Origin of the sequence: Lichenibacterium ramalinae (genome assembly GCF_004137085.1) — a bacterium.
In the GTDB taxonomy this organism is placed as follows: domain Bacteria; phylum Pseudomonadota; class Alphaproteobacteria; order Rhizobiales; family Beijerinckiaceae; genus Lichenihabitans; species Lichenihabitans ramalinae.
In genome coordinates, this window is the sequence record NZ_QYBC01000002.1 from 166,813 (window position 1) to 221,697 (window position 54,885).

The 54,885-nt window shown below is 70.4% G+C and carries 57 protein-coding genes (2 of these 57 cut by a window edge); 20 read left to right on the plus strand and 37 right to left on the minus strand.

Annotated elements, in window-relative coordinates; genetic code table 11:
- From carB to hemF, 7 genes are all read right to left on the minus strand, one after another.
- Window positions 1-1,718, minus strand: partial view of a carbamoyl-phosphate synthase large subunit gene (carB, locus tag D3272_RS03050; protein WP_129217614.1) — the 5' portion only. 1,606 nt of this gene lie to the left of the window's left edge; only the first 1,718 of its 3,324 coding nucleotides appear in the window; it begins with the start codon at window positions 1,716-1,718; its stop codon lies beyond the left edge, outside the window.
- 172 nt (window positions 1,719-1,890) lie between these two features.
- Entirely contained in the window at window positions 1,891-2,505 is a 615-nt protein-coding gene (locus D3272_RS03055) for a hypothetical protein (RefSeq protein ID WP_129217615.1), read from the minus strand.
- 185 nt (window positions 2,506-2,690) lie between these two features.
- A complete protein-coding gene (locus D3272_RS03060; protein ID WP_129217616.1) occupies window positions 2,691-2,891 on the minus strand; it encodes a DUF2158 domain-containing protein in 201 nt (66 codons plus the stop codon).
- Window positions 2,892-3,100: 209 nt separating this feature from the next.
- Window positions 3,101-3,580, minus strand: a complete 480-nt coding sequence (locus tag D3272_RS03065) for a hypothetical protein (protein WP_129217617.1) — start codon at window positions 3,578-3,580, stop codon at window positions 3,101-3,103.
- Between the two features lie 269 nt (window positions 3,581-3,849).
- Entirely contained in the window at window positions 3,850-4,419 is a 570-nt protein-coding gene (locus D3272_RS03070) for a hypothetical protein (RefSeq protein WP_129217618.1), read from the minus strand.
- Between the two features lie 176 nt (window positions 4,420-4,595).
- A complete protein-coding gene (locus D3272_RS03075; RefSeq protein WP_129217619.1) occupies window positions 4,596-7,652 on the minus strand; it encodes a DUF1217 domain-containing protein in 3,057 nt (1,018 codons plus the stop codon).
- Between the two features lie 277 nt (window positions 7,653-7,929).
- Window positions 7,930-8,835 (minus strand): oxygen-dependent coproporphyrinogen oxidase, encoded by a 906-nt coding sequence (gene hemF, locus D3272_RS03080; protein ID WP_129217620.1) that lies wholly within the window; start codon window positions 8,833-8,835, stop codon window positions 7,930-7,932.
- A 167-nt stretch (window positions 8,836-9,002) separates the two neighbouring features.
- Between hemF and D3272_RS03085 the strand changes: the two genes are divergently transcribed.
- Window positions 9,003-10,271, plus strand: a complete 1,269-nt coding sequence (locus tag D3272_RS03085; protein WP_281010595.1) for a BaiN/RdsA family NAD(P)/FAD-dependent oxidoreductase — start codon at window positions 9,003-9,005, stop codon at window positions 10,269-10,271.
- 79 nt (window positions 10,272-10,350) lie between these two features.
- Here the strand turns inward: D3272_RS03085 and D3272_RS03090 are convergent, their stop codons facing one another.
- From D3272_RS03090 to petA, 3 genes are read right to left on the minus strand one after another with little or no spacing between them, the layout of a single operon-like run.
- A complete protein-coding gene (locus tag D3272_RS03090; protein WP_129217621.1) occupies window positions 10,351-11,289 on the minus strand; it encodes a cytochrome c1 in 939 nt (312 codons plus the stop codon).
- Window positions 11,290-11,318: 29 nt separating this feature from the next.
- A complete protein-coding gene (locus D3272_RS03095; RefSeq protein WP_129217622.1) occupies window positions 11,319-12,605 on the minus strand; it encodes a cytochrome b in 1,287 nt (428 codons plus the stop codon).
- Between the two features lie 49 nt (window positions 12,606-12,654).
- Entirely contained in the window at window positions 12,655-13,194 is a 540-nt protein-coding gene (gene petA, locus D3272_RS03100) for a ubiquinol-cytochrome c reductase iron-sulfur subunit (RefSeq protein WP_281010596.1), read from the minus strand.
- A gap of 280 nt (window positions 13,195-13,474) precedes the next feature.
- Here petA and D3272_RS03105 point away from each other — a divergent pair, with 280 nt between their 5' ends.
- Window positions 13,475-13,963: a tRNA (cytidine(34)-2'-O)-methyltransferase gene (locus D3272_RS03105; protein WP_129217623.1), complete on the plus strand. Its 489-nt coding sequence runs from the start codon at window positions 13,475-13,477 to the stop codon at window positions 13,961-13,963.
- Window positions 13,964-13,966: 3 nt separating this feature from the next.
- Here the strand turns inward: D3272_RS03105 and ychF are convergent, their stop codons facing one another.
- Window positions 13,967-15,064, minus strand: a complete 1,098-nt coding sequence (gene ychF, locus D3272_RS03110; protein WP_129217624.1) for a redox-regulated ATPase YchF — start codon at window positions 15,062-15,064, stop codon at window positions 13,967-13,969.
- Window positions 15,065-15,294: 230 nt separating this feature from the next.
- Between ychF and D3272_RS03115 the strand changes: the two genes are divergently transcribed.
- Window positions 15,295-15,615 carry a hypothetical protein gene (locus D3272_RS03115; RefSeq protein ID WP_129217625.1) on the plus strand — a complete coding sequence of 107 codons (321 nt, stop codon included), beginning with the start codon at window positions 15,295-15,297 and terminating at the stop codon, window positions 15,613-15,615.
- Window positions 15,616-15,620: 5 nt separating this feature from the next.
- Here D3272_RS03115 and D3272_RS03120 read toward each other — a convergent pair whose 3' ends face one another.
- Window positions 15,621-16,454, minus strand: coding sequence for a hypothetical protein (locus tag D3272_RS03120; protein ID WP_129217626.1), 834 nt, complete (start codon window positions 16,452-16,454; stop codon window positions 15,621-15,623).
- A 378-nt stretch (window positions 16,455-16,832) separates the two neighbouring features.
- On the opposite strand from D3272_RS03120, the gene D3272_RS03125 reads away from it, so the two are divergent.
- The 3 genes from D3272_RS03125 to D3272_RS03135 all read left to right on the plus strand — a co-directional run bounded on the left by D3272_RS03125 (window position 16,833) and on the right by D3272_RS03135 (window position 20,357).
- Window positions 16,833-18,419: a hypothetical protein gene (locus tag D3272_RS03125; protein ID WP_245496355.1), complete on the plus strand. Its 1,587-nt coding sequence runs from the start codon at window positions 16,833-16,835 to the stop codon at window positions 18,417-18,419.
- An 88-nt stretch (window positions 18,420-18,507) separates the two neighbouring features.
- A complete protein-coding gene (gene mscL / locus D3272_RS03130; protein WP_129217627.1) occupies window positions 18,508-18,960 on the plus strand; it encodes a large conductance mechanosensitive channel protein MscL in 453 nt (150 codons plus the stop codon).
- 77 nt (window positions 18,961-19,037) lie between these two features.
- On the plus strand, window positions 19,038-20,357 hold the full coding sequence (locus D3272_RS03135; protein ID WP_342634159.1) for a pyridoxal phosphate-dependent aminotransferase: 1,320 nt from the start codon (window positions 19,038-19,040) through the stop codon (window positions 20,355-20,357).
- Here D3272_RS03135 and hemA read toward each other — a convergent pair.
- The 4 genes from hemA to D3272_RS03155 all read right to left on the minus strand — a co-directional run bounded on the left by hemA (window position 20,278) and on the right by D3272_RS03155 (window position 25,996).
- A complete protein-coding gene (gene hemA / locus D3272_RS03140; protein ID WP_129217895.1) occupies window positions 20,278-21,513 on the minus strand; it encodes a 5-aminolevulinate synthase in 1,236 nt (411 codons plus the stop codon). The genes D3272_RS03135 and hemA overlap by 80 nt on opposite strands.
- 315 nt (window positions 21,514-21,828) lie before the next feature.
- A complete protein-coding gene (locus tag D3272_RS03145; RefSeq protein WP_129217628.1) occupies window positions 21,829-22,407 on the minus strand; it encodes a hypothetical protein in 579 nt (192 codons plus the stop codon).
- A gap of 435 nt (window positions 22,408-22,842) precedes the next feature.
- Window positions 22,843-23,937, minus strand: coding sequence for an ATP-dependent DNA helicase (locus D3272_RS03150; RefSeq protein WP_129217629.1), 1,095 nt, complete (start codon window positions 23,935-23,937; stop codon window positions 22,843-22,845).
- A gap of 10 nt (window positions 23,938-23,947) precedes the next feature.
- Entirely contained in the window at window positions 23,948-25,996 is a 2,049-nt protein-coding gene (locus tag D3272_RS03155; protein WP_129217630.1) for a M3 family metallopeptidase, read from the minus strand.
- A gap of 280 nt (window positions 25,997-26,276) precedes the next feature.
- Here D3272_RS03155 and D3272_RS03160 point away from each other — a divergent pair, with 280 nt between their 5' ends.
- From D3272_RS03160 to D3272_RS03170, 3 genes are all read left to right on the plus strand, one after another.
- Complete coding sequence (locus tag D3272_RS03160) at window positions 26,277-27,770, plus strand: CYTH and CHAD domain-containing protein (protein ID WP_165361193.1); 1,494 nt, start codon at window positions 26,277-26,279, stop codon at window positions 27,768-27,770.
- A gap of 274 nt (window positions 27,771-28,044) precedes the next feature.
- Window positions 28,045-29,184 (plus strand): efflux RND transporter periplasmic adaptor subunit, encoded by a 1,140-nt coding sequence (locus D3272_RS03165; protein WP_245496356.1) that lies wholly within the window; start codon window positions 28,045-28,047, stop codon window positions 29,182-29,184.
- 139 nt (window positions 29,185-29,323) lie between these two features.
- Window positions 29,324-32,494 (plus strand): efflux RND transporter permease subunit, encoded by a 3,171-nt coding sequence (locus D3272_RS03170; RefSeq protein ID WP_129217633.1) that lies wholly within the window; start codon window positions 29,324-29,326, stop codon window positions 32,492-32,494.
- 127 nt (window positions 32,495-32,621) lie between these two features.
- On the opposite strand, the gene D3272_RS03175 is transcribed toward D3272_RS03170, so the two are convergent.
- The 4 genes from D3272_RS03175 to D3272_RS03190 all read right to left on the minus strand — a co-directional run bounded on the left by D3272_RS03175 (window position 32,622) and on the right by D3272_RS03190 (window position 34,465).
- A complete protein-coding gene (locus tag D3272_RS03175) occupies window positions 32,622-33,569 on the minus strand; it encodes a ring-cleaving dioxygenase (RefSeq protein ID WP_129217634.1) in 948 nt (315 codons plus the stop codon).
- 92 nt (window positions 33,570-33,661) lie between these two features.
- Entirely contained in the window at window positions 33,662-33,925 is a 264-nt protein-coding gene (locus tag D3272_RS03180) for a GlsB/YeaQ/YmgE family stress response membrane protein (RefSeq protein WP_129217635.1), read from the minus strand.
- Window positions 33,926-34,010: 85 nt separating this feature from the next.
- Window positions 34,011-34,166, minus strand: coding sequence for a DUF2256 domain-containing protein (locus D3272_RS03185; protein ID WP_129217636.1), 156 nt, complete (start codon window positions 34,164-34,166; stop codon window positions 34,011-34,013).
- An 80-nt stretch (window positions 34,167-34,246) separates the two neighbouring features.
- Window positions 34,247-34,465 carry a YdcH family protein gene (locus tag D3272_RS03190; RefSeq protein ID WP_129217637.1) on the minus strand — a complete coding sequence of 73 codons (219 nt, stop codon included), beginning with the start codon at window positions 34,463-34,465 and terminating at the stop codon, window positions 34,247-34,249.
- 178 nt (window positions 34,466-34,643) lie between these two features.
- On the opposite strand from D3272_RS03190, the gene D3272_RS03195 reads away from it, so the two are divergent.
- Genes D3272_RS03195 through D3272_RS03205 form a run of 3 tightly spaced genes read left to right on the plus strand, consistent with a single transcriptional unit; the run spans window position 34,644 to window position 38,115 of the window.
- The gene (locus tag D3272_RS03195; RefSeq protein ID WP_129217638.1) at window positions 34,644-36,293 is read left to right on the plus strand and encodes a GMC oxidoreductase; all 1,650 of its coding nucleotides are present in this window, start codon (window positions 34,644-34,646) and stop codon (window positions 36,291-36,293) included.
- A gap of 14 nt (window positions 36,294-36,307) precedes the next feature.
- Complete coding sequence (locus D3272_RS03200) at window positions 36,308-37,213, plus strand: SMP-30/gluconolactonase/LRE family protein (protein WP_129217639.1); 906 nt, start codon at window positions 36,308-36,310, stop codon at window positions 37,211-37,213.
- Window positions 37,210-38,115, plus strand: a complete 906-nt coding sequence (locus tag D3272_RS03205) for a VOC family protein (RefSeq protein ID WP_129217640.1) — start codon at window positions 37,210-37,212, stop codon at window positions 38,113-38,115. The genes D3272_RS03200 and D3272_RS03205 overlap by 4 nt, the downstream gene beginning before the upstream one ends.
- Window positions 38,116-38,411: 296 nt before the next feature.
- Here the strand turns inward: D3272_RS03205 and D3272_RS03210 are convergent, their stop codons facing one another.
- The 7 genes from D3272_RS03210 to D3272_RS03240 form a co-directional block, all read right to left on the minus strand.
- Window positions 38,412-38,708, minus strand: coding sequence for a hypothetical protein (locus D3272_RS03210; RefSeq protein WP_129217641.1), 297 nt, complete (start codon window positions 38,706-38,708; stop codon window positions 38,412-38,414).
- Between the two features lie 203 nt (window positions 38,709-38,911).
- Window positions 38,912-39,616 carry a Crp/Fnr family transcriptional regulator gene (locus D3272_RS03215; RefSeq protein ID WP_245496357.1) on the minus strand — a complete coding sequence of 235 codons (705 nt, stop codon included), beginning with the start codon at window positions 39,614-39,616 and terminating at the stop codon, window positions 38,912-38,914.
- A 198-nt stretch (window positions 39,617-39,814) separates the two neighbouring features.
- The gene (locus D3272_RS03220) at window positions 39,815-40,066 is read right to left on the minus strand and encodes a hypothetical protein (protein WP_129217642.1); all 252 of its coding nucleotides are present in this window, start codon (window positions 40,064-40,066) and stop codon (window positions 39,815-39,817) included.
- A gap of 275 nt (window positions 40,067-40,341) precedes the next feature.
- Window positions 40,342-40,566 (minus strand): hypothetical protein, encoded by a 225-nt coding sequence (locus D3272_RS03225; RefSeq protein ID WP_129217643.1) that lies wholly within the window; start codon window positions 40,564-40,566, stop codon window positions 40,342-40,344.
- Between the two features lie 19 nt (window positions 40,567-40,585).
- The gene (locus tag D3272_RS03230) at window positions 40,586-40,825 is read right to left on the minus strand and encodes a hypothetical protein (RefSeq protein ID WP_129217644.1); all 240 of its coding nucleotides are present in this window, start codon (window positions 40,823-40,825) and stop codon (window positions 40,586-40,588) included.
- Window positions 40,826-41,130: 305 nt separating this feature from the next.
- A complete protein-coding gene (locus D3272_RS03235) occupies window positions 41,131-41,469 on the minus strand; it encodes a hypothetical protein (protein WP_129217646.1) in 339 nt (112 codons plus the stop codon).
- A gap of 157 nt (window positions 41,470-41,626) precedes the next feature.
- On the minus strand, window positions 41,627-42,058 hold the full coding sequence (locus tag D3272_RS03240) for an organic hydroperoxide resistance protein (RefSeq protein WP_129217647.1): 432 nt from the start codon (window positions 42,056-42,058) through the stop codon (window positions 41,627-41,629).
- Window positions 42,059-42,335: 277 nt separating this feature from the next.
- Here D3272_RS03240 and D3272_RS03245 point away from each other — a divergent pair, with 277 nt between their 5' ends.
- Window positions 42,336-42,929, plus strand: coding sequence for a TetR/AcrR family transcriptional regulator (locus D3272_RS03245; RefSeq protein WP_129217648.1), 594 nt, complete (start codon window positions 42,336-42,338; stop codon window positions 42,927-42,929).
- Between the two features lie 206 nt (window positions 42,930-43,135).
- Here the strand turns inward: D3272_RS03245 and D3272_RS03250 are convergent, their stop codons facing one another.
- Window positions 43,136-43,882, minus strand: a complete 747-nt coding sequence (locus tag D3272_RS03250) for a glucose 1-dehydrogenase (protein WP_129217650.1) — start codon at window positions 43,880-43,882, stop codon at window positions 43,136-43,138.
- Between the two features lie 112 nt (window positions 43,883-43,994).
- On the opposite strand from D3272_RS03250, the gene D3272_RS03255 reads away from it, so the two are divergent.
- From D3272_RS03255 to D3272_RS27130, 3 genes are all read left to right on the plus strand, one after another.
- A complete protein-coding gene (locus tag D3272_RS03255; protein WP_129217651.1) occupies window positions 43,995-44,330 on the plus strand; it encodes an ArsR/SmtB family transcription factor in 336 nt (111 codons plus the stop codon).
- Between the two features lie 90 nt (window positions 44,331-44,420).
- A complete protein-coding gene (locus D3272_RS03260) occupies window positions 44,421-44,843 on the plus strand; it encodes an organic hydroperoxide resistance protein (RefSeq protein WP_129217653.1) in 423 nt (140 codons plus the stop codon).
- Between the two features lie 491 nt (window positions 44,844-45,334).
- Window positions 45,335-45,520, plus strand: coding sequence for a hypothetical protein (locus D3272_RS27130; RefSeq protein ID WP_165361194.1), 186 nt, complete (start codon window positions 45,335-45,337; stop codon window positions 45,518-45,520).
- 201 nt (window positions 45,521-45,721) lie between these two features.
- On the opposite strand, the gene D3272_RS03265 is transcribed toward D3272_RS27130, so the two are convergent.
- Window positions 45,722-45,958, minus strand: a complete 237-nt coding sequence (locus tag D3272_RS03265; protein ID WP_129217654.1) for a hypothetical protein — start codon at window positions 45,956-45,958, stop codon at window positions 45,722-45,724.
- A 710-nt stretch (window positions 45,959-46,668) separates the two neighbouring features.
- Here D3272_RS03265 and D3272_RS03270 point away from each other — a divergent pair.
- Entirely contained in the window at window positions 46,669-46,959 is a 291-nt protein-coding gene (locus tag D3272_RS03270) for a DUF1330 domain-containing protein (protein WP_129217655.1), read from the plus strand.
- A gap of 28 nt (window positions 46,960-46,987) precedes the next feature.
- On the opposite strand, the gene D3272_RS03275 is transcribed toward D3272_RS03270, so the two are convergent.
- Window positions 46,988-47,830: a slipin family protein gene (locus D3272_RS03275; protein WP_129217657.1), complete on the minus strand. Its 843-nt coding sequence runs from the start codon at window positions 47,828-47,830 to the stop codon at window positions 46,988-46,990.
- A gap of 342 nt (window positions 47,831-48,172) precedes the next feature.
- Window positions 48,173-48,358 (minus strand): hypothetical protein, encoded by a 186-nt coding sequence (locus D3272_RS03280; RefSeq protein ID WP_129217659.1) that lies wholly within the window; start codon window positions 48,356-48,358, stop codon window positions 48,173-48,175.
- Between the two features lie 304 nt (window positions 48,359-48,662).
- On the opposite strand from D3272_RS03280, the gene D3272_RS03285 reads away from it, so the two are divergent.
- Entirely contained in the window at window positions 48,663-49,394 is a 732-nt protein-coding gene (locus tag D3272_RS03285; RefSeq protein WP_129217661.1) for a hypothetical protein, read from the plus strand.
- A gap of 116 nt (window positions 49,395-49,510) precedes the next feature.
- On the opposite strand, the gene D3272_RS03290 is transcribed toward D3272_RS03285, so the two are convergent.
- The 4 genes from D3272_RS03290 to D3272_RS03300 all read right to left on the minus strand — a co-directional run bounded on the left by D3272_RS03290 (window position 49,511) and on the right by D3272_RS03300 (window position 51,239).
- Window positions 49,511-49,738: a DUF6894 family protein gene (locus D3272_RS03290; RefSeq protein WP_129217663.1), complete on the minus strand. Its 228-nt coding sequence runs from the start codon at window positions 49,736-49,738 to the stop codon at window positions 49,511-49,513.
- 492 nt (window positions 49,739-50,230) lie between these two features.
- Window positions 50,231-50,419 (minus strand): hypothetical protein, encoded by a 189-nt coding sequence (locus D3272_RS03295; RefSeq protein WP_129217665.1) that lies wholly within the window; start codon window positions 50,417-50,419, stop codon window positions 50,231-50,233.
- Window positions 50,420-50,712: 293 nt separating this feature from the next.
- The gene (locus D3272_RS27135) at window positions 50,713-50,901 is read right to left on the minus strand and encodes a hypothetical protein (RefSeq protein WP_165361195.1); all 189 of its coding nucleotides are present in this window, start codon (window positions 50,899-50,901) and stop codon (window positions 50,713-50,715) included.
- Between the two features lie 110 nt (window positions 50,902-51,011).
- Window positions 51,012-51,239, minus strand: a complete 228-nt coding sequence (locus D3272_RS03300) for a DUF6894 family protein (protein ID WP_129217667.1) — start codon at window positions 51,237-51,239, stop codon at window positions 51,012-51,014.
- 560 nt (window positions 51,240-51,799) lie between these two features.
- Here D3272_RS03300 and D3272_RS03305 point away from each other — a divergent pair.
- Window positions 51,800-52,210 carry a host attachment family protein gene (locus D3272_RS03305; protein ID WP_129217669.1) on the plus strand — a complete coding sequence of 137 codons (411 nt, stop codon included), beginning with the start codon at window positions 51,800-51,802 and terminating at the stop codon, window positions 52,208-52,210.
- Between the two features lie 319 nt (window positions 52,211-52,529).
- Here D3272_RS03305 and D3272_RS03310 read toward each other — a convergent pair whose 3' ends face one another.
- Both D3272_RS03310 and D3272_RS03315 read right to left on the minus strand, forming a co-directional pair.
- Window positions 52,530-52,751, minus strand: coding sequence for a hypothetical protein (locus D3272_RS03310; RefSeq protein ID WP_129217671.1), 222 nt, complete (start codon window positions 52,749-52,751; stop codon window positions 52,530-52,532).
- 1,191 nt (window positions 52,752-53,942) lie between these two features.
- On the minus strand, window positions 53,943-54,524 hold the full coding sequence (locus D3272_RS03315; RefSeq protein ID WP_129217673.1) for a recombinase family protein: 582 nt from the start codon (window positions 54,522-54,524) through the stop codon (window positions 53,943-53,945).
- A gap of 184 nt (window positions 54,525-54,708) precedes the next feature.
- Here D3272_RS03315 and D3272_RS03320 point away from each other — a divergent pair, with 184 nt between their 5' ends.
- Window positions 54,709-54,885, plus strand: the start of a protein-coding gene (locus D3272_RS03320) for an NYN domain-containing protein (RefSeq protein ID WP_129217675.1). Its footprint extends 663 nt past the window's final position; only the first 177 of its 840 coding nucleotides appear in the window; it begins with the start codon at window positions 54,709-54,711; its stop codon lies beyond the right edge, outside the window.

A 54,885-nucleotide genomic window follows, 5' to 3' on the forward strand; every position in this document is an offset into this window, starting at 1 on the left:
ACCTTCTCGCGGTCCGACGGGCGCGCCTCGTCGACCGGCGCCCCGGCGAAACCGGGCGCGTAGGTCGAATACATGTAGGCGGTGGGGGAGGCGAACTCGGCCGCGCAGGTGTCGATGCGCTTGAACACCGGCCGCACCCCGAGCCCGTGGCGCAGCCGCGTCACGTCGGCGACGTCGCCCCCCGTTAGGGCGGCGAGCCGCGCGTCCGAGAAGCCGGCGCTCTTCAGCGCGCGCAGGCTCGGCGCCGTGGTGGGCACGCCGAAGCGGCGCACCTTCTCCTCGAGGTCGACGATGTCCTGGATCTGGGCGATGAACCAGGGATCGAAGCGGCAGGCCTCGTGGATCTCGGCGTGGCTCATGCCGTGGCGCAGCGCCTGGGCCACGACCAGGATGCGGTCCGGCGTCGGGCGGCCGAGGGCGGCGCGCAGCGCCACCGTCTCCTCGCCCGGCACGAGCCCGTCGATCGGCACCTCGTCGAGCCCGTTGAGGCCGGTCTCCAGCGAGCGCAGCGCCTTCTGCAGGCTTTCGCCGAAGGTCCGGCCGATGGCCATGGCCTCGCCGACCGACTTCATGGCGGTGTTGAGCAGCGGCTCGGCGCCGGGGAACTTCTCGAAGGCGAAGCGCGGGATCTTAGTGACGACGTAGTCGATCGTCGGCTCGAAGGAGGCCGGGGTGGCGCCGCCCGTGATGTCGTTCTGGATCTCGTCCAGCGTGTAGCCCACGGCCAGCTTGGCGGCGACCTTGGCGATGGGAAAGCCCGTGGCCTTGGACGCCAGCGCCGAGGAGCGCGACACGCGCGGGTTCATCTCGATGACGATCATGCGGCCGTTCGACGGATCCACGGCGAACTGCACGTTGGAGCCGCCGGTCTCGACGCCGATCTCGCGCAGCACCGCCAGCGAGGCGTCGCGCATGATCTGGTATTCCTTGTCGGTCAGGGTCAGCGCCGGGGCGACGGTGATGGAATCACCGGTGTGGACGCCCATCGGGTCGACGTTCTCGATCGAGCAGACGATGATGCAGTTGTCGGCGCGGTCGCGCACCACCTCCATCTCGTATTCCTTCCAGCCCAGCACGCTTTCCTCGACGAGGACCTGCGTGGTGGGGGACGCGTCGAGGCCGCGCTCGATGATCTCGATATATTCGTCCCGGTTATAGGCGATGCCGCCGCCCGTGCCGCCCATGGTGAAGGACGGCCGGATGATGGCCGGCAGGCCGACGTCGTCGAGGCAGGCCAGCGCCTGCGCCAGCGAGCCGACGTGGTGGGAGCGCGGCGTGTCGAGGCCGATCTTGGTCATGGCGTCGCGGAACAGTTCGCGGTCCTCGGCCTTGTCGATCGCGGCCGCGGTGGCGCCGATCAGCTCGACGTCGTGCTCCTTCAGCGTGCCCATCTTCTCGAGCGCGAGGGCACAGTTCAGCGCCGTCTGCCCGCCCATGGTGGGCAGCAGCGCGAAGCCGCCCGGCACGGCGTGCCGCTCGGCCGCGATGATCTTGGCCACGATCTCGGGCGTGATGGGCTCGACGTAGGTCCGGTCCGCCATGTCCGGGTCGGTCATGATGGTGGCGGGATTGGAATTGACCAGAACGATGCGGTAGCCGTCCTCGCGCAGCGCCTTGCAGGCCTGGGTACCCGAATAGTCGAACTCGCAGGCCTGGCCGATGATGATCGGGCCGGCCCCGATGATCATGATGGTGGCGATGTCGGTGCGCTTGGGCATAGGTGTCCTGGCGATTCTCGTGTGTCGGGCGGCCGGGCAGGCCCCGTCTCTTAAAGCAGGGGCGGGCGTTCCGGAAGCGCCACGGGCGGTGGCGCATCTCCGACATGCAAGGGCCCGGCCTCCCGGCCGGGCCCTTGCCGTTCCGCGCCGTCCGGCCGCGCCGGACGCCGGCTCACATCGGGGGCGTGACGCCGTCCTTGCCGACCGCGACGAAGCCCTTCTCGAGCTTGCCGCCGGTCATGCCGGGGGTCACGATGAAGACCTTGGCGCCGGGCACGAGGTCGGCCTTGGTGCCGTCGACGAACTGCACGATCGGGGTCGTGTCCTTGATGTCGACGGTCTTCTCGCCGCCCTTGTAGGACAGCCGCACGCTCTTGCCGTCCGTGCCCTTCACCTCGTTGTCGACCGTCGCGTTGGTCATCATGCTCTTGGGCTGCAGGTCCCAGGCATAGTGCCCCTCGCCCGTGCCCTTCATGGCGGGCGGGAACACCACCACCTCGATCGCCTTCAGGCCCGACTCGTCGCCGCTCGTGGCGGTGCCGATGAAGGTGCCGGGCTTGATGTCGGCCATCGTGGCTTTGGCCACGCCGCCGATCTTCCAGCCGTCGTCGAGGTTGAGCGTGACGTCCTTGCCGTCCCGGTCCTTGACCGTGACGGTCGCGCCATCGACAGCCGTGATGGTGCCGCGCTCGTGGATGTTCTCGGCCCGGGCGGAAGCCACGGGGCCGACGACGAGGCAGGTCGCCACTGCGGCGGCGGCGGCGGCGTGACGCTTGGACATGGTCATGATGGGATCCTTCGGTGAAGCCGCGGCCTCGACAACGGTGTCGGGCAGCGGCACGGCCGAGGGCATCCGTCGTGGAGGTCGCCTGCCCGGCCGCCCTTGCCCTTCGCCGGCCCGGAGCCGGCGGTTACCAGGCCGGCGACGGAAGGGGCGGGCAGCGACGGCAGGCCCGCTCCGGGGCCCGCCCGTCAGCGGCGGCCGAAAGCCTCGTCCTCGGCCTCTTCGAGCTCCGCTTCCACGAGGCAGAAGCCCGGAACCGTGCCGGTCTTGATCTCGTCGACGATCTCCCCGTACCACAGCACCTGCACGCCCTCGCCGGCCTCGCCCGTCACCACCATGGCGGGGCCGCCGGACTTCAGCTGCACGATATCGCCCTTCTTGAAATCCATCGTCCTTCTCCGTCGCTGACGTGCCGCCCGGCCGGACCGGGACGGCGACTCCGTTCCATGCCCGCCGCTCGTGTCGTGGCGACGACAATTCGCGGCGGGCATCGTGCAGACACTGCGTAACATGGCGAGAGCGCGTCAGACAGGGTGAAAAACGAGCGCGATCCGGCAAAGCCGGCGCAACCGCCGGACGACCGCGGGCGCGGCGCCGATCAGGTCGGCTGCTGCACGCGCACGGCGGGCGCCGTCCACCCCGGCACCTTCACGGCCATCATGATGATCGGGCCGCCGGGACCGGTGGCGGCGAACCGGGCCTCGTAGTGATCGGCGCCGAACCCCGTACGGTCGAGGCTCAGCGTCTTGTCCTCGGCGGCCGAAGCGCTCCCGTCCCGCCCTTCGAGCCGGCTCGACACCGCCACGGCTCCCGAGCGCAGCGGATCGAAGCGGACGTGGACGGCGGCAAGGCCCGCCTCGGCGAGGCGCGCCTCGGCGAGGTCGAGGTCGACGGCGCATCCCGCCTCCGCCGGACAGGCGACTCGGACCTCGCGCGTCACGTTCCAATCCGCATCCAGCGCCGCGACGTAGGCTTCCGCGACCGCGCTCGGCGCCTCCGCCCTCACCGGCGCCCGAGGTGCCGCGGGGACCGCGGCCGCCGCCACGGCGGCCATCACGAGAGCACCGAAGGTCTGCATCTCACCCGTCCCCCAACACCGATGCGGCGACTGCCCGCCCGGCGCGAGTCTGGGGATCAGGGATTAACGTTCCATGGTCGGCACCCGCTGCGGCGCGGCGGGCCTCCGGCCTTGTTCGAGCCACGCCTGACGCCGTCCTCGGCCTCACGCGGCGCCTTCGGCGTGCTCGGCGTCTTCGAGCGTCACTCGACGCCTTCGGCGTCCTTGCCGATCACTTGACGCCTTCGGCGTCCCTGCCGATCACTTGACGCCTTCGGCGTCCCTGCCCATCACTTGACGCCTTCGGCGTCCTTGCCCGGAAGCGACGCCATGCCGATCCGCCACTTCACCGGGGCAAGGAAGACGCGGTGGCGGTGATCGGCCTCGAAGGCCATCGGCGGACGCTTGTTGTCGATGTATTTGCCGATCTGCCCCATGAAGTCGTCGGCCTTGCGCCAGATACCGATATTGTAGAACGTCGTGAAGTCACCGCTCTCGGCCGCCGCCCAGTTGATCCAGGGGAACTGTTCGCGGCTTTCTTCGCTCGACATGAATTCGGCGATGAGGCCGGTGCGGTCCGGAATGGTGGACTTGGTGGCCCAATAGTCGAGGAACTCCTGCTCGTGCCCCTTCTTGATCTTCCACTCGACGATGACGATGCGGGCCTCGGTCGACAGGGGCTTGCCGGTGGCGTCGGCCGTCTGCGGGGCCGGCACGGCGGCGGGCGCCGGCATGGCGGGCTGGCTGGACGGCGCCAGGTTCTCGGCGACGACGGCGGAGGCGCCGGCGGACAGGAGCGTGGCGGCGATGGCGGTCGCCACGGTGCGCCGGCGAAGCGCGGCGGCAAAGGAGATGCGCATGGAAAGCCTCGACATGGCGTCGGTTCAGCGGCTCCGGGACGATCCTCGGTGCAGCCCGACTTGCGACATCTCTAAATTGACATGAATTGCATTCGTTAACGAGCGTTCATTGTTTGGCGCCCTGAAACTCCTTCAATAAAGGTTAACGCGGCCCGGCTTGGAAGACCGCCCAGTCCTCACGAGGAACCGAACAGGTTCAGTACCGAGCTCGCGTCCGTGGTGGTGCGCTTGGCATGGAGCGTTTCCAGCAGGGACGAGCTGGTCGTCTCGGTGCCGCTCGCCAGGAAGTCGAAGGGCGTGCTCGGCGGCGTGGCCTTCGCCTGGGCCAGGTCGTAGCGCACGGCGAAGCGCTGGACGAAGGCGTCGAGCTTCTTGGGGTCGGTCAGGTCGGTGCGCTTGATCTTGTCGCCGATCAACCGGGCCTGGGCGTCGATGTCGAGCTTGGAGAAGCCGTCGGGCAGGCCGAGCGACGTCTTGACGACGCTCAGCAGCGACTTGTCGCCGAGGATCTGGAACATGCTGGTGATGCTCGGGGCCATGCGCTTGAAGTAGAGCGCGAGCTGCACGCCGGGATTGCTCGCCCCGGCCTCGTCCTCCATGGCCTGGGACACGTATTGGTCCGCCGACAGGATGGCGGCCTTGGCGGATTGCGCGGCCTGGGCCACGCCGCCCGACAAGGTCGCGCCGCCCGACAGGGTCGTACCGGGGGCGAAGGCGAAGCCGGCCGCGAGCTTGCGATAGGCGCCGCCGAGCTTGTTGGCGGCGCTCTTCGGATCGGCGAGGTCGCTGGACAGCACCGATCTGAGGCGGCTCGTCCAGGCCGCGTCCGACAGGCCCGCCGGCTGCGTCACGCCGTAGGCCGTGGTGGCGACCGCAACGAGGCGCGCGTCGGACAGGAAACCGTCCAGCGTGCGCACCTTGCCGATCGAGGCCTGCATGTAGCCGGCTTCGGACGTGACGATGGCGGCGGAGGCCCCCGAAGCCGTGGCGGCCTGCCGGTACAGCGCCAGCATGGTGGAGGTGCCACGCTCGGTCTGGGCGACGCGCGGGGCGGCGACCTGTCCGGAGGCGTCGAAGTTGAAGGCCGCCGCGAAGGCCGCGAGGTCCGGGCGGGCATCCCGGGTCAGGGCCGCGTCGCCCGCATAGGGTTTGGTGAAGGTGAAGGCCGCCGCGAGAGCGCGCGCGCCGTCGCCCTGCTGGCTGGCGACGCTCTTCGGGTCATGGGGATCGCTGGTGAGGATGGCCCGGATCGCGCTCGCCTTGGCGCTGTCGGGAGCCCCGTCGGCGAAGGCGATCCCGTAGGCCTTCGCCAGATACGAGACCACGTGCTTGTCGGCCACGACGTCGTCGACTGTCCAGGCCGCGCCGATGACGGTCTGGGCGTGCTCGATCACGAGCTGTCCCTGCGCCTGGTCGCCGACGTTCGGGCCGAGCCGCTCGGCGTAGAGGTCCGCGGTGGCGCGCGCCTCCGCGTCGCCCTGCACGGCCGTCCCAGCGGCCGGCACGGGCCAGGGCTGGGCCGAGGCGGCGCCCTTGGCGTCGAAGCGGAAGGCGGAGGCCAGGCGCCGGGTCGCGAGGCCGCCGGCCACCGCCGCCCCCGCGGGATCGCCGGGGTCGCTGGTCAGAACCGCCCGGAGGCGGGCGCGCGTGTCGGCATCGGAAGCCCCGGCCGGGACGGCGATGTCGTAGGCCTTGACCAGGTAGGCGGTGAGCCGGCTGTTCCCCAACAGCGCGTCGACGCTCTTCACCCCCGGCATGGTCGCCCGGTAGTAGCTGGTCTCGGCCGCGGCGGCCTGCGGGTCGTCGGCCGTCCTCTGGCCATAAAGGTCGGTCGTCGACTCGGTCGCGGTTGCGGTCTGCGCGTAGACGGGCTTGGCGCTGGAAAAGGCCGACGCCATGGCGACGAAGGCCTGGCCGGCGACGGCGGCCGCGCCCCGGGGGTCGGTCGGGTCGCCCGTCAGGGCCGCCGTCACGGTCGCGCGCTTGACGGCGTCGTTCGCGGCTAGCGCGAAGGTCAGGCCGAAGGCCTGGGTCACGTAGGCCATGAGGCGCGGGTCGGCGGCGATCTGGTCGGGGGTACGCAGGGTGGCGACCTTGGCGGCGTAATAGGCGCTCTCGGTCGCGGCGGCGGTCTGGCTCGCCGCATCGGTGCCGGCCGCCTGGGTGTAGCGCGCGACCGTCGCCGTGGTGTCGCCCACGCCCTGCAGCAGGCTCGTGCCGAAGTTCAGGGCGGCCGCCATCTGGCGGAGCCCGCCGCCGACCTGGTCGGCGACCGAACCGGACCGCGACAGGTCGCTGGTCAGCACGGAGCGCAGCAGGTCGGCGGTCTGCGCGGCCGTGACGCCCTTGGACGTGGTCTTGGGGCTATTCGCCGCCACATAGGCCAGCACGGCCTTGCTGCTCTGCCCGACGTCGAAAGCCTGGGACGCGTAGGCGACGAGCCGGCTGTCGCTGAGGAAGTCGTCGACCGAGCGGACGCCCGGCATGGTGGCTTCGTAATAGGCCGTCTCGACCCCGGCGGCGGCCTGGGCGGTGGCGTCCTGCCCCACGCTCGCCGTGTACAACGCCGCCGTCGACGCGATCGAGGCGAACGACTGCACGGCGTTCGAGAGCGGGGCGCCCTGGTCCGCCACGCCGGTGGCGCTGAAGCGGTCGCTTTCCAGCAGCTTCGTCACGCTGGCGAGCGGCGTCGCCGCGGGATCGAGCCCGTAGGCCTGGAGCGCGACGCGGTAGAGGCGCGGGTCGGCGGCGAGGTCGTTGATCGAATGGACGTTGCCGATATGGGCCTGATAGTAGCCGATGTCGGCCTGCTGCGTTCCGCCCACCAGGGTGCGGCTGGAATAAAGGCCCAGCGTCTCGTCCTCCTGGGCGGCGCCCTGGGCCACGGCCGTGGTGGGCACCTTGCCCGAGCTGGAAAAGCTGAACTCCGCCGCCAGCGCCCGGTAGCGCGAGTCGTTCAACGTGTTGACGAAGCTCCTCGCCTGGGTGGGGTCGCTCGTCAGCACCTTGCGGATGAAACCCCGGTTCGGGATGGCGTCCTCGAGGCCGTGGCTCTTCAGGGCGTAGCTGTAGAGCCTCGGATTGTTCAGCAGGTCGTCGACGCTCTTCACCTTGCCGATATTGGCGCGGTAATAGGCCGTGTCGCGCGCCACCGGCGCCTCGGCGCCCACGCGCTTCGCGGCGGCGGCCGGGTTCCGGGCATAGAACTGGTAGCCCGCAAAGGTCGACAGCATCGGAGCGTCCCCGCCTCGTGTTCCGGTGCGATGGCGGACGGCGGCCGGCACGGGGCCGGCACGGTGTCCGAAACGCGAAGCATGCACGGGCCTCGCGGCACTATAGGGGCGGTCGAGGCTTGCGCGTGGCTTGAGGACCTTTGTCGAGGGTGTCGTCGGGACAACACAGGAGAGTCCGGCGGCGATGCTTTATCGTGTGAATATTTCCCACGGCAGGCAGGACGGACGCGGCCCCGCGCGCCCGGCTATCGCGGGACTGCGATGGCGGTCGGACGCTTCAGGGCCAGATCACGGCCGGCGGCAGCGACGACAGGATGGAATCGACGTTGCCGCCGGTCTTGAGGCCGAAGAGCGTGCCGCGATCGTAGAGCAGGTTGAACTCCACGTAGCGACCGCGGCGCACCAGCTGCTCGCGCCGTTCGGTCGCGCCGTAGGCGGCGTCGAAGTTGCGGCGCACGATCTCGGGATAGACCGCCAGGAAGGCTTCGCCCACCGCGCGGGTGAAGGCGAAGCAGGCGTCCCACGGGGTGCCGAGGTCGTCGAAGAAGATGCCGCCGATGCCGCGGGGCTCGTCGCGATGCTTGAGGTGGAAGTAGGTGTCGCACCAGTCCTTGAAGCGGCCGTAGGGCGCCACGGCCGCATGCGCGTCGCAGGCCGCCTGCAGGGCCGCGTGGAAGGCCCGGCTGTCGGGGTCCTCCTGCGTGCGGCGCCGGTCGAGCACGGGCGTCAGGTCCGCCCCGCCGCCGAACCAGGCCTTGCTGGTGACGACGAAGCGCGTGTTCATGTGGACGGCGGGGACGTGGGGATTCCACGGGTGGGCGATGAGCGAGACGCCCGAGGCCCAGAAGCGCGGGTCCTCGGCGGCACCCGGCATCTGCTTGGCGAATTCGGGTGCGAAGGTGCCGTGCACCGTCGAGGCGTGGATGCCGGCCTTCTCGAAGACGCGGCCGTGCAGCATCGCCATGGTGCCGCCGCCGCCCGCCGCGCCCGAATGGTCGGTGCGCCGCCACGGCTTGCGCCCGAAGAGGCCGGGCGCGGCCGGGGCTTCCGGTGAACCGGCGGGACCCTCCGCCTCCAAGGCCTCGAAGGCGGCGGTCAATCGCCCCTGCAGGCCCTCGAACCAGGCCCGCGCCTGAGCTTTGCGGGTTTCGAGGTCCTGGTCCGTCGTCTTCACCGCGTCCATCTCCGCTCCCCTCGACCGGTCTCGCCACGCCCGTCAATGCCGCGCCCAAGCCGCGCCGCGCAAGAACAGTCCGCGCCGCGCAAGGAAAGTCCGCGCCGCGCGACGGGGTCGCGGCCCGGCACGGGACCGGCGGGGGGCTTGCGCCGGCGCCGCCGAACCCCCATCCCGTGGCGGTCCCCGTCGAAAGGCCAGCCGTCACCGTGTCCGCAGAACAGTCCCGCGTCGCCGTCATCGGCGCCGGTCCCTCGGGCCTCATGGCCGCCGAAGTCCTGGCGCGCGGGGGCGCCCGCGTCACCGTCTTCGACCGCATGCCGACCGCCGGGCGCAAGTTCCTGATGGCGGGGCGCGGCGGGCTGAACCTGACGCACAGCGAGGAGTCGGCGCGGTTCCTGCCCCGCTACGGCGCGGCCGAGGACGTCCTCGCCCCCGCCATCGCGGGGTTCGACCCCGACGCCCTGCGCCGCTGGTGCCGGGCGCTCGGCGAGGACACGGTGGTGGGCACCAGCGGGCGGGTGTTTCCGGCCAGCTTCAAGGCGTCGCCGCTGCTGCGCGCCTGGCTGCGGCGTCTCGACGGCCAAGGCGTCGCCTTCCGCCCCCGCCACCGCTGGACGGGCTGGGACCCGGACGGCACCCTGCGCTTCGAGACGCCCGAGGGGCCGGCGAGCGTCGCCGTTGACGCGACCGTGCTGGCGCTCGGCGGCGCGTCCTGGCCGCAACTCGGCTCGGACGGGCGATGGACCGGCCTGCTCGAGGCCGAGGGCGTCTGGGTGGCGCCGCTCCAGCCCTCCAACTGCGGCTTCGCGGTCGCCTGGTCGCCGGTCTTCCGCGACAGGTTCGAGGGCGCGCCGCTGAAGGGGATCGCGCTGTCGTTCCGGGACCACGCGTCACGCGGCGAGGTGACGGTGACGCGGGCGGGCCTCGAAGGCGGCGGCATCTACGCGCTGTCGGGTCCGCTGCGGGACGCCATCGCGGCGGAGGGGGCGGCGGTGCTGTCGATCGACCTGCGCCCCGACCTGTCGCCGGCGGCGATGGCGGACCGGCTCGCGGTGGCGCGGGCCGGCAAGGCCTCGGTCTCGACCGCGCTGCGCAAGGCCCTGAAGCTCCCGCCGGTCGCCATCGGCCTGCTGCAGGAGGTGGCCCATGCCGAAGGCATGCCGCTCGGCGCGCGGGACGCCCAGGCGCTGGCAGCCCTCGTCGGCGCCGTCCCGGTGCGACTCGACGCGCCCCGGCCCATCGCCGGCGCCATCTCGACGGCCGGCGGCATCACGGCCGGGGAACTCGACGAGAACCACATGCTGCGGCGGCGGCCCGGCACGTTCGCGGCGGGCGAGATGCTCGACTGGGAGGCCCCGACCGGGGGCTACCTGCTCCAGGCCTGTTTCGCCACCGGCGCGGCGGCGGGCGCCGGCACGCTGGCCTGGCTGGCGGCGCGCTGACCGGCGCCCGTCCTGCCCGCGCCCGGCGCCGTGACGGTGTTGCGCCGGGGGGAGCCCGATCGGGCCCCCGCCCGCCGGGTCAGACCCGGGGCTTCGGCTCCATCGTCGGCATGGCGCCGGCGCCGGCCGTGCCGCTGGCATCCTTCACGCCGGCCCAGATCCGCCGCTTGATGAGGAACAGCAGCGCCGAGAAGATGGCGAGGAAGATCACGGCCTTGAAGCCCGTCTGCTTGCGCTGGTCGAGCTTGGGTTCGGCCATCCACTGCAGGTAGGCGGCCACGTCCTTGGAATATTGCCCCACCGTCTTGGGCGAGCCGTCGCCGTAGTCCACGAGCCCGTCGCTGAGCGGCGGCGGCATGGAGATGGCGTGGCCCGGGAAGTAGGTGTTGTAATACTTGCCGTCCGGCACCTTCACGCCGGCCGGCGGCGGGTCCTTGTAGCCGTTGAGCAGGGCATGGATGTAGTCCGGCCCCTCGTTCTGGTACTGGCTGAAGGGTTCGAGCAGGAACCAGAGGCCGCCGCGCTCGTAGGAGCGGGCCTTGGCGAGGGTCGACATGTCCGGCGGCAGGGCGCCGCCATTGGCGGCCCGCGCCGCCTGCTCGTTGGCGAAGGGCGAAGGGAAGGGGTCGGACGGGCGGCCGGGCCGATCGTACATGTTGCCCGAATCGTCCGGCCCGTCCTGCACCTTGAAGGTCGCCGCCAGGGCCTTGACCTGGCTGTCGGAGAATTCCGGGCCGCCCGGCTCGGCGAGGTTGCGGAACGACATGAACTTGGCCGAGTGGCAGTTCGAGCAGACCTGCCGATAGACCTGGTAGCCGCGCTGCAACTGCGCCGTGTCGTAGACGCCGAACGGGCCCGAGAAGGCCCAGCTTTCCATGGGCGGCAGCGGCGTTTCGGCGGCGGCCGGTTCGGCCGCATCCTGGGCGGAGGCGGGGCCGCCGGCGGCGAGGGCCAGGGGCAGCGCGGCGGCGAGGGCCAGGGCGGCCCGCCGGGCGAAGGAGGAGACGCGTGTCGTCATGATGCGGGATCCGAGAACGTCGCCAGGGGTCAGCCGTCGACCGACGGCGAGGCCGCGGTGCGGGCCGCCGCGAAGGCGCCCGACCCGCCCACCGCACGCGGTCCCAGCACGGCCTCGGTGATGGAGGCCGGCAATTGCCGCGGCGTCTCGAAGAACCCCAGCGCCGGCGTGATGATCAGCAGATGGATGAAGTACCAGGCCGTGAGGATCTCGGAGGCCGGGATGAACAGGCCGATCGGTTCCTGCGAGCCCACGTAGCCGAGGCAGATCACGTCGGCGAAGAAGATGAACAGGAATACCCGGTAGACGGGGCGGAAGTTCGACGAGCGGATGCGCGACGTGTCGAGCCACGGCATGAAGGCCAGCAGCAGGATCGAGCCGAACAGCGCGCAGACGCCGCCGAGCTTGGAGGGAACCGCCCGCAGCATGGCGTAATAGGGCAGGAAGTACCATTCCGGCACGATATGGGCCGGCGTCACCAGCGGATTGGCCTCGATGTAGTTGTCGGAATGGCCGAGGTAGTTGGGGATGAAGAACACGAAATAGGCGAAGAAGACCATGAAGCACGACAGCGCCAGCCCATCCTTCACGGTGAAGTAGGGGTGGAAGGGCAGCGTGTCCTTCTTGGACTTGACCTCGACGCCGACGGGATTGTTGGACCCCGGCACGTGCAGCGCCCAGATATGCAGGCCCACGACGCCGGCGATCATGAACGGCATGAGGTAGTGCAGCGAGAAGAAGCGGTTCAGCGTGGCATTGCCGACCGAATAGCCGCCCCAGAGCCAGATGGTGATGGAATCGCCCACCACCGGGATGGCCGAGAACAGCGAGGTGATGACCTTGGCACCCCAGAAGCTCATCTGCCCCCAGGGCAGCACGTAGCCCATGAAGGCGGTCGCCATCATCAGCAGGAAGATGATGAGGCCGAGGATCCACAGCACCTCGCGCGGCGCCTTGTAGGACCCGTAGTACATGCCGCGGGCGATGTGGATGTACACGGCGATGAAGAACATCGAGGCGCCGTTGGCGTGGATGTAGCGCAGCATCCAGCCGTAGTTCACGTCGCGCATGATGTGCTCGACGGAGGCGAAGGCGAGCGTCGCTTCGGGCGTGTAATGCATGGCCAGCACGACGCCGGTCACGATCTGGCACACCAGCATGAAGGCCAGGATGCCGCCGAAGGTCCAGAAGTAGTTCAGGTTCCTCGGGTTCGGGAAGACCACGAAGGAGGAATGCACCAGCCCCACGATGGGCAGCCGGCTTTCGAACCAGCGCAGCACCGGGTTCTTGGGGACGTAGGTCGAGGCTCCACTCATGGCGTTTCGCTCTCTTGGCGCGGTCTGCTGGTCGTCGGGACGGCCGGGGTCAGCCGATCTTCACTTTGGTGTCGGTCAGGAAGCTGTAGGTCGGCACCGCGAGGTTGAGCGGCGCGGGACCGGACCGGATGCGGCCCGAAACGTCGTAGACGGACCCGTGACACGGGCAGCGCCAGCCGTCGTAGGGGCCATCGTGGCCGAGCGGCACGCAGCCGAGGTGGGTGCAGATGCCGATGACGACGAGCCATTCGGGCTTCTGCACGCGCTGGGCGTCGGTCTGCGGGTCCTTGAGGTCGGCGAGGGGGGTGTCCTCCGCCTCCTTGATCTCCTTGGGCGTCCGGTGACGCACGAAGACCGGGTTGCCGCGCCACTTCACCGTGACGATCTGGCCGACCTCGATCTTGGAGATGTCGATCTCGGTGGAGGACAGCGCCAGCGTCGAGGCGTCGGGGCTCATCTGGGAGAGCAGCGGCCAGGCGACGGTGCCGATCCCGACAGCGCCGACCGCGCCCGTCGCGATGAAGAGCATGTCCCGCCGGGTCACCCCGCCCGCAGGATCCTGGCCGTGGTTCGCTGTTGCGGTCGACAACGCGTCACTCCCGATTTCGTCGTTGGCCCGTGGGACGGGACCCCGGCCCCGGGCATTATTGCGGCTCGATCGAATCGTTCCGGCTCGAGGACGGGTAGAACCGCCCCGGAGGTGTCACAATGCGACCCAACGCCACCGACGGTTCGCGTCCCCCGCCCCCGTCGCCGGTACGGCGCGGAGGCTTCGGCACGGGCCGTCGATCGTCGATCTGTCGCACCCTTGCCGGGCATTGTCCAGCCTGCGCTAGGGCCGCTCCGAGCCTTCGCGGCGGGACCATGGCGTGAGTGCGCCTCGACTGAGGCTGGCGCTGTTCCAGCCCGACATCCCCCAGAACGCCGGCACCATGCTGCGCAGCTGCGCCTGCCTGGGCGTCGCGGCCGAACTCGTCGAGCCCGCGGGTTTCCCGAGCTCGGACCGGCATTTCCGCCGCGCCGGCCTCGACTACCTCGACGCGCTGGTGCTGCGCCGGCACGCCTCCTTCGCGGCCTTCGAGGCCTGGCGGGCCGGGGAAGCGCCGCGCCCGCGGCTCGTGCTGCTGACGACCGGGGCCGAGCTGGACTACCGGGACTTCGCCTTCCGGGCCGGCGACGTGCTGATGGTGGGGCGCGAGTCCGCCGGGGCGCCGCCCGAGGTCCACGCCGCGGCCGACGCGCGCGTGACGGTGCCGATGGCGGCCGGCTTCCGCTCGCTCAACGTCGCGGTCGCGGCCGCCATGGTGCTGGGGGAGGCGCTGCGCCAGCTGCGCCCGGCGGGGACGCCGCGCCCGTGATCGTCAGTTGTTGAAGCGGAAGTGCAGCACGTCGCCGTCCGCCACCACGTAGTCCTTGCCCTCGAGCCGGAACTTGCCGGCGTCGCGGGCGCCGGCCTCGCCCTTGTTGGCGACGTAGTCGTCGTAGGCGATGGTTTCGGAACGGATGAAGCCCTTCTCGAAGTCCGAATGGATCACGCCGGCGGCGCCCGGGGCGCGCGTGCCCTGGGTGATGGTCCAGGCCCGCGTCTCCTTGGGCCCCACCGTGAAATAGGTCACGAGGTGGAGCAGCGCGTAGCCGGCCCGGATGGCGCGGTTCAGCCCGGGCTCGGCGAGGCCGATGGCGTCGAGGTAGTCCTTCTGCTCGGCGGCGGGCAGCACCGCGATCTCGCTCTCGATCTTCGCCGAGACGACCACGCTTTCGGCGCCCTCGGCCGCGGCGCGCTCGGCCACGGCGGCCGAGAGGGCGTTGCCGGCATCGGCCGATTCTTCCTCGACGTTGCACACGTAGAGGACGGGTTTCGACGACAGCAGGCCGAGGCCGGCGAAGAGCTTCTTCTCCTCCGGCTTCACCGCCACCATGCGGGCCGGCCGGCCGTCCCGCAGCAGGACGAGGCAGCGGTTCACGAGGTCCAGCGTTTCCTTGGCCTCCTTGTCGCCGCCCTTGGCCTTCTTCTCCATGGCGAGGACGCGCTTCTCGAGGCTGTCGAGGTCGGCCAGCATCAGCTCGGTCTCGATGATCTCGATGTCGTCGATGGGCGCGAGGCGGTTCTCGACGTGGGTCACGTCATTGTCGACGAAGCAGCGCACCACGTGGGCGATGGCGTCGCATTCGCGGATGTTGGCCAGGAACTGGTTGCCGAGCCCCTCCCCCTTGGAAGCGCCGCGCACCAGGCCGGCGATGTCGACGAAGGTGAGCCGCGTCGGGATGATCTCCTTCGAGCCCGCGATCGTCGCCAGCGCGTCCAGCCGCGGGTCCGGCACGGCGACGTCGCCGACGTTCGGCTCGATGGTGCAGAAGGGATAGTTGGCGGCCTGGGCCGCCGCCGTCTGCGTGAGGGCGTTGAAGAGCGTCGACTTGCCGACGTTCGGCAGGCCGACGATGCCGCATTTGAAACCCATGGTGTCCTCGGTGCTGCGCGGGGAGAACGCCACGCGAGGGGGCGCGACCGGCGTCTTCGTCTCCGGACCTTTGACCACGGGGACGCGGTCGGTTTCAACAGCCCATTCCACCAGGGCGAGGGGCGCGGAAAAATCTCGCTCCGCCGTCTTGAAACCGGGATCCGGCCCGCCGAAATCGCTCGGCGTCCGGGCCCGACGGCCCGGGACGCGCCAAACCCCGGAGGAAGGAGATGGACACCGGAACGACGACGGAGACCAGGGAAGCGCCGGACCTGGCCGGCCATTCGGCGGGGAACCCGGCCGGCGATCGGCCGCCGGACGCGCCGCCTGCTCCCAGCCCCGCAGCCAACCCTGCGGCCAGGCCCGAAGCCGAGCCCTCGGCCGCGCCGATCGCCGGCTGGCGCCGCGCCTTCGGCCGCCGCCGGCTGCAGGCCGGGGCCGTGCGGGCGCTGCTCCGGAGGCACCGGCGCGACGACGACGACGACCCGCCCCCATGCCCGGCGGTCGCCGGCCTGCCGGTCCCGGCGGCGGGGTTCGGCGCGGCGGTGTGAGGCCGTCACGCCGGGTCGGCGGCGGGTGACGGTGCGGCCTCGGGCCGCCGCGCCCGTGCCCGCGCGCCGGCCTCGGCGCCGGATTTGGCGAGGTGGGCGGCGCGGTCCACCGCCTGGAGATTCGGGAAGCCCCAGTAGCGGAGGATCTCCGGCCAGGGCGCGTCGCGGTGCCGCCGCCACACGAGGTGGAGCGGCACGCGGTGGTCGACCTCGCGGTCGCGCGGCAGGCGTCCGCCGGTCATGGGGCAGCGCCGCTTCTGCAGCCGCGCCAGGAGCGCGGCCTGCCCGGCCGGCGCCCGCCACAGCTTCCAGGCCGCCACGCAGCAGGCGTGCCACCGCGCCCGCCGGTTCCGCTCGCCCGTCCCCCACAGGTCGGCGTGCCACCCGAACCGGTAGACGGGCTGGCCGCACAGGCAGCAGGTGCCGGGTTCGGCGCGGTGGGCGGCCTCGCGGAAGGGCGTGGGCGGCACGCGGAAGCTGCCGGCCCGCCCGTCCTCGTCGGGCTTCTCACGCCCGCCCTTGGCCCTGCTCTTGGCTCTGCTCTTGGCCCCGCCCTTGGCCCCGCCCTCGGCCCCGCCCTCGGCGGCGAGACTCCAGCGCCAGCCTTCCGGCACGGGGCTGCGCGCCGCCAGCGCCCGGGCGAGGCGGTCGGCCCGCAGCGGGTGGTGGCGCCAGTAGCTTTCCACGGCGAGGCGGGGCTGCGGCGGCACCAGGGGCCGCGCCTCGGCATGGACCAGCACGGCCCGCGGAAACACAGGAGGCAACGCCTTGGACAGCCGGGCCCGCGCGGCCGCGTTGCGCGCATCGCGCCAGGCCGAGGTCGACCGCTCTCGTGTCATGCCGCCCGTCCCGCTTCCCATGCCGCACCGCCGCCCCGACCCTGCGCGGCTGTTGTCGAAGCCGAGCTTCGACATGTGTCGGCAACGGCCCGACACAGGCCAGCCCGCCCGGTAGCACGTCGGCCTTGCCCGGAGCCGGCCTCCGAGGAGTGTTGCAACGGAAGCGCAGCGGGGGCGAATGCGGATGGGAGCCGGCCGCGGGACGGCAATTTCACGGCACCGTCATGTGCGCTCCCTAGAGCGGTAGCGGCTTTCCCGGAACAGCCTAGGCGATTCCAAGCCGATGAAACTGCTCTGGATTCGGGGCTGGAGCGGATCCGCCGAAGCCGCAGGCGCTTCAGCCCAGGGCATCGGACCGCGCGTCATGAGGGTTCCACCGTGCAACGTTTCCGCCATCTCCTGGGCACCAGCGCCGCCCTTTGCCTCGTCCTCGTCGCCGGAAACGCCCGCGCCGACGCGTCCACAGCCGCCGAGATCGCGCTGTTGAAGGCCCAGTTGCGGCGCCTCGAGGCCAAGGTGAACGCGCAGGAACACCGGGACCGCAGGCCGCCCGAGCCCGCCGCCGCCAGGGGGCCGCAGCAGGCCGCCGGCACCACGCCCGTCAAGGCCGTGGGCAACCAGGTCTACGGCACCGGGCCGACCCCGATGTTCGTCGCCTGCCCCGAAAAGTCGGTGTGCTACAAGGGCTTGAACTTCACGCCGGGCGGCTTCGTGGCGCTCGAGACCGTGACGCGCTCGCACAACCTGTCGGCGGACGTCGATTCGCCCTTCGGCTCCATCCCGTTCCGCCAGAACAGGGCCGGCCGCGCCGGCGAGTTCCGCTTCTCGGCCCGCCAGAGCCGCATCTCCGGCCTCGTCGAGGGCAACCCGGACCCCAACACGCACCTGTCGGCCTATGGCGAGTTCGACTTCCTGGGCGCCGCCCAGACGGCGAACTCGAACGAGAGCAACTCCTTCAACCTGCGCATCCGGCACCTCTACGCCACGGCGGACCGGTCGGACTACGGGCTGCATTTCCTCGCCGGCCAGACCTGGTCGCTGGCGACGATGTTCACCAAGGGGCTCGAGCCCCGCAAGGAGAACATCCCGCTCACCATCGACGCCCAATACGTCCCGGGCTTCGTGTGGGACCGCCAGCCGCAGGTCCGCCTGGTCAAGGACATCAGCCCCATCCTGGCAGTCGGCGTCTCGGCCGAGAACCCCGCCACCACCGAATCCGGCACCCTCCCGGCCAACTTCACCTACAATCAGGCGGCCACGGGCGGCGGCCTCTTCAACTCGGCCAACTCGCTGTCGCTCAACCACGTCCCCGACCTCGTCGCCAAGGTCGCGTATGATCCGACGGTCGACGGCCACAACATCCACGTCGAGGGCTTCGGCGTCGGCCGCGACTTCTACAGCCGCTACAACGGCCAGAACAAGGACGTGATCGGCGGCGGCGGCGGCGGCAGCGTGCTGATCGGCGTCATCCCCAAGATGCTGGACGTGCAGTTCTCCGGTGCCGTCGGCGCCGGCCTCGGCCGCTACGGCACCGCGCAGCTGCCCGACATCACGGTCGGCGCCAACGGGCAGGCGAAGCCCCTGTCCGAAAGCCTGCTGCTGGCCGGCGCGACCCTGCATGCCACCCCCATGCTCGACTTCTACGCCTATGCGGGCCTCGAACAGGTCGACCGGGCCTCGCAGGGCACCGTCGGCGGCGTGAGCTACGGCTACGGCAACCCGTCGAACTCCAACGCGGGCTGCGACATCGAAGGGTCCTCGGCGACCTGCACGGGCAACAACCGGTCGGTCCGGCAGATCACCGCCGGCGCGTGGGACACCGTGTACAGCGGTGCCTTCGGCCAGCTCCGCGGCGGCCTGCAATATTCCTTCACCCAGCGCACGGCCTTCTCGGCCCTGCAGGGCGGCGCGCCGAAGAGCTCCGAGAACACGGTCCTGACCTCGATCCGCTACTACCCGTTCTGATCGGCGGCCCGGTCGGGGACGAGCCCTATCGCGCCACGGCGACGCGTGGCAGGGTTCGTCACGTAGCCACTTCAGGAGGTCCCGAACCATGGCGGAAGCAGCAACGTCGGCCCTGTCGCGCACCCTGAAGCAGTTCCGCGACTTCGCCCTCAAGGGCAATGTCGTGGACCTCGCCTTCGCCGTCATCATCGGCGCGGCCTTCGCCAAGGTGGTGGATTCCCTCGTCAAGGACATCATCATGCCGATCATCGGCATGGTGGGCAGCGCGGATTTCTCCAACTACTTTCTGCCGCTGAGCCGCAACGTGACGGCCACCAACCTCGCCGACGCCCAGAAGCAGGGGCCGGTGCTGGCCTGGGGCAGCTTCGCCACCTACGTGGTCAATTTCGTCATCGTGGCGGCGGCGCTGTTCCTGCTGTTCAAAGTCATCAGCAACCTGAAGAACCGGCTCGCCCACGAGGTTCCGGCCGAGGTCCTGCCGACGCGCCAGGAGGTGCTGCTGGCCGAGATCCGGGACCTGCTGGCGCGCGACCGCATCTGACACGCGCGGCGGGGCTCGCCTTTTCCGCGGCCCCGTGCTTGTGACGGACCCGTCCGCCACAGCACGAGGCCCGTCGCATGCCCCCTGACGCCGAACCGCGCGGCGCCGTCCTCGACGACGTCCGGCCCGAGGTGCGGGCCATGCCGCATAGCGGCATCACGGCCGTCTTCGACTATGGCCGGGGGCGGGAGGGGCTCATCCCGCTGTGGGTCGGGGAAGGCGACCTGCCGACGCCGACCTTCATCTGCGACGCCGCCGCCGCCGCCCTGGCCCGGGGTGAAACCTTCTACACCTACCAGGGCGGCATCCCCGAGCTGCGCGACACGATCGCCGCCTACATGACGGCCCATTACGGCCGCCCGGCGCTCGATGCCCCGCCGGGCTTCGGCCCGGAGCGCTTCTTCGTGACGGTCGGCGGCATGCATGCCCTGCAGATGGCGGTGCGGCTCGTGGCCGGCACCGGCGACGACGTGCTGGTGCCCACCCCGGCCTGGCCCAACTTCGCCGGCGCCCTCGCGGTGGCGGGCGCGACGGCGGTCGAATGCCCGATGCGGTTCGACGGCGAGGGCGACCACGGACGCTGGCGGCTGGCCGTCGCGGACCTCGACGCCGCCGTCACGCCCCGAACCCGCGCCCTCGTCGTCAACTCGCCCTCGAACCCCACGGGCTGGACGGCGACGCGGGACGACCTCGCCGCGCTGCTCGCCTTCGCGCGGCATCGCCGGCTCTGGATCATCGCCGACGAGATCTACGGTCGCTTCTTCGACGGCGGTGCGCGGGCTCCGTCCTTCCACGACGTGATGCGGTCGGACGACCGCGTGCTCTTCGTCCAGACCCTGTCCAAGAACTGGGCCATGACGGGCTGGCGTGTCGGCTGGCTCGAGGCGCCGCCCGAGCTCGGGCCGTCGATCGAAAACCTCGTGCAATATTCGACCTCCGGCGTGCCGGTCGCGTCGCAGCGCGCGGCGGCGGCCGCCATCGCGGGCGGGGAGGATGTCGTCCGGAGCCAGGTCGCCCGGGCCTTCGCCAACCGCGACCTGCTGGCCGGGGCGCTTCGGGCGACGGGCCGGCTGCGCTGTGCCGTGCCGGACGGGGCCTTCTACCTGTTCTGCGGCGTCGAGGGCATCACCGATAGCCGCGCCCTGGCGTTCCGGCTGGTCGACGAGGCGGGGGTCGGCGTCGCCCCGGGCTCGGCCTTCGGGGCGGCCGGCGATGTCGTCCGTGCGGCTCTGCTACGCCCGCCGCACGGACGACATCGCCGAGGTGGCGCGCCGCCTGGCGGGCTGGCTGGAGCGGTAGGGCGGGCAGGCGGCGCGGCTATTCCGCCGCGATGGCCGCGTAGCGCGACGCGGTGGGCAGGTCAAGCGCGCGCCACACCTCGCGCAGCGCCTCGGTGAGTTCCGCGATCCGCGCCGCGTCGTGGAACGGCGTCGGGGTGATCCGCAGCCGCTCGGTGCCGCGCGCCACGGTCGGGTAGTTGATGGGCTGGATGTAGATGCGGTGACGTTCCAGCAGCCGGTCGCTGGCGGCCTTGCAGGCTTCGGCGTCGCCGACGAACACCGGCACGATGTGGGACCGGTTCGCCATGACGGGGATGCCGGCGGCGAGCAGCGCCGCCTTGGTGTCGGCGACCCGGGCCTGGTGGCGGGCCCGTTCCTCCCCCGAAGCCTTCAGGTGCCGGACCGCCGCCGATGCCGCCGCCGCGACGGCCGGCGGCAGGGCCGTGGTGAAGATGAACGAGGGGGCGTAGGACCGCACGGCGTCGATCACCGCCGTGTCGCCCGCGATGTAGCCGCCGAGCGTTCCGAAGCCCTTGGCGAGCGTGCCCTCGATCACGTCGACCTCGGCCATCACGCCGTCGCGCTCCGCGATGCCGGCGCCGCGCGGCCCGTAGAGGCCGACGGCGTGGACCTCGTCGCAATAGGTCATGGCGTCGTGGCGCCGGGCGAGGTCGGTGATGCGGCCGATGGGGGCGATGTCGCCGTCCATCGAATACAGGCTCTCGAACACCACGAGCTTGGCCCGCTCCGGTCCGGCGGCGCGGAGCAGTTCCTCGAGGTGCTCGGTGTCGTTGTGGCGGAAGACCTGCTTCTCGCAGCCGGAGCGGCGGATCCCCTCGATCATGGAATTGTGATTGGCGGCGTCGGACAGGATCAGAGCGTCGGGCAGCAGGCCCGCGATGGTCGAGATGGCGGCGAGGTTGGAGATCCAGCCGGAGGTGAACGCCAGAGCCGCGGGTTTGCCGTGCAGGTCGGCGAGTTCCGCCTCCAACCCGACGACGGGGTGGCTGGTGCCGGAAATGTTGCGGGTGCCGCCAGCCCCGGCGCCGTAGCGGGCCGCGGCCTCGCGCATGGCGCCGACGACCGCCGGATGGCGACCCATGCCGAGATAGTCGTTGGAGCACCAGACCGTCACGTCGACCGCACCGCCGTCGTGGTGCCAGGTGGCGAGCGGGAAGCGGGCGGCGTCGCGCTCGAGATGGGCGAAGACGCGATAACGACGCTCGTCCCGCAAACGCGTCAGCGCGTCGTCGAAGAACTGGCGGTATCGCATCACGGCCTCATGCGGCTCGAGGGTCGCCGGCACGCCGGACATCCCTGTCGACTCGGCCCGGAGCGGGCCGTTGATCCCGGCCGCCGACCATCGGCGACTGAGTGAGGCCTCATGTAAGGGCAGTTGCGCCGCTTCGATACGCCCGACGGTGACGATCTGGCATGCCGGATCGCCGCGCGGCGCGAAGCGGCAAGGATCGCAACCGGCATCGCACCTCGGAACGATCGTCTCGAGACGAAGACGCCGACCCCTCGCGGGATCGGCGTGTCGAACCGAACGTGTGGCGGCGATCGAAATCGCCGCCGCGTCGTCGCCTCAGAAGGCGGCCGGGCCGCCGAACGGGGCGCCGATGACCCGGAACGGGGTCTGGGCGATGGTGCCGACGGCGCGGAGGGGCTGACCGATGAAGGTGATCGGGGACACGGTCGGGTCGCCGTTCGCCACGACGAAGATCGGGCCCGAACGATCGACCGGAACGGCGACCGACCAGCCCTCGTCGATCTCGGCCTGCTTGGCGCCGGTGCCGACGTAGCGGACCGCGGTCACGCCGCCCTTGCGGACGCTGGCGTCGGCCGGGAAGATGCCGCCGAGAACCTGGAAGGGCAGGCCGACGACGGTCGAGCCGACGCCGAGGACGCCGGAGATCGGGTTACCGACGGGAGCCGGGGCGGCGACCGGAGCGGCGGCCACGACCGGGGCGCCGGCGCGGCGGACCGTCAGGGGACGGCGGGCCATGCGGGGCGTGTGGCCGTTGGACCGCAGCGTGTTGGGCTGCATGCCGTCCGGGCCGTTGGTCAGCGAGGACTGGGCGGAAGCCGGAGCGCTGGCGGACAGCATGAGGGCGAGGGAGGCGGCCACCGGGGCCAGGGCAACCTTGGTGATGAACGACGTCATAGTGAAACTCTCCTGACAGTGGGTGCTTGTTCTGTGTGCTTCGCGCTTAATCGTTCGCTTGCCCCTCGCCCGAAACGTCAGACGGTCGGTCTTGCGCCCGCATGTCCCGAAAACGTGCAGCCAAGCTTTTGGTTGCACGACCGGGGCGGAACGCCCGAATATCGCCGTCTTTGCTGTTTCCGAAGTTCGACACGACGTTACGCTGCGCTCGTTCGTTCACTCGAATCCAAAATCGCTGCGGGGCCGGACAGTCACGCGCCATCAGAAGCCGAAGCCCATTCCGAACGGCGGCTCCATCCTTCGGACACAATGTTTCAATGGTCAAGGCACAGCTGCCGCCATCCTGCCGCCTTTGGGCGGAGTGGTGAATCCATCGGAAAGTTGTGGCTTTTCGGCCGCTGTCGGCGGCCCGTCCCGGCCGCTGTCGGCGGCCCGTCACACCACGACCGTGATGGTCTTGGCGGCGCGGGTCAGGCCCGTGTAGAGCCAACGGGCGCTGTGCTCGCGGAAGGCGAAGCTCTCGTCGAACAGCACGACGTCGTCCCACTGCGAGCCCTGCGCCTTGTGCACGGTGAGGGCGTAGCCGTAGTCGAACTGGTCCGAGTCGCGCTTCTGGGCGAAGGGGATCTCCTCGTCGCGTCCTTCGAAGAAGGCCGGCAGCACGCCGACCCGCACGGGCTTGCTCCTGCCCCCCTCCTCCGGCCGCACGCTGAAGGCGTACTTGGCGCCGCGGTCGGCATGGACGGCGCTGACCAGCCAGGTGCCGCCGTTGAGCAGCCCCTTCTTCTTGTCGTTGCGCAGGCAGACGAGCTTCTCGCCGACCTCCGGCTTGTCGCCGGAATGGCCGAGCAGCGTGCGCATCCGGCCGTTGTAGGCGCGGCGCGTCTTGTTGATGCCGACCAGCACCTGGTCCGACTGCATGACGCGCGGCGCCTCGATCTCGGCGCGGCGGATCACCCGGCTCTCGCCGTAGGCGCCGAGCGCCAGCTTCCCGCCCTCCCGCACCGTCATGGACATGCGGATGATCGGGTTGTCGGCGGCCTGCCGGTGCACCTCGGTCAGCATGACGTCGGGCTCGGCGTCGGTGAAGAAGCCGCCGCCCTTCACGGGCGGGAGCTGCGCGGTGTCGCCGAGGACCAGCACGGGCTTGCCGAAGGACAGCAGGTCCCGCCCGAGTTCCTCGTCCACCATCGAGCATTCGTCGATGATGATGAGGTCGGCGTCGTTGGCGGCCGCCTTCTTGTTGAGGACGAAGGACGGCGTCTCCTCCTCCTCGTCCCCCTGGGTGCGGTAGATCATGGAATGGATGGTCGAGGCGCCCCGGCAGCCCTTCGACTTCAGCACCAGCGCGGCCTTGCCGGTGAAGGCCCCGAAGGCGACCTCGCCGTCGGCGTCCTCGGCGATCTGCTTGGCCAGCGTCGTCTTGCCGGTGCCGGCATAGCCGAACAGGCGGAACACCTGCGGCGCCCCGTCCTTCAACCAGGCCGAGACGGCCTTCAGCGCGGCATCCTGCTGGGGTGACCAGGCCACGGCGGCGCGCTCAGGCGAGCCCGCGCCGGGCCAGCAGCGTGTCGACGCTCGGCAGCCGGCCGCGGAAGGCGAGATAGGCCTCTTCGGGCGGGCGCAGGTTCCCCGCCGCCAGGACGTTGGCGCGCAGCTTCTCGGCCGTATCGGCGTCGAAGATGCCGTTCTCCTCGAAGGCCCCGAAGCCGTCGGCGTCGAGCATCTCGGACCAGAGATAGGAGTAATAGCCCGCCGAATAGCCGTCGCCCGCGAAGACATGGGCGAAATGCGGCGTGCGGTGGCGCATGACGATGGGCTTCGGCATGCCGATGGCCTCGAGCGTGCCGGCTTCGACCAGCGCCGGGTCGACGCCGCTGCGCGCCTCGTCGGCGGTGAGCGTATGGAACGCCATGTCGACGATGGCGGAGGCGCAATATTCCACCGTCTGGAAGCCCTGGCTGAAGTTGCGGGCCGCCTGCAGCCGCTCCAGCAGCGCATCCGGGATGGGCTCGCCCGTGGCGTGGTGCAGGGCGAAGCGCTTGAGCACCTCGGGCCGCATCAGCCAATGCTCGTAGAGCTGGGACGGGAACTCGACGAAGTCGCGCGACACGCCCGTCCCGGCCAGCGACGGATAGGTCACGTCGGTCAGCATGGAATGGAGCGCGTGGCCGAATTCGTGGAACAGCGTGCGGGCGTCGTCGACCGACAGCAGCGTCGGCTCGCCCTCCCCGCCCTTGGCGAAGTTCATGACGTTGACGACGATGGGGCGCTGTTCGCCGCCGTCCATGTTGTGCTGGCCGCGGAAGCCGCTGTTCCAGGCGCCCGAGCGCTTGGACGGCCGGGCGAAATAGTCGGCGTAGAACAAAGCCATGTGCCGGCCGTCGCGGTCGCGGACGTCGAAGGCCTTCACGTCGGCGTGGTAGACCGGCACGTCGTCGCGCGGCGCGAAGGTGAGGCCGAAGAGCCGGGTGGCGGTGTCGAAGGCCGCCGCCGCCACATTGTCCAGAACCAGGTAGGCCTTGATCTCGCTCTCGTCGAGATCGTAGTCGCGGCGCCGCACCTTCTCGGCGTAGTGGCGCCAGTCGTGGGGCTGCAGGGCGAAGTTCTGCCCTTCCTGGCGCACGACCTCCTGCAGCGCCTCCTCGTCCCGCGCGGCCTTGGCGCGGGCCCGCTCCCACACCCGGTCGAGCAGGCCCCGCACGGCTTCGGGCGTCTTGGCCATCGTGTCGTCGAGCTTGTAATGGGCGTAGCTGGCGAAGCCCAGCAGCGCCGCGCACTCGGCGCGCAGCCGCACCATCTCGGCGACGATCGGGCGGTTGTCGTGTTCGCCCGCGTGCTCGCCCCGCGAGGCGAAGCCCGCGAAGGCCGTCTCGCGCAGGTCCCGCCGCGTCGAGAAGCGCAGGAAGGGCTCGATCAGCGAGCGGCCGAGCGTGATGGCGTGCCGTCCGGGCAGGCCGCGCTCCGCCGCCGCCTGGGCGGCGGCGTCGCGCAGGCTCGGCGGCAGGCCGGCGAGGTCTGCCTCGCCGTCGAGCACGAGCAGGAAGTCCTTCTCGTCGTGCAGCACGTTCTGGCCGAAGCTCGTGCCGAGCCGCGCCAGCCGTTCGGCGATCTCGGACAGGCGCCGGCGCTCGGCCTCGCCGAGCCGCGCGCCGCCGCGCACGAAACCCGCGTGGGTGAGGTCAAGCAGGCGGCGCTGCTCGGCGGTGAGGTCCAGCGCGTCGCGGCGGGCGTGGAGCGCGTCGACGCGCGCGAAGAGCTTCGGGTCGAGACCGATCTTCTGCCAGTGCCGCGCCAATACCGGCGACATGTTGCGCTCGATCTCCTGCAGGCTGTCGTCCGTGTCGGCCCCGGCGAGGTTCCAGAACACGCCGCCGACGCGGCGCAGGCTCCGCCCCGCCCGCTCCAGCGCCCCGACCACGTCGTCGAACCCCGGCTCGCCCGTCCCATCCGCGATGGCGTCGATCTCGGCCTGGTGGTCGGCGATGGCGCGGTCGAAGGCCGGGCCGAAATGCTCGGGCGCGATGGCGGCGAAGGGCGGGGCCGCGAAGGGCGTGTCCCAGGTCTCGAAAAAGGGATTGCCGGACATGGTCACTGGCTCCTCGGGCCCGCCCCGGAAGGGCGCCGCGTTCACGGGATCGTCGTCCCTGGATAGGGACTCGCGCCGGGCGGCTCAAGCGTCTCGGCACCATGCCGCGCCGACGGGGGGCGGGCGAACCTCGACGGCGGGCGCGCGTCGGCGGCGGATCCCACGCCAGGGCAGCGCCATGGACCCGCCAGGGCGTAGCATTTGTTGGATGACGGCATGGCAAGGGCTGCGACGACAGGCTAGCCTCTGCGCCGGTTGCACCAGGAGTCTTGACGCCGTCATGGAAACAGAGATCAAGCTGGCGCTGCCGGCTGCGTCGCGCGCGACCGTCGAAGGTCATCCGCTCTTCGCCGCGGCCGAGGCCCGCACGGTGCGCAACCTGTCGACCTATTACGACACGCCCGACTTCGCCCTGCGGGCCCGCCGCGTGTCGCTCCGGGTCCGCGACGCGGGCGGGAACTTCGTCCAGACCGTGAAGAGCCTCGATGCCGGCAAGGGCTTCGCGTCCCGCGGCGAGTGGGAATGGCCCATCGCCTCCGACGCGCTCGACCGCGATGCGCTGGCGCGCGACCCCGAGGCCCTGGCGCTCGTCGCGCGGGACCTCGACCGCGTCGGTCCCGTCTTCACGACCGATGTCGACCGCACGCTGCGGATGCTGACGCTCGACGGCAAGACCACGGTTGAGGCGGCGGTCGACGCCGGCGAGGTGAGGGCCGGCGACCGGCGCAGCCCGCTCGGCGAGTTGGAGCTCGAGCTCAAGGGCGGCCCCGTCGGCCCCATGCTGCGGCTGGCCGCCGACCTCGTGCGCCAGGGATCGCTGCGGCTCGGCAGCGACCCCAAGAGCGAGCGCGGCTACGCGCTGCTGACCGACGCCCTGCCGCCGCACCGCGACGTCGCCGAACTCGGGCTCGCCCGGGACGTCACGCTGGGGGATGCCTTCCCCGCCATGCTGGACGCGGCGGCCCGGGGCTTCGCGCTCGACCTGTCGCCCGCGGCCCGCGGCGACGTCGAGGGCATCCACCGCATGCGCGCCGCCATCCGCAAGATGCGGACGCTGTTCGTGCTCTTCGCCCCCTATCTCGAGCCCGTGGCCACGGCCCGGTTCAACGCCGAACTCCGAGACTTCGGGCGGGTGCTGGGCGGCGGCCGGGACTGGGACGTGTTCCTGACCGAAACCCTCGTCGAGGCCGGGGCGGAGGTGGGTGCCGAAGGCCTGGACGTGCTGCGGACCGTCGCGGAAGCCCGCCGCGCGGACGCGCACGCGGCCGTGAAGGCCGCCGTGGAGGGCCCGCTGCCGACCGACCTGCTGCTCGGCCTCACGCTTTGGACGGCGGAGGGCGGCTGGCTGCGCAAGCCGGGCGCGGCCGGCGACCGCTTGCGCGACCTGCTCCCCGACCTCCTCGACCGCCTGGAACGCAAGGCCCTGAAGCGCGGCCGCCGCATCGGGACGCTCGGCACCGAGGACCTGCACGGGCTTCGCAAGAGCCTGAAGAAGCTCCGTTACGCCTGCGAGGACGTCGCCTCGCTCTATGATCGCGCCGACGTGCACCGGCATGTCGGCGCCATCAAGAAGGTGCTGCAGGACCTCGGCCACATCAACGACGCGGCCGTGACGGCCGAGCGCATGGACGAACTGACGGCGGCCGGCGGGCCGGAACTCGCCGCTCCGGGCGAAGCCCTGCTCGCCTGGAACGCCAAGCGCCGCAAGGGCAGCGAGCGCGACCTGCGCCGGCGCTGGCGCAAGTTCCGCCACGCGGACCCGTTCTGGGCCTGAACCGGCCGGGCCGCCCGCGCTGCCGCCGGCCCGCGCCGACGTGACCTCCCTGCCGGCCCGTGCCGGCATGGCAGACCTTCCCCCGCCCCTCCCTTGTTCGGAGGGCGGCGGCCGACTAAGATCCGTACCGATGAGTTCTGTTCGGGCCCGCGACCTCTCGCGTCGGCCATCCGGACCGGGACGGCACGAGGCGGCGATGCGGCGTTCGGGTTCCAATCGGGCATTGTCGACGGCCGCACTCGCGGTCGCCATACCAGCCGCACTCGCGGCCCTCGTGGTTGCGCTCGCGGTCGTGGCGACACCGGCCGCCGCGCAGGCCCCCTCGGGCGCGCCGCCCGCCGTGGGCGTCATCAAGGTGTCGAAACATCCCGTCACCCAGACGGAGCGCTTCATCGGCCGCATCCAGGCCACGGCGCGCGTCGACATCGTGGCCCGCGTCACCGCCTATCTCCAGTCCTACGACTTCAAGGAAGGCGACGAGGTCAGGAAGGGGCAGTTGTTGTACCGGCTCGAACAGCCGCCCTTCCAGGCCGCCGTGGAGGCCAACCAGGGCAGCGTGCAGCAGTTCCAGGCGCAGCTCGCCAACGCCAATGTCACCCTGCAGCGCGCCAACACGCTGCTCAACACGCCCGCCGGCCAGCAGTCGACGGTGGATGCCGCCAAGGCCGGCCAGGGCAACCTGCAGGGCCAGGTCCTGACCGCGCAGGCGCAGCTTAAGACCGCGCAGATCAACCTCGGCTACACGACGATCGAATCCCCCATCGACGGCAAGATCGGCCGCACCAACGTTACGGCCGGCAACGTCGTGTCGCCGTCGAGCGGCACGCTCGCCACCGTGGTGGGCCAGGACCCCATGTACGTGGTCTTCCCCGTCTCGGTCCGGTCGGTGCTGGAGTTGCGCGAGCGCTACGTGCCGCTCGGCGGCTTCGACGCCGTGAAGATCCGCATCGTCCTGCCGGACGGGCGCACCTACGGCCAGCCCGGCAAGCTCAACTTCATCGACAACACGGTGTCGAGCAACACCGACACCATCGCGCTGCGCGGCACCATCCCGAACCCACCCCTGCCGCAGAAGGGCGTCGACAGCGTGGTGCGCGAGCTCTACGACGGCGAGTTCGTGAGTGTGCTGCTCGAAGGCGCCCAGCCCGTCGACCTCCTCGCCATCCCGCAGGCCGCCGTGCTGACCGACCAGCAGGGCAGCTACGTCTACGTGGTGGGCGACGACAACAAGGTCGCGCGCCAGACCGTGCAGCTCGGCCAGTCCCAGCCTCCCGAAGTCTCGGTCCTGTCGGGACTCAAGGAGGGGCAGACCATCGTGGTCGACGGTCTCCAGCGCGTGCGCATCGGCCAGGCCGTCAACCCCGGCCCGCCCGCGCCCAGTGCGGCGGACGCCGCCGAGAAGGCCGTGAAGTGACGCCGGCGCCGGTGCCGCTCCGGACGGATCGCGGCACCGGCCGGAGCGCCCACGGTCCCGCCAGCATCCTCACGCGATCGGGTCGCTGCACCCCGTCGCGGCCCGTTCCGACGGCACGCCACAGCGAGTCCGGCTCCGCATGATCTCCTCCGTCTTCGTCGACCGGCCGCGGCTCGCGATCGTCATCTCGATCATCCTGACCATCGCGGGCGGCCTCAGCCTGCTCCGCATCCCGGTCGCCCAGTTCCCCGACATCGTGCCGCCGCAGGTTCAGGTGGCCGCCAACTATCCCGGCGCCGCCGCCTCGGTGGTGGAGAGCGCCGTCGCCCAGCCGCTCGAAGCGCAGATCGTGGGCGTCGACCGCATGCTGTACATGAAGTCGTCGAGCGGCAACGACGGCTCCTACAACCTCACCGTCTCCTTCGCGCTCGGCACCGACCCCAACATCGACACCGTCAACGTCAACAACCGCGTCCAGACCGCCCTGTCCCAGCTCCCTTCGGAGGTCCAGGCCCAGGGCCTGACGGTGCAGAAGCGCTCGTCGTCCGTCCTGCAGTTCATGATGTTCTACAGCGACAACGGCCAGCAGGACCCGCTGTTCATCACCAACTACGTCATCATCAACGTCCTCGACGAGCTGTCGCGCACGGCCGGCGTCGGCCAGGCCTCCCTGTTCGGCAAGCTGAACTATTCGATGCGCATCTGGTTCGACGTGCAGCGGCTGAACAGCCTCAACATGGCGCCGTCCGAGGTCGTCAGCGCCATCGAGGCGCAGAACGTGCAGGCGCCCGTCGGCCGCATCGGCGCCCGGCCGATCTCGGACGAGCAGCAGTTCCAGTTCAACCTGCAGACCCAGGGCCGCCTGACCACGCCCGCCGAGTTCGGCGACATCGTGATCCGGGCCAACCCGGACGGCTCGGTCGTCAAGGTGAAGGACGTGGCCCGCGTCGACCTCGGGGCGCAGAACTCGGACAACTTCAGCCGGCTCGACGGCAAGCCCGCCGTCGCCATCGGCATCTACCTCGCGCCCGGCGCCAATGCGGTCGACACCGCCAAGGCCGTCGACGCCACGCTGGCCAAGGTGTCGAAGCGCTTCCCCGAAGGGCTGAAGAACAAGGTCGTCTACGATTCCACCACCTTCGTGAAGGACACGATCGCCGAGGTGCTGAAGACGCTCGGCGAAGCCTTCCTGCTCGTCGTCATCGTGGTGTTCCTGTTCCTCGGCAACCTGCGCGCCACGATCATCCCGGCCATCGCCGTGCCGGTGAGCCTCATCGGCACCTTCGCGGTGCTGCTGGTGCTGGGCTTCTCGGCCAACACCGTGTCGCTGCTCGCCATGGTGCTGGCCATCGGCATCGTGGTCGACGACGCCATCGTGGTGGTGGAGAACGTCGAGCGGGTGATGGAGGAACACCCGGAGCTGTCCACCGCGGACGCCACCAAACAGGCCATGCGGGAGATCACGGCGCCCATCGTGGCCATCACGCTGGTGCTGCTGTCGGTCTTCGTGCCCCTGGCCTTCATCCCGGGCCTCACCGGCGTGCTGTTCCGGCAATGCGCCGTGACGATCTCGGTCGCCATGCTGATCTCGGCCATCAACGCCCTGACGCTGTCGCCGGCGCTGTGCAGCGTGTTCCTGCGCCACACCGGCCCCAAGCGCGGCATCATGGGCGCGGTGCTGCGCGGCATCGACAAGACGCGGGACGGCTACGCCTGGATCGTGGCGCGGCTCGTGCGCATCGCGGTCGTGTCGCTCGTCGTCGTGGCGGGTTTCGCCGTGGCGATCTACTTCGCGGCGCTGAAGACCCCAACGGGCTTCCTGCCCGAGGAGGACCAGGGCGCGTTCTTCGTCGTGATCCAGCTGCCGGACGGCGCCTCGGTCAACCGCACGGGCGCCACCGTGAAGACCATGGAGGACCTGCTGCTCAAGATGCCGCAGGTCGCCGACACCTTCGCGGTGGTGGGCTATTCCTTCCTGGATTCCGTCAGCGAACCCAACGCCGGCTTCATGGTGGTGAAGCTGAAGCCCTTCGAGGACCGGACGGCCGCGGCCGATTCCGTGCAGGCCACAATCGGCAAGGTGTTCGGCGCCGCCCAGCAGATCCGCACCGGCAACGTCATCGCCTTCAACCTGCCGCCCATCATCGGCCTGTCGACCTCGGGCGGCTTCGAATACGACCTCGAAGCCCTGCAGGGCCAGGATCCGGCCGTCATCGGCAGCGTGGCCCAGGGGCTCATCGCGGCCGCCAACGCCGACCCGGCGCTGCAGCGCGTCTTCACCACCTTCACGGCCTCGAACCCGTCGCTCTACCTCGACATCGACCGCACCAAGGCGTCGGCGCTGGGCGTCAACATCGGCGACATCTTCAGCGTCCTGCAGTCGACGCTGGGCGGCACCTACATCAACAACTTCAACCTCTATGGCCGGACCTGGCAGGTCAACATCGAGGGCGAAGCCCGCAACCGCTCCGAGATCTCCGACATCTGGCAGATCTACGTGAAGAACAAGAACGGCGGCGAGGTGCCGATCCGCTCGCTGGCCAGCCTGCGCGTTGTGCAGGGGCCGCAGGTCATCACGCGCTACAACAACTACCGCGCCGTGCCGGTGCAGGGCAGCCCCAAGGCCGGCGTGTCGTCGGGCGCGGCCCTCGCCGCCATGGCGGCCGTGTCGGACAAGACGCTGCCGTCGGGCTACAGCTACGAGTGGACCGGGACGGCCTTCCAGGAATATCAGGCCAACGGGCAGACCGGCATCGTGCTGGGGCTCGCCATCCTGTTCGCCTACCTGTTCCTCGTGGCGCTCTACGAGAGCTGGCTCATCCCGGTGCCGGTCCTGCTCAGCGTCACGGTGGGCGTCTTCGGCGCCTTCATGGGCATCATCCTGGCCGGGCTGGTGTTGGACCTCTACGCCCAGGTCGGCCTCGTGGTGCTGGTGGCGCTGGCGGCCAAGAACGGCATCCTCATCGTGGAATTCGCCAAGGAGCGCCGCGCCGAGGGCGTGCCGGTGCGCGACGCCGCCATCGAGGGCGCCGCCATGCGGTTCCGCGCCGTCGTGATGACGTCGATCGCCTTCGTCTTGGGCCTGGTGCCGCTGGTGATCGCGCATGGCGCGGCGGCCATGAGCCGGCGCGACGTGGGCACGCCGATCTTCGCCGGCATGATCGCGGCCTCGCTCGTCGGCCTGTTCCTCATCCCCATGCTGTACGTGACGTTCCAGTACGTCGCCGAATGGCTCGACCGGTTGCGCGGCATCGCGCCGCCGAAGACGCAGGCGGAACGCGACGCGGAGGCGGGCGCGGCGACCTCCTGATCGGGGCCGCGCCGGGTCGGCAGCGCCGGCGCGCTTTCGCCTTCGGCGAATGCGCTCCAGCTCCGGTTCGAGAGCAGTTTCATCGGCTCCGAGTCGCCAAGGCGACTCGGAGAAAGCCGATAGTGTTCTAGACGTCGAGCGGCTTCAGCCCCGCCTCGATCTCGGCCCGCCGCCCTTCGAGGAAGGGCGGCAGCGCCAGGCGCTCGCCGAGCCGGTCCAGCGGTTCGTCGGTGGCGAAGCCGGGGCCGTCGGTGGCGATCTCGAACAGCACGCCGCCCGGGTCGCGGAAATACAGGCTGTGGAAGTAATAGCGGTCGACCGGGCCGCTCGACGGCACCCGCAGGGCTTTCAGCCGCTCGACCCAACCGCGGTAGGTGGCGTCGTCGGGGGTGCGGAGCGCGAGGTGGTGCACGCCGCCGGCGCCCTGCCCGGCGGCCGGCAGGCCGGGCTCGACCCGGACGTGGAGCTCCTTCGCGGTCTCGCCGCCGCCGTCCATGCCGTAGACATGCACGTCGGCGCCGTCGTCGGCATAGCCGCGCAGGCGCTCCATGCCGAGGACCTCGCGCAGGCTGCGGTCGGTGGGGGCGAGGTTCGCCACGCTCATCGCGACGGCGCCGAGCCCGAGGATCTGGTAGTCGCGCTGGACGGAACTCGCCGGCCAGGGATGGTGCGGGGCCGAGCCCGGATCGGCCACGAGCGCCAGGCGCTGGCCCTCGGGATCCTCGAAGTCGAGCACGAGATGGCCGTCGCGCTCGGCCACGCCGCCATGGGCGATGCCGAACCCCGCCAAGCGCTGGGCCCACCAGTCGAGCGCGTCGCGGCCCGGCACGCGCAGCCCCGTCCGCACCACCGACCCGGTGCCGCGGCGCTCGCGGCCGACCGGCCAATCGAAGAAGGTGACGTCGCTCCCGGGGGACGCGATGCCGTCGGCGTAGAACAGGTGGTAGGCCGACACGTCATCCTGGTTCACCGTCTTCTTGACGAGGCGCAGGCCCAGCACCGCCGTGTAGAAACGGTGGTTGGCCGGCGCGTCGGCCGTGACGGCGGTGAGGTGGTGGAAACCTGTGAGGACCATGGGTGGCTCGCGTCGGCATGGTGACGGCAGAAAGCCGGGCATCCCTCGTGAGGATGCCCGGCTTTCGAGGATCGGTCGAGGACGTTCGGTCGTCAGGCGGCGCGGCGCACGAGCCGGATGATGAGCAGCAGGATCACGGCGCCGATCACGGCGTCGATGATGGCGGCGATGTAGCCGCCGCCGAGGTTGATGCCGATGGCCGGCAGGATGTAGCCGGCGATGACGGCTCCGACGATGCCGACGACGATGTCGCCGACGATGCCGAAGCCGCCGCCCTGCACCAGCAGGCCGGCGAGCCAGCCCGCGATACCGCCCACGATGATCCAGGTGATGATGGAAGCGCCGTCGATAGGCATGTGAGATTCCCCTTCAGGTCTGAGACGCGCGCTCCAGCCCGGGCCCGCATTCCGGGGAAATGGCCTCCGTCCAGAATAGTTCCGCTCAAGCCTGTGGAGGGGCGCTGCCCTTGCGGGCGTTACGGCAGCGGTCGGAACAATATTTCACCTCGTCCCAGACCCGTTCCCACTTCTTGCGCCACGTGAAGGGACGGCCGCAATGGGCGCAGATCTTGGTGGGCAGGTCGGCCTTCTTGCGCATGGGGTTCCCGGTCGGCGACAGCCGGCGAAAGGTCGGCTACCGCCATGAGGTGGGGCCGGCGGCGCCGTCCCGCACCGCCGTCAGGCGATGATGTCCGGCGTCATCTGGTCCTCGAGGAAGGAAAGCCGGTCCCGCAGGGCGAGCTTGCGCTTCTTGAAGCGCTGCACCTGGAGCTGGTCGACCCGGCCGAGGTCGACCAGGGCCTCGATGGCGGCATCGAGGTCGCGGTGCTCCTCGCGCAGCCGGTCGAGTTCGGCCTGGAACGAGCCGCGTTCGTCGTCGGTCAGGTCCTTCGCCATCGCCGGATCGCTCTCCCCCTCGGCCTTCGCCGCCCGGGTCCCATTATCGCCCCGACTCGGGCGGCATCGCAAGGCGGCAAAGCCTCAGCTTTCGGCGCGGCCCGCTGCAACTCGGACCCCATCGCGCCGTTGACGATCGGTACGGCCGTGCGCCGCCGAAGCCACCGAGGGTCGACCCGTGTCGCAGGACCATTACGACGTCATCATCATCGGCAGCGGACCCGGCGGCGGCTCGGTGGCGCACAGCCTCGCGCCGACCGGAAAGCGCATCCTCATCCTCGAGCGCGGCCCCTACCTGCCGCGCGAACAGGCCAACTGGAACTCCAAGGCCGTCTTCGTCGACGGCAAGTACCAGGTCGACGAGACCTGGTACGGCAAGGACGGGTCCTCGTTCAAGCCGGGCCTGCATCGCTACGTCGGCGGCAATTCCAAGGTGTATGGCTCCGCCCTCTTCCGCCTGCGCGAGCGCGACTTCGACGAGATCCGCCACCCGGAGGGCATCTCGCCGGCCTGGCCGATCGGCTACGACGAGATGGAGCCCTATTACACGGCGGCCGAGAAGCTGTTCCACGTCCACGGCAAGGCCGGCGAGGACCCGACCGAGCCGCGCCGCACCGGCGACTTCCCCTACTCGCCCGTGACCCACGAGCCGCTCATCGAGAAGCTGAGCGACAGTTGGGCCAAGCAGGGACTGAACCCGTTCCATATGCCGCTCGGCATCCTGCTCGACGAGAAGGACGGCAAGCCGACGCCGACCAGCATCTGCATGCGTTGCGACGCCTTCGACGGGTTCCCCTGCCTCTTGAACGGCAAGGCCGACGCCCAGGTGATCTGCATCGACCCGACGCTGGCCCGCTTCCCCAACGTGTCGCTGCTGACCGAGGCCTATGCCAAGCGCCTCGAGACGACGCCGGACGGCAAGAGCGTCCGTTACGTCCATGTCGATCGCGGCGGCACGATGGAGCGCTATTCGGCCGACCTGTTCGTCGTCGCCGGCGGCGCGCTCAGCTCGGCCCAGCTGATGCTGAGGTCCTACGGGCCGCACCACGATCAGGGCCTCGCCAACGGCTCCGACCAGGTCGGCCGCAACTACATGCGCCACAACCAGTCGGTGCTGATGGCGTTCCTGAAGGAGCCCAACACCACGGTGTTCCAGAAGACCCTGGCGTGCAGCGACTTCTACTTCGGCGACGAGGACTACCCCTACCCGATCGGCCTCATCCAGATGTGCGCCACCACGCATGGCGACCAGGTCCGCGGCGAGGAAGTGCCGCATTGGCTGAACAACTGGCTGCCGCAGATGCCGTTCAACGCCATCGCGGCCCATGCCCTCGACTTCTGGCTGTCGAGCGAGGACCTGCCGATCCCCGAGAACCGCATCCGCTACGAGGGCGAGAAGGTCTTCCTCGACCTGCACGAGACCAACATGGAGGCCCACAGGCGCCTCACCAAGAAGCTCGAGCACATCATGCGGGCCTCCGGCGCGGCGCCGTTCCTGCTGGAGCGCAACCTTTATCTCGGCAAGGACATCCCGGTCGGCGGCACCGCCCATCAGGCCGGGACCATGAGGTTCGGCAAGGACCCGAAGACGTCGGTCCTCGACACCCACTGCAAGGCCCACGAGCTCGACAACCTTTACGCCACCGATGCCGGCTTCTTCCCGTCGATCGGCGCCGTCAACCCCACGCTGACCATCATCGCCAATGCCCTGCGGGTGGCCGACCACCTGCGCGAGCGGCTCGGCGCGTGCGACCTGCCCTCGGCCCAGCCGGCGATCGGCAACAGCTACGTCCTGGCCGGCCACGCCCCCGCCCTCGAGCCGGCCTGACGGGGCCGGGGAGGATGGGCGACGCCTACGAGACCTTCGACAGCCGCTTCAAGCGCATGGTGCTGCCCAACGCGGCGTTGACCAAGCTCGGCGAAGGCTTCGCCTGGCTGGAAGGGCCGGTCTGGTTCGCCGATCACCAATGCCTGCTGGTCAGCGACCTGCCGAGCAACCGCGTGCTGCGCTGGACGGCTTCGGGCGGCATCTCGGTGTTCCGCGACCCGAGCGACTTCGAGAACGGCCACACGCGGGACCGCGAGGGCCGGCTCGTGTCCTGCTCGCACCACGGCCGCATCACCCGCACCGAACTCGACGGCCGCGTCACCGTGCTGGCCGATCGCTTCGACGGCAAGCCCCTGAACTCGCCCAACGACGTCGTGGTGAAGTCGGACGGCACGATCTGGTTCAGCGATCCGCCCTACGGCACCAACACGGATTACGAGGGGGGCAAGCGCGAGGCCGCCCTGCCCGCCAACCTGTACAGGCTGGACCCGCGCGACGGCTCGCTCACCGTGGCGGCGGACGACTTCGAGGGACCCAACGGCCTCGCCTTCTCACCCGACGAGCGGCGGCTCTACGTGGCCGAGACCGGGGGCCAGTTCGACCCCGAGCCGACCCAGTGCATCCGGGTCTTCGACGTGTCGGAGGACGGGGCACGCCTCACGAACGGCCGGCACTTCCACACGGTGTCGCCCGGCAACAGCGACGGCTTCCGGGTCGACGAGGAGGGCCATGTGTGGACCGGCGCGGGCGACGGAGTGCATTGCATCGCGCCCTCCGGCGACCTCCTCGGCAAGATCAAGGTGCCGTTCACGGTGGCCAACATCGCCTTCGGCGGGCGCAACCGGGCGCAGATGTTCATCTGCGCGTCGCACACGCTCTACGCCATCTACACCAACGTGCGGGGAGCGCAGCGACCATGAAGCTCGCGGGCCGGCGGGTGGCACGCATCGACTTCACCGCGGCCGACCTCGCCGACACGCGGCGCTTCTACGAGGCCCTCGGCTTCGTGGCGGCGGCGGAGCCGGCCCCGGTCGACGGGGCCCAACTGGCGCTGCTCGGCGTCGAAGGCGCGCGGGCCGAGCGCCTCGCCATGCGGCTCGGCGCCCAGGAGGTCGGCTTCCTGCGCTTCGACCCGCCCGGGCGGCCTTACCCGGCCGACAGCACGTCGACCGACCTCTGGTTCCAGCACATCGCCATCGCGGTCTCCGATATGGCGGCCGCCCATGCTGCCGCGCTGGCGGCCGGGGCCGTGCCCATCACCCGCGGGGGGCCGCAGACGCTGCCGCCCAACACCGGATCGGTCACGGCCTTCAAGTTCCGCGACCCCGACGGCCACCCGCTCGAACTGCTGCACTTCCCGGACGGCACCGGCGCCCCGGCTTGGCACGAGAGCGCGGCGGCCGCGCCCTCGCCCTTCCTCGGCATCGACCACACCGCCGTCTCGGTGTCGGACCCGGCCCGCAGCGCCGCATTCTTCGCGGGGCTCGGCCTCACCGCGCGGGACGGCAGCCTCAATGCCGGCCCGGAACAGGAACGGCTCGACGACGTCGATGGCGACACGTGCCGCGTCGTGCCGTTGATCCCGCCCGAAGCGCCGCCCCACGTCGAACTCCTCGGCTATCGCACCGGCCAGCGCCGGCCGATGCCGGCGGGGACGCGCGGCGACGACATCTGGGCGACGCGCGTCTGGATCGAGGTCGCGTCGCTGTCGGGCGACGGGCTCACGCGCGCCGCGGCCCTGCCGGGCGGCCTGCGGGCGGCGCTGGTCCACGACCCGGACGGCCATGCCGTCGTGCTGCTGGAAAACGGCGAGCCGGCCTGATCCCGGGCGACACGCCTGTCGGGCGAGACCGGCGCGTCGCCGACGTCGGGCCGTCGTGGCGCCGCACCGTCCGCCTCGGCGCGCCGGCGTCGCGGGACAGCCATGCGAAGATCGTCATACACCCGTATGAAAACCTGGTGCATAAGGGACAGGCGCTTTCGAGCGTATGCCCTTCTTGGGCGTTTCCTCCCTAGACTTGGGCCGCTCGCCGAAAGGCTGAGCGGCCTCTTTCTCGTGAGGCGGTCCCCCGGCCGCGGTTGCCACCGAGGACGCCACGACCGGGCTCGGCGACCGGCTCACCCACGCAGGGCGGTCCGGCCGGGCGCCAGGACGACCTGCGCCAGGACCTGCAGGCCATCGGCCCGCGCCGACGCGATCGTCTCGAATTCAGCGTCGCTCCGATGCAGGATGACGCCGCCGAACAGGCGGATCTCCCAGCCGAACGTCCGCTGGTCCACCTCCCTCCGCACCACGAAGACTTCCGGCAGGTCACGCTCGACCTTTTCCTCCTTCTTGCGACGCCTCGCTTCCTTGGCGGCGGCGCGGGCCGCTTCGGTGAAATGTCGCTTGGTGGGACGTTTGACGATCAGCATGGTGTGGCGTCCTCCGATCGCCCGCAGGATACCGGCCCTCATCTGGGGAGCATTACATCATGTTAACGTTGACCCTGAGATGGGCGTCTTTCGCCATCTTCGGCGGCAAGTGTCAGACAGCGTACAGACGGGGGCCTGTGCTGGCTCGGCTCGGCCGGCGTCGAGGGATCGACTGCTTGCGACGGCACCGGAGCAGGCCGGGGTCAGATTTCCGCCATCAGCCGTTCGTGTTCGATCACGCCGGTGAGGTAGCCGTCACCGGCGAGTTCGAGCAGCTTGTCCCGATCGCGGACCTCGATGCGCCCGCGCCTGGCGCGGATCGCCCCCGTACCCTCGAGGACGTGGGTGGCGACGGTGACGCCGGGGCGGCGGACGCCCAGCATCGCCGACAGGAACTCGTGCGTCAGCGGGATCTCGTCCACGTCGACCCGGTCCGTCATCATCAACAGCCAGCGCGCCAGGCGGGCTTCGATGTCGAAGTTGACGTTGACGGAGGCGGTCTGCGAGACCTGGACGAACAGCGCCTGGATGTAGAGGCCGAGGGGCCGGAACAGGGACGGTCGCGCATGGATGGCGGCCCGCAGGGCGGCCGGGGCGATGGCGAGCGCGGTTCCGGCGACCTGGACAACGGAGGTATGGGGCGTCTGGTCCGTCCCGAGCACGACCGGGACGCCGACCAGCCCTTCCCGACCGATGACGCCGATCTCGATCCGGCCCTCCTCGGTGTTGGCGATGGTCGACACGATGCCGCTCTCGGGGAAGAGGACGGAGCGGATCGGCTGGTTCGACGCGATCAGCACCGATTGAAACGGCATGGCGACCGGCTCGAGCCTCGGCGCCAGCGCGGCGAAGTCGTCCGGAGACATGGCCGCCAGGAGGCGGTTGCGCGGGATCGGGGCTGAGGGCAAGGTCGCGGCCTCGTCGGGTGGTCTCACCCGCCGCTCGCGCGCCCCCTCCCGCCAGCGGGGTGGGGGCGGCACGCCCGGCAGGCCTGACGACAGCCGCCGCGTCGAGCACGGAGACGCTGCGGCTGCCCGAGCCAGGGTCGCCCGGGCTCCGTCCGGGAACCCGGGCGTTTCATCGATGGATCCGGGCGCCGCGTGCCGCTACTGGCCCTTGCCGGCGTCGAAGGCCTTGGCGCATTTCGGGCTGAGCTGCGCGTGATGCGTCTTCATGCAGGCCTTCACCTTGTCCTCGTTGTCGGTGACGTCGGAGCAGAGCTTCTGCACGTCGGCATAGCAATCGTGCTCGGCCTGGGCGCGCATCCTTTCCTTGTCGGACATGGGGCCCGCCGCCAAGGCCGGTGCGGCGGCGGTCAGCACCATGGCGGCGCAGAAGGCGAGTTTGGTCAGCTTCATGTGTGGATCTCGGTGCTGGTTGCGGGCGAGTGGCCGCCCCCCATGGCCCGCGACAACGGACGAGCGGGCATTTGGGTCGGCGAACGCCGCCGCAAGTCGCACGAAGGATGTGAGGGCCGCATGAACGGCGCCACCCGACGGGCGCATCGCGCCCTGCCCCACCGGTCCGGCGGCGCACGACACCGAGCCGGCACGGCACCTCCAGTGCATCCGTGGAAGCGCCGTGCCCGGCCAGCCGCTGCGTCACGACCGGCTCGCGGCTTCAACGGCGGCGGTCAAAGGCCGGTTCGGTGGGCCGGCGGGTCCGTGTCCCGCGCCCGGATCACGCTGCGACAAGCGTCGGCCGTCGCCTCGTAGGCGGCGAAGGCCGCCAGGAACCGGCGGTCCGCGTCACGCTTGGCGTCGAAGGCCGCGAGGAGGTCCTGCCGCGCCCTGTCCAGCGCCGGGCGCGACGCGGCCGGGGCGCCGGCCACGGTCGGGACCTCCGGAGGCCGCGTCATGGCGCGCTGCCGACGGGCCTCAGCGCCCACGGCGGCCACCCTGGCCCACGCCGCGCGCCACGCCCGCGCAGCTGAACTGCCACGAATAGCCGCCACGCTGCGTTCGCCCCTGGCGAAGGTCGTCGCAGGCTTCGGCCGAGCCCCGCTCCAGCAGGGGCGATTGATGCATCTGGCTGTCCGCCAGCGCCGTCGCCGGCACCAAGGCCAGAAGCGCCGGCACGGCGAGCGCCGGAGCGAGGATTGCGCCCGTTCGCGTCATGGGTTGCCGTCTCCCTCGCCCATCAACCCGGCCCAGCCGTCGGCGGATCCGCCGGCCGGGCCGGATCCGTCGGCGTGGGGCCGGCGCCGCCGCCGTCCCGGGGCAAGCCGGCGCGGCTGGATGGAGATCGCGGCATCCGCTTGGGATCCGGTCCTGTGTCGTGGCGCTCAGCCTGGGGCTGGTCGCCCCGGCGAGAGAAGGGTTGCCCGCGCTCTTCACCGCCACGGCCCGCGACACCGATAGCCGCGTCCGTGGCGGGACAGGCAGGCGGGGGCACGGTCCGGCGACGGCCGGGGCGCCCCGCGTCACTCGACGCAGAGCACGGCCGTCTGGTTGAAGAAGCACGTCTTGTCGTCCACCTCGCTCGACGTGACGACCTGCCCGTAGTTCGTGAAACCGCTGCGGCTCCGCCGGGTCGGCGCCATGACGCCGGGAAGGCGGGCGCTCATCACCGACCGTCGCACCAGCACGGTCCCGCCCGCGCCGACCGACACCGTGGTGACGCCCCTCGCGCTGGCGACCGTGCAGGCCACGTCGTCGAGGACGGTGGTGCCGAGGACGGTCATGTTGCAGGTCGCCGCCAATGCCGGCCCGGCGAGGCCGGACAGGACGATGGCGAGGGCGGCGCTTCGGATCGTCGGCATCGTGTGGGTCACCTTCGGGCTGCGGTGGCACGCCAACGCGCCGACCGGCGGCGGGGTTCGTCGCGGCCGGACACGCCGCCGGCCGGGACGCCATCGTGGACGGCGCCGTCCAGCGCCTGCCGCCAGGCTCGCCGGTGCCGGACGGGCCGGAGACGGATCAGGCGCGCGTCGTGGTCTTCACGTCGACGTTGGGCCGGATGGCATTGGAATAGGGGCAGATGCCGTGTGTCGCCTCGACCAGCGTGGCGGCGTCGGACGAGTCGAGCCCCGGCAGGTAGACGTCGAGGTCGGCCGTGATGCCGAAGCCGCCCTCCGAACGCGGCCCGATGCCGACCGTGGCGGTGACGGTCGTGCCGTCCGGCACCTTGATGCTGGTCTGTTGCTGGGCGACCCGCATGGCGCCGAGGAAACAGGCGGAATAGCCGAGCGCGAAGAGCTTCTCGGGGTTGGCGCCGTCGCCGCCGGGGCCGCCGAGTTCCTTCGGCAGGGTGAGGTCGAGGGCCATCGTGCCGTCGGTCAGAACCGTCCTGCCGTCGCGGCCGCCGCCACTCGCCGTCGCCGTCGTCCTGTATTTCGCATCCACGGACATGTGATCACTCCAAAGCTGCGGTGATGCGGCCGGGTGCCCGCCGGGCCGCCTGACCGGATGACCGGGGGCACCGGCTCCGTCCTGCGGCTCGGTCGCCCACGCCTTGACAGGGACCGCAGCCATCCTACTAGTAGGTAGGCAAGCTAGCGTCAAGCGACGCAGACGGCGACGGGCCGGACGGGACGTCCGGTCGCGCCGGACGATTTGATCCGCGGGCGCGGATGTGGTCGCAAGGGACGGCGGGGGAACGGGCTCGGGGCTTGCGGTGGACGGCGGCATGGACAGGGACGGCACCAGGACGGACACCGGCACCACCGGCCGCATCGTCGACGCAGCGCGGCAACTCATCACGCTGCGAGGCTACAACGGTTTCAGCTTCGCCGACGTGGCCGACGCCGTGGGGATCCGCAAGGCCAGCGTGCACCACCACTTCCCCGCCAAGGCCGACCTGGCCGTGGCGGTGGTCGAGCAGTCCCGGTCGACGATCGGCGCGCGCGCCCTGGAGTTCGAGTCCGGCGCCGTGGGAGCGCTCGCGGCGCTGCACGGCTACACCGCGTTCTGGGAGCGCTGCATCGCCGACGGCAGCGCCTCGTTCTGCCTGGCGGCCGTGCTGGCCGCCGAGGCCCCGAGCCTGCCGCCGGCCGTGACGGCCGCCGTCCGCGCCCATTTCGTCGACCTCATGGCCTGGCTCACCGCCGTCCTGTCCCTGGGCCGTCGCCAGGGCGCCTTCGCCTTCGCCGACGCGCCCGAGGACGAGGCCGAACGGTTCATGGCGGCCGTCTACGGCGCCATGCTGAGCGCCCGCGTCTTCGACGACCCCGCGCGATTCCAGCGCATGGTCCGCGCCTTCGTGCGACGCCTCGTCCCGTGACGGCGACGTCGGCGCGGCGGCGTCGACGCGGCGGCCCGGGCCGGCACGCCCGTCAGCACCCCGCCCTGCGTCCCACGGCCCGCAGCCGGACCAGCGCTCCGCACACCCGGGCCTCCCTGGTCCTGGACGCCCGCGCGCTCGGCCCCGAGTTTCGGGCCGGAAGTCCCCTCAGCGCGGCGCCTGTCGCGGCGCCGGCGCCGCGACGGTCAGCGCAGGCCGCCACCCACGATGATTCTTTCGCCCGTCACCCAGCCGGCATCGTCCGTCGCCAGGAAGACGGCGGCCTTTGCGATGTCGTCCGGCTGGCCGGGGCGTCCGAGCGGCGTCTGCGCGACGAGCGCGCGTTCGAAATCCGAATCGGCGAAGCCGGCGCTCTGCGTGCCCTCGGTCTGCACGATGCCGGGGTTGATCGCGTTGACGCGGATCTTGCGGGGCCCGAGTTCGCGCGCCAGCACGCCCGTGATGGCGTCGACCGCGCCCTTCGTGCCGGAATAGACCGCCGACATGGGCGGCGTCAGGCTGGTGACGCCCGAGCCGATGTTGATGATCGCCCCGCCCTCCCCGATGTGGGCGACCGCGGCCTGGGTGACGAGCAGCAGCCCGAGCACGTTCACGTCGAACATGGCGTGGAACTGTTCGACCGACACGGCCTCGATCGGCGAGAAGGCGTAGACGCCCGAATTGTTGACCAGGATGTCGAGGCGGCCGAAGGCCGCCACGGCGGCGTCGACGATGCCCTTCGCCTCGGCGGGCTTCGACACGTCGCCGCCGACCGCGACCGCCCGGCCGCCCGCCGCCTCGATGGCGGCCACCACGGCCTCGGCGCCGGCGCGGCTCGACGCGTAATTGACCGCGACGGCGGCGCCCTCGGCGGCGAGCGCCTTGGCGATGGCGGCGCCGATCCCCTTGGACGCGCCCGTGACGACCGCCACCTTGCCTGCGAGCTTGCTCATGGACCCTCTCCGGAAGTGCCGCCGAGCCGTGGAGCCGGACGCGGCAGTTTGTTCGATAGTTCCGGAAACTAGAACTATTGAACGCCCTGTCAAGCGGCCTTATGGTGCCGCCATGCGGTCCCTCGCTCATCCCGCCCTCCACGACATCACGCTGGCCGGCATCCTCCACGCGCTGTCGGACGAGACGCGGGTCGCCATCTTCGCCGGCATCGCGGGTTCGGCCTGCGCGCAGCGCTGCGCCGCCTACGCGACCGTCAGCGAGAAGCCCGTCCCGAAATCGACGCTGTCGCAGCATTTCAAGGCCCTGCGCGAAGCCGGGCTGATCCGCAGCGAGCGCCAGGGCGTCGCCATGCACAACACGTCCCGCTGCGCCGAGATCGAGACCCGCTTTCCCGGCCTGATCCCGGCGATCATCGGGGCCTATCTGGCGGAAGCGGAGTCGCGCTGAGCGGGCGGGACGGAGCCGGTCGGGAGATGCCGAGCCCCGGCGCGCCCACCGCGGCAGGAGCGGCCCCGCGTCGACACAGGGAGAAGCGGAATGGATATCCTCTACACGGCGAGCGCGACGGCGGTCGGCGGCCGCCAGGGCCGCATCCGGTCGTTGGACGGGGTGCTCGACCACGCCCTCGCCCACCCCAAGGAACTCGGCGGCCCGGGCGGCGAGGCCACGAACCCGGAGCAGCTCTTCGCGGCGGGCTATGCCGCCTGTTTCGAGAATGCCCTGCTGCGCGTCGCGCGCGAGCGGAAGGCGCCGATCCAGGCCTCCTCCGTCACCGCCCATGTCGGCATCGGGCGCGGGGCGGACGGCTTCTTCCGTCTCCGGGCGACCCTGGAGGTTTCGGTGCCGGGCCGCGACAGGAGCGAGGTCGAGGACCTGGCCCGCATCGCCCATGAGGAGGTGTGCCCCTATTCGCGGGCCACGCGCGGCAACATGGACGTCGAGATCCGCGTCGTGCCCTGAAAGGGCCGGTCCGGCGGCGCGGCGCCCGGAAGCGGCGGGCCGGACGGGAACACGTCAGCCGAGGATGCGCCCCGTCATGTAGAGGACGAGGATCTTCAATTCCGAAGCGATTTCCCGGAGTGCTCTAGCGACGCGCATCTTCGACGTTCCAAGGTGTCCCGCAGGTGATCTAGGCCCCTTGATCGCCCGTGATGAGGCCCTCGCTCGGATTGTGCGGCGGTGTGACACGGATAGGACTCCCCGGGCGCCGGCACCTGGACGGCGCCCAGCTGCTTCCCCGGCGTCACACGCGCCGGTCGATCAGCGGCGAGCGGCGGCGTGCCGGATGCCACGAGGGTCGACAGCCGGGTCGATACCGGGAAGCGCCCGGCCGGGGGTGACGTCGGGACCTCGGCCGATCGCCGCGCGCGGGCTCCGGTTGCGTCAGTTTCGAGCGGTCGCGGCAACGCGCGATTCACCTTTCGGTGAGGAGCACGGCGGATGCTGTGGACATGTCTCCTCAGATGCTCCCCATCGCAGCCTCGGCCGAGGCCTTGCTCGACAAGGCGAGGCGGTGCCGTCGCCTCGCCCGGCAGTCCACGGACGAGCGCGCCGCGTCGGCGCTCATGGCGCTGGCGCGGGAGAGCGAGGGGCGGGCCGCGGAACTGGCGGCCGTGCTGCGGCGGGCCGTCGCGTAAGGCGCCGTCGCGTTCATTGCGACCCAAGAGCCGGGGCGCATCCGACGACGGCGAAAGCCTTCCAGCTGTCCGGCCCAGGCATCTGCCGCATCAATCCCGTTCGCCCGACCCCGCCAGCCGGACCGCAGTCTCGCCGGCGCGTCCTCGCTTCGTGCGGATCCGCTCCTGCTTCCCATCGGGAGCCGTCTCACCGGCGCGTCGTCACGCCCCCGGCGCCACGCTCGCGGACCGTGCGGCCTGCCGCGCCGCGATGCTGGCCGACCGGCAGAGGGCGTCGGCGCGTTTCAACGCTTGGCGCGCCTGGGAACGCCGGCGCCGGTATTCCATGTCCGACATGCGCGAGCGCACATCGTCGGGCATCGAAACCCAGACGGTGTAGCGCTTCGAGGCCTCGGACAGATCCTGTTTCGCCTTGGTCCAATCGCTGTGCCGTTCCATGTCACGTCGTCCCGCGCTCGCCTGCCTGCCCCTGTCGGGAGCAGGATCGGTGCCGGGGATCTCGCCGCATGTCCGGAGCCTCGCCCATCCGATGATGGCGTGGCGCGTCCGGGTGATGGGTCGGTCGCCTGGAGGATCGTCCCCGTGCCTGTCGGTCTTCGATCGAAGCGAACGGCGGGCCGGGGTGGCGCCGAGATCGCCGGGCAGGCGGACCGGGCCGCTACCGCTTCCTTCACCATGTCGGGAAGCGCCGGCAGGAGGAGCGCCGGATTCATGAGAATCCAACTAAATTCTGATGGGCTGTTCCTCGGTGGGGTGCCCTCCACCGGCCACGGCCCCGTCGGAGCATCCGCCAAGAAGACCGGCGGGGTCGTGGTTCAACCGTCACCGCTCCCCCGCGCTGACGATCCGTTGTAGCACCGCCGCCGCATTCGGGATCAAGGGTCCGCCAGGGCGTCGCGAGGCGATCATGGCGGGGCGTGGCGGATCCGCCACCCTGGCGCGTGTCGCGTGATCGCCGGCGGGCTCGCCCGAGGTCGATGGCAGCCTTCGGCGTGGGTCGCCGTTCCCGGCGCTCAGGCGGAGGCCGTGGGGCGACGCGGGACGGACGCTGACCGCACCAGCGAGCACGCCTGCCATGTCGCAGCCCGGGTGCACAAAGCATCGGCGGTCGCCGACAATGCCCTTCCACGTTCGATGAGGATGGGGCGATGCCCAAGGCCTACCTGATCTCCGCCTACCATTCGGTGTCCGATCCGGAGAAGCTCGCCGCCTACCGGCTTCTGGCCGCCCCGGCCATCGCCGCGGCAGGCGGACGCTACCTCGCGCGGGGACCCGCGGCCCGCGCCATGGAGGCGGGCGTGCTCGCCCAGACCGTCATCGTCGCGTTCGACGATCTCCCCACGGCGCTCGCCCTCTACGATTCGCCCGCGTACCAGGAGGCGCTGCGCGCGCTCGACGGCGGCGCCGTCCGCGACATGCGGATCGTCGAGGGGATCTGACGCGCCACCCCGCCGCCCGCAACCAGGGTCACGTTCGGGATCGGGTCTCCCCCTGGCCGAGCGCGACCGCGAGCCCCGGGTTCATGCTGTCGACCAGCGACGTCGGCATGAGGATCGTCGCCCCACGCTCCTTCGTGGTCTCGTAGACGATGTTCATCGCCCGCAACTGCAGCGCCGCCGGAGACTTCGCGTAGATGTCGGCGGCCTCGACGAACTTGCCGGCGACCTCGGCTTCGGCGGAGCCCAATATGACGCGGGCCTGCTTTTCCCGCTCGGCCTGGGCCTGGCGCGACATGGCATCCTGGAGTGCGACCGGGATGGCGACGTCGCGGATCTCGACCGACATGATGGAGACCCCCCAGGACTGCGTCTTGGCGCCGATCACCGACCGGAGTTCCTCGTCGGCGGCTTTGCGTTCCGACAGCAGCGCCGCCAGCATGGAGCCGCCGATCATCTCGCGCAGCGACGTCTGGGCCACGCGATCGATGGCCTGGCGGTAGTCGGTGATCTCGAGCGCGGCCTTCACGGCATCGTGCACGTGCCAGAAGATGATGGCGTCGACATTGACCGGAACGGTGTCGCGGGTGAGGGCCTGTTCGGCATTGAAGGACGTGGTCTGGACGCGTTGATCGATCACGGCCGCGACCCGGTCGACGATCGGCAGGATGACGAACAGGCCCGGGCCCTTGACCCCCTGCAGCCGGCCGGCCCGCAACACCACGAACCGTTCCCACACATCCGCCACCTTCAACGACGTGGCGGTCACGACCCCGAGCAGGATCAGCCCGATGCCGAGGTAGGACCCTGCGTAGGTCATCGCCGCGCCGCCCGCACACAGCAGGACGGCGAGGGACAGGCTGATGGGGTTCACGGGGATGCTCCCTTGGGGCAGCCGTGCCGTCGATCGACCGGCCGCACGGCGGACAGGAGCCCAACGCCCGCTCTCCCGCTTGGTCCCATGTGGGGAGCGCGACACCGTCGACGCGGCCGAGCCCGTCAAGGCAGCAGCTCGGCCGGCCGACCGCGATGCGCGGGCGGCTGACGCGGGCCCGACGTTCGGTGGCGCCGGTGGCGGTTCTCGGCTTCGGGCTGCAGCGGCGACGCGACCCGTCGCGCGACGGAACACCGACCGCTGTCGCCCGGACGGCATCGGGGCCGACGGCCGCGACGGCGGGCGTTCCGGCGTCCCGTGTCGACGGCGTCCAGCGCGGACTCAGATGTCCATCGTGTAGGGCGGCAGCAGATCGTCGCCCATCTGCGCCCCGGTCCCGGCCACGTCGGCCGTCTCGGCATCGGCCGCCGCCCTGGCGCAGGCTTCCGGGGGCCCGGACGCCTCGATCGTCTCGTCGTAGAGCTTGTGGCCCGCCTCGTCGGCGACCGTGACGTGAAACTTCGGCATCCCGCAGCCCTCCGAACCGGCAACGCCCGGGGGGACGCCCGGTTCGGAGCGCCGACGCCGGAACCGGGTCGCCGACGGCGACAGCGCTCCGGTCCGCGGCGGGCACGTCGGGCGACCCGGCTTCGGCGGGCGGGGCCGCAGGACGACAGCGTCGTGGGTCGGTCGTTCAGAAGGCGATGCGCCACCTGTGCAGTCGCGCGTTGAAAGTCCTTCCGTGCATGTTGTCGTCACAATTTTCGGTGAGACTTGCCTATGCTGTTCTGCCCGGCATCGGTGAGGAGTCATGCGGTTAAAAAGAAACGTATTGAAGTCGATTCTGGAAGCAGAAGAAGAGGAAAGACTACGAGAGTTGTTCGGGTCGCGCGAAAAATGGCATGAAGCTGTCGAATTATTCTTCAGACATGTGGAGCAGCGATACCTCTCCGATATGCTTGCGGAAGGGCTGATCACGACGTCGCGCACTGGGATCAGCGGGCCGAATGCGGCAGCCTTCGACGAACCGGGGCTGCTCATCCTGTTCGGGAACGTCAGCATCAAGCTGCTGCCGATCTTCTCACCGACTCCGGACTCCCTGGGTCTCATCGACGTACGAGCCTCTTCTGGCGTCGACAAGGACCAGTACATCGTCTGCGACCTGACGCGCGGCTGGTTAGCGCCGGCGCGCGAGACTGGTCTTCGCTGGATGCTGAGTCGATACCTCCCGGAGAAACTCGTGCCCCTCGACGAAGACCTGTTCGTCGACATCCTGTGCGACGCGATCGAGGCGCGAGAGCCCATCTTCACCTACGACAGGGACAGGGTGATGCAACGGCTCTCCCTCGTTCTGGACGACCTCCTGGATCCGGCGAGGACGGACAGTCTGTCCAGATTGGTGAACAGAGGGAGGCTGCTCCCCGCCATGGATGCCGCGAAACGGTTGACCGGGGCGGCGATGCGGTCGAGGCCGCTGCGTCTCGCCCCCCAGAAGCCCCAACCCCTGCAGCTTCAGTCCCGACTCCGCGAAGAGGACGAGGATGGCCGCATCGCGGAAGGCTGAAGCGGCATGCGGAGCTGGCTCCGAATCGGCCCTCCCGGAACCGCCCTGGTGGCTCCGGGCCGATGGGATTGGCCTCGATCCGGAGCTGGAGCGACGTCGTCGAGGGCGAAAGCGGTCTATTCGCTCGCGAGCGACGTCGAGGCTTCGTAGAGACAGGCGCCCGTCTCGCTCCTGATCTCCACCGAGATGCTGCCGACCCGGCCTTCCGCTGCGGCGTCGGCGAGGAGTTGCGAGATCACCAGGGTCGCCTCGTGGATGGCCTGTGCGTCGTCGCTCAGGTCCATGCCGGCGTCATCACGGATGCGGCGCCCGCGGTCCCGGACGTCGAAGAAATACCTGGCCAACGGACGCTCCAGCGGTTCTGTACCTCGCCACCGCGAACATAACGCACCGCGACCCCTCCCCTGTCTTACAAATCAGACACGAACGGAAACGCGGACACCGAAGTCTTTCGCCGAACCCGCAGATCTGGACCGTTCCCGCGACGCGCCGGTAAGCTTTCCGGGGCTGGTCACGGCATCCAGGTGGCGACGACACCCTGCCGCCCCCCCACCGCCCCGCGCGCGGCAGCGGCGAGGTCGGGCAGCATCGGCGTGCGGCGGCGAGCCGTTCGTCGGGGATGACGAGCGGCGGCCGCCCGAGCCGGCGGGTCGAACCGGCTCGGGTCGACGAGCGAGACGCCGATGTCCGGGTCGTCAGCATCGCCCGCACGCCACCGTGCAGGTGAGATCGCGCCGAGGATGGAGCTTTCCCGAAGCCAGCGCCTCAGCGTCCGTGACTGTATCGAACTCGTGCCGGGATGCCCGTCCGGGGACCGGGCATCCGTTCAACAAGCCTCAGTCGTGGGCACGCTGGGTCTTGAGTTCGTGGAGGATGCCGCCCGTCGCCCTGTCCTGGACGGTCCGCGTCGCGGCGGGCGCCTCGGCCGGGCGAGGCGCATCGGGCCGCCTGGCCTGCTGGAGCTGGTCGGGGATCTTGAGCGAGGCAGGCTGTTGGGCGGGAACAGCGGCGCGATCGTGCGGCATGGTCGTCTCCCTGTGGGTCGGCCGAGATCAACACCTCGGCTCTGTACCGCCCATGAATGGACACCCGGACAAAGGCCCACGCAAGGCAGGACCGCGCTGGAAGGCTCGACATCGGCCCGAGCCGCGGGCAGTCCACAGGGGCGACGGCCACGGCGACGCGCAGGCACCGCGCGCAATCGCCCCGCTGCCCACGGTGGTCCGAGCCGGCGAGGCGGTCGGACGAGGTGGTGCACCCACCGGTCCTCCGCGTCACCGCTCGATGCCGGAGCGGGCTCGCCGAAGGCGAAGGCGCTTCAGCCGTCCTCGTTCTGGTCCTGCGGGGGCTTGTCCTGGGGCGCCTTCTCGGTCTGCGCCTCTTTGCGCTGGGCGTCCTTCGCCTTGTCGTTGGGCTGTGCCCCGCCTTGCGGATTCGGTGTGTCGGGCGTGCCGCCCAGGCTCGTCGGCCCGTTTGCTCCTGCCATGTCGCTCTCCTCTTCGATCAAGGGCAACGCGTCGGTCCATCAACGGTTCGGCCCCGTGCGGGCGATGCGACGGGGATGTCCGTGCCGGTCATGCGCGGGAGAAGGATCGGCTGAGGTCGATCATCGTGCCACTACAGCGTGTCGAGCTTGATGATCCCCTCGTATCGGAAGTTGCCGTCTTCGGACCGGGCTTTGACCGAAGCCGATCCATGGCGTTCATCCGACGGCATGTCTCCGACCAGGTATTGGAGCAGGTCTATGACCTCCCGCACCAAGGCCGGGTGATCGGGCAGATCGATCCCGGCCGTGTCGGTGATCGATCCGGCCGCGGTTTCGACATCGAAAAAGAAGCGCGGCATCGCTCTCTCCTGCGAGTCAACGAACCTCTGTGTTGCTCGATGCGACGCCGGACCATCACCGCGGCATTCACGCCGGCACGGAGGTGCCACGGTCGGGCCAAGCCAGCGCCGGGAGTCCTGACGGCGGCGGCTCGGGAAGATGTACGGGCTGAAGCCGTTTAGGTTTCAGGACGACGTGAACGTCATGACGACGGCCGCCGCTCCATGAGCGGCATCGCGGCGCCGCGGCCGCCACGTCCCCTGGCCCAGGGGCAACGACGCCCGAGGACGGGCCGGTCAGCCAGCGGTCGGGTCGAACGGGGTGAACGACCGCGACGAGATCGCTCTGAGGGACTCGCGTCGCGGCCGTCCGAGCCGAGGCGCCCCTCCGGCTCTGGTCCGACAACAGGGACGGTTCGACCGCGCCGACAAGCCGAAGCGGGGCTAAATCCACGGAAACAAGGCTGGGAGCCGGGGCGACCTCACCTGTCCGCCGCCGCCCTGCCCCGCTCCACCGCGAACGACCTTTGGACCCGATCGATGCCGGGTGCGTTGCCCTCGGCATCTGCAAGGGACCCATCATGTCGAAACATACCGTGCCGCCGGACGCCCTCATCGTCGTGGCCGATGGCGCCAAGGCCATCCTGCTCCGCAACACCGGAACAGGTTCAGAACTGGCTTTGAAGGAGGAGAAGCGCATCACGCCCAAGAGCCTGTCCGCCGAGAGCGGTCAGGGCCCGTCCGGCTCACGGCCTGGCGACCAGACGATCCACCAGACCGAAGAGGCGACGTTCGCCAAGCAGCTGGCGGATGCGCTCTACGCGATGCGCCACAAGGGCGACTTCAAGCAGGTCGTGCTGATCGCCGATCCGCAGACGCTGGGACAGATGCGCGAGTGCCTGCACAAGGAAGTCGAGGCCAGCATGGTCTTCACGTTGAGCAAGGACTACACGAACCAGTCTGTCGCCGACATCCAGAAGGCCTTGAGCTGACGTCGGACGCGAGCGCTTTCGCCTTCGGTGGATTCGCTCCAGCTCGGAATCGCGAGCAGTCTCGTTGGCCCGTCGTCAGCGAGGCGCTTCCGAGACGTCCGATACGGCGGTCGCCACCGAGTGATCGGAGCGGTGTGAGAGCGGCGACCGATGCCGCCCCTCACGCGCTCGACCTCGAACGGCAGGGACGCAGCCTCGTCGAGCGAAACGAAGCTTGCCGATCGTTTCGCCTCGGCGACGCGTAGCGAACCGATCGACCGCTTCCACGGTGGCGAACGAGACGGCCTCGAAGGACCGCCAGGGGTGGTTCCGCGGCGTGTCAGAACCGCGCCGCCCCGGCGAACTGCTCGATGACGAACTCCGAGGCGGCAAGATCCAGGGCGAGCACCTGTTCGTCCTCGTAGACGACGCTGATGTGCTCGCCCTCGACGTCGGACCAGACGTCGCCGATGATGCCGAGGTTGGTCCCGACGCGACCCCGCAGGCCGACCAGGCTCGTGTCCCGCCGCAGCCACACGACATCGCCGATCCTGTGATTCATCGCGCCCTCCATCCGTTCCTGTTTTGTTCTAGCGCGGTCGGGCTCGGGGGCAATACGGGGCGGTTGTGGATAACGGGGACGGCTGGGCCAGCCCTTCGCGGCGGCGCTCCCGGGACGGCGTTTGTCACAACCGTTTGGCGGTCCGCACCGAAGGACGGACGAGAAGCCCTGACGCTGCCGGGCGAGATCCAGGCCGGCGACGCGGCGCCGATCGTGAGCGCAGTCCAAGGCGCCGGTGCAGCGTGCGGCTCGACTCTCCCGGCGGCAACCCCGCGGAAGGCGTCAAGCTCGCTGACGCAGTCCGCAGCGCAGCATTGTGGCAAGGCGTCCTCCGATCGGCCCTGCCGACCGGAGATGAAGCTTCGCGGCAAGGCCGTGTCGTCCATCGACAACCGAGGTCGGAGCAGCATGGTCCGGCTCGCCGAGGATCTCGACGGAAAGACGGTGCGGCGAGACGCCTGCCCCATCAACCGTTCAGCGACGTGCGGACAGGCCTGGACTCGGGTACGAGCGCGAGCACGCGCGACACGGAACACGTCGCCAGTGGATGGATCGCGGTGCAGTGACTGGGCGCCCGCCCGGTGCTGTATGAAACGAAGCCCCTTAGGAGCCCGAGGCAGCCTTCACGGGCCTGAAATGTCGTGGCGCACCCGTCAGGCCCAGGCGGGCCGGTGTCCCCCGCCCTAAGTGTCTGAGTTACCTCGACCGGCCTGCGATGTCGAGTGAGCTTGTGATGCCCTGTGTGATACCGACTAGTTCGCGGGACCCAGCCCCCCGGATGGAACCGGAGTTGGTGTCGAAAATGTACCCCCCTTAGTTGTGGAACACACCTACAGGTTTCAGGATTTCAGAATGAGGCCGGGACCCACGGTTTCCCATGGGAGTCACACGAACCGGCGAAGTTGAACAACAACGCGAGGGTTTAGCGGGAAATCTGAAACAGGGGTGAGGGGGGCCAAGCGCCAGGGTCCTCAGCACCAGATGGGACCCTAAATCGAGCCCCCGTCCGCTTTCTGTGGTCCTCCACGTCGGCCGCCTGGGGGTTAGCTTGCTCGGCCTCGGGAAGGTCGTGGCGACGCGCGTGACCTACTTTATCAAGGGACACGTAGTGCCCGGAGGAGGCCCCAGGCGTGTCCTGGTGCGGCAGGCGGGCCTGAGCGACGTGTGAGGAGCCGTTCGCACCCCCTCTATTTATGCCGCTTCGCCCTTGAGGACGCGGTAGACGGAGGCGCGACCGATGCCCAGGCGCTCGGCAATCTCTGTGGCGCCCAGGCCTTCGGATTGGAGCTTGCGGACCTCGGCAACGTCGATGGTCGCCTTGCGGCCCTTGTAGACGCCTGCGGCCTTGGCCTGGGCGATGCCCTCCAACTGCCGCTCCTTCCGAAGGTTGGTCTCGAACTCGGCAAAGACGCCCAGCATGTCCAGGAAGGCCTTCCCAGCCGCCGTGCCAGTGTCCACGGGCTGCTCGATGGCCCGGAGGAACACGCCCCTGGCCTTTAGCGCCCTCACGATATCCTGTAGGTCAGCGATGGAGCGGGACAGGCGGTCGATGCGCGTCACCACCAGCGTGTCCCCGGCCCGCAGGAAGTCGAGGAGCGTGGCCAACTCGGCTCGGCCAGTGGTGGAGGTGCCCGACACCTTCTCAGCGCGGATGGTGGTGCAGCCTGCGGCCTTCAGCGCCTCAACCTGGATGGTTACGTCCTGGTCGAGGGACGAAGCGCGTGCGTAGCCGTACAGGTGGCCGGTGGAGGTCGAGGCGGCGGCGCTGTTCATCGTGGGTCTTCCGGTGTCTCGCTAGGCTTTAGACCCACTCACCATGCCGTCTCGTAAACTCGAAGTCAACCCATATGAGACGTGAAAACCGTCTCACGCCAACGTCTCGTGGAGGTATACGCTTGCGAGACTGCAAAATACGCATGGGTTGCAACCCGGCTCAACTCGCGGGTAAGCTCGCGCGATGTCGCTCACTCCCGCTCTCCCGCCCCGCGCCTCCCCGACAAGCTATCTCTTCATCGACGGGGGCAGTTTCATGCAGAGCCTACAAAGGGTCTGGGACAGGTATTTCGGGGGCGACCAGCCACCCCTAGATTGGCTCGCCATACGCGGCTCACACCGGAAGGTGTTCTACTACGAC

What these genes read in the sequence shown, in the direction of transcription:
- D3272_RS03055 (WP_129217615.1), bottom strand. Translation starts at nt 2,505, where the DNA reads ATGACCATGTCCAAGCGTCACGCCGCCGCCGCCGCCGCAGTGGCGACC.
- D3272_RS03060 (WP_129217616.1), bottom strand. Translation starts at nt 2,891, where the DNA reads ATGGATTTCAAGAAGGGCGATATCGTGCAGCTGAAGTCCGGCGGCCCC.
- D3272_RS03065 (WP_129217617.1), bottom strand. Translation starts at nt 3,580, where the DNA reads ATGCAGACCTTCGGTGCTCTCGTGATGGCCGCCGTGGCGGCGGCCGCG.
- D3272_RS03070 (WP_129217618.1), bottom strand. Translation starts at nt 4,419, where the DNA reads ATGCGCATCTCCTTTGCCGCCGCGCTTCGCCGGCGCACCGTGGCGACC.
- D3272_RS03075 (WP_129217619.1), bottom strand. Translation starts at nt 7,652, where the DNA reads ATGCTGTCGACCTTTGCGGGCTACCAGTTCTATGCCCGGAACCCGGCC.
- hemF (WP_129217620.1), bottom strand. Translation starts at nt 8,835, where the DNA reads ATGGACGCGGTGAAGACGACGGACCAGGACCTCGAAACCCGCAAAGCT.
- D3272_RS03090 (WP_129217621.1), bottom strand. Translation starts at nt 11,289, where the DNA reads ATGACGACACGCGTCTCCTCCTTCGCCCGGCGGGCCGCCCTGGCCCTC.
- D3272_RS03095 (WP_129217622.1), bottom strand. Translation starts at nt 12,605, where the DNA reads ATGAGTGGAGCCTCGACCTACGTCCCCAAGAACCCGGTGCTGCGCTGG.
- ychF (WP_129217624.1), bottom strand. Translation starts at nt 15,064, where the DNA reads ATGGGTTTCAAATGCGGCATCGTCGGCCTGCCGAACGTCGGCAAGTCG.
- D3272_RS03115 (WP_129217625.1), top strand. Translation starts at nt 15,295, where the DNA reads ATGGACACCGGAACGACGACGGAGACCAGGGAAGCGCCGGACCTGGCC.
- D3272_RS03120 (WP_129217626.1), bottom strand. Translation starts at nt 16,454, where the DNA reads ATGACACGAGAGCGGTCGACCTCGGCCTGGCGCGATGCGCGCAACGCG.
- mscL (WP_129217627.1), top strand. Translation starts at nt 18,508, where the DNA reads ATGGCGGAAGCAGCAACGTCGGCCCTGTCGCGCACCCTGAAGCAGTTC.
- D3272_RS03135 (WP_342634159.1), top strand. Translation starts at nt 19,038, where the DNA reads ATGCCCCCTGACGCCGAACCGCGCGGCGCCGTCCTCGACGACGTCCGG.
- hemA (WP_129217895.1), bottom strand. Translation starts at nt 21,513, where the DNA reads ATGCGATACCGCCAGTTCTTCGACGACGCGCTGACGCGTTTGCGGGAC.
- D3272_RS03145 (WP_129217628.1), bottom strand. Translation starts at nt 22,407, where the DNA reads ATGACGTCGTTCATCACCAAGGTTGCCCTGGCCCCGGTGGCCGCCTCC.
- D3272_RS03155 (WP_129217630.1), bottom strand. Translation starts at nt 25,996, where the DNA reads ATGTCCGGCAATCCCTTTTTCGAGACCTGGGACACGCCCTTCGCGGCC.
- D3272_RS03160 (WP_165361193.1), top strand. Translation starts at nt 26,277, where the DNA reads ATGGAAACAGAGATCAAGCTGGCGCTGCCGGCTGCGTCGCGCGCGACC.
- D3272_RS03170 (WP_129217633.1), top strand. Translation starts at nt 29,324, where the DNA reads ATGATCTCCTCCGTCTTCGTCGACCGGCCGCGGCTCGCGATCGTCATC.
- D3272_RS03175 (WP_129217634.1), bottom strand. Translation starts at nt 33,569, where the DNA reads ATGGTCCTCACAGGTTTCCACCACCTCACCGCCGTCACGGCCGACGCG.
- D3272_RS03180 (WP_129217635.1), bottom strand. Translation starts at nt 33,925, where the DNA reads ATGCCTATCGACGGCGCTTCCATCATCACCTGGATCATCGTGGGCGGT.
- D3272_RS03185 (WP_129217636.1), bottom strand. Translation starts at nt 34,166, where the DNA reads ATGCGCAAGAAGGCCGACCTGCCCACCAAGATCTGCGCCCATTGCGGC.
- D3272_RS03190 (WP_129217637.1), bottom strand. Translation starts at nt 34,465, where the DNA reads ATGGCGAAGGACCTGACCGACGACGAACGCGGCTCGTTCCAGGCCGAA.
- D3272_RS03200 (WP_129217639.1), top strand. Translation starts at nt 36,308, where the DNA reads ATGGGCGACGCCTACGAGACCTTCGACAGCCGCTTCAAGCGCATGGTG.
- D3272_RS03205 (WP_129217640.1), top strand. Translation starts at nt 37,210, where the DNA reads ATGAAGCTCGCGGGCCGGCGGGTGGCACGCATCGACTTCACCGCGGCC.
- D3272_RS03210 (WP_129217641.1), bottom strand. Translation starts at nt 38,708, where the DNA reads ATGCTGATCGTCAAACGTCCCACCAAGCGACATTTCACCGAAGCGGCC.
- D3272_RS03220 (WP_129217642.1), bottom strand. Translation starts at nt 40,066, where the DNA reads ATGAAGCTGACCAAACTCGCCTTCTGCGCCGCCATGGTGCTGACCGCC.
- D3272_RS03225 (WP_129217643.1), bottom strand. Translation starts at nt 40,566, where the DNA reads ATGACGCGGCCTCCGGAGGTCCCGACCGTGGCCGGCGCCCCGGCCGCG.
- D3272_RS03230 (WP_129217644.1), bottom strand. Translation starts at nt 40,825, where the DNA reads ATGACGCGAACGGGCGCAATCCTCGCTCCGGCGCTCGCCGTGCCGGCG.
- D3272_RS03235 (WP_129217646.1), bottom strand. Translation starts at nt 41,469, where the DNA reads ATGCCGACGATCCGAAGCGCCGCCCTCGCCATCGTCCTGTCCGGCCTC.
- D3272_RS03240 (WP_129217647.1), bottom strand. Translation starts at nt 42,058, where the DNA reads ATGTCCGTGGATGCGAAATACAGGACGACGGCGACGGCGAGTGGCGGC.
- D3272_RS03245 (WP_129217648.1), top strand. Translation starts at nt 42,336, where the DNA reads ATGGACAGGGACGGCACCAGGACGGACACCGGCACCACCGGCCGCATC.
- D3272_RS03250 (WP_129217650.1), bottom strand. Translation starts at nt 43,882, where the DNA reads ATGAGCAAGCTCGCAGGCAAGGTGGCGGTCGTCACGGGCGCGTCCAAG.
- D3272_RS03255 (WP_129217651.1), top strand. Translation starts at nt 43,995, where the DNA reads ATGCGGTCCCTCGCTCATCCCGCCCTCCACGACATCACGCTGGCCGGC.
- D3272_RS03260 (WP_129217653.1), top strand. Translation starts at nt 44,421, where the DNA reads ATGGATATCCTCTACACGGCGAGCGCGACGGCGGTCGGCGGCCGCCAG.
- D3272_RS27130 (WP_165361194.1), top strand. Translation starts at nt 45,335, where the DNA reads ATGTCTCCTCAGATGCTCCCCATCGCAGCCTCGGCCGAGGCCTTGCTC.
- D3272_RS03265 (WP_129217654.1), bottom strand. Translation starts at nt 45,958, where the DNA reads ATGGAACGGCACAGCGATTGGACCAAGGCGAAACAGGATCTGTCCGAG.
- D3272_RS03270 (WP_129217655.1), top strand. Translation starts at nt 46,669, where the DNA reads ATGCCCAAGGCCTACCTGATCTCCGCCTACCATTCGGTGTCCGATCCG.
- D3272_RS03280 (WP_129217659.1), bottom strand. Translation starts at nt 48,358, where the DNA reads ATGCCGAAGTTTCACGTCACGGTCGCCGACGAGGCGGGCCACAAGCTC.
- D3272_RS03295 (WP_129217665.1), bottom strand. Translation starts at nt 50,419, where the DNA reads ATGCCGCACGATCGCGCCGCTGTTCCCGCCCAACAGCCTGCCTCGCTC.
- D3272_RS03300 (WP_129217667.1), bottom strand. Translation starts at nt 51,239, where the DNA reads ATGCCGCGCTTCTTTTTCGATGTCGAAACCGCGGCCGGATCGATCACC.
- D3272_RS03305 (WP_129217669.1), top strand. Translation starts at nt 51,800, where the DNA reads ATGTCGAAACATACCGTGCCGCCGGACGCCCTCATCGTCGTGGCCGAT.
- D3272_RS03310 (WP_129217671.1), bottom strand. Translation starts at nt 52,751, where the DNA reads ATGAATCACAGGATCGGCGATGTCGTGTGGCTGCGGCGGGACACGAGC.
- D3272_RS03315 (WP_129217673.1), bottom strand. Translation starts at nt 54,524, where the DNA reads ATGAACAGCGCCGCCGCCTCGACCTCCACCGGCCACCTGTACGGCTAC.